Source organism: Sabulicella rubraurantiaca (assembly GCF_017355885.1).
GTDB lineage: Bacteria > Pseudomonadota > Alphaproteobacteria > Acetobacterales > Acetobacteraceae > Roseococcus > Roseococcus rubraurantiacus.
Map to the genome: position 1 here is coordinate 53,745 of NZ_JAFEUU010000012.1, position 55,397 is coordinate 109,141.

Here is a 55,397-nt window from a genome sequence, read left to right on the forward strand (position 1 = left end):
CGACGCGGAAGGAGACGCTCTCGACCGCACGCAACGTGCCGCGGTCGGTGCGGAAGGTGATGGAGAGGTCCTCGACCTCAAGCGCCCAGGGAGATGCGGACATGAACCGGGAATGAAGCCTGCTTCGCCCCGGCGCAAGAGGCGAGCGCAAGCCTGCTTCGCAGCCGCAGCAGGGTAATGCCGCATGGCCGGGCAGGCTGCCACCGTGGCAGGCGGCAGCCTCCGCCGATGCCCGTTACTCCGCCGCCGGCTTCAGCACGCCGCGGCGCACTTGGTCCAATTCAATGCTTTCGAACAGGGCACGGAAATTGCCCTCGCCGAAGCCCTGGTCGCCCTTGCGCTGGATAAGTTCGAAGAAGATCGGTCCAAGGACCGTCTCGGTGAAGATCTGCAGCAGGCGCCCGCCGGAGGGAGAGCCGTCCATCAGGATGCGGTTGCGCGCCATGCGCTCCAGATCCTCGCTCGTGTCGGGCAGGCGCTGGGGCAGGAGCTCGTAATAGGTGTCGGGCGTGTCGAGGAAGCGCACCTCCTGCGCCCGCAGCCCCTCGACCGAGGCATAGATGTCGTCCGTCCCCATGGCGATGTGCTGGATGCCTTCGCCATTATAGGCGCGCAGGTATTCCTCGATCTGGCTCTTGTCGTCGCTCGATTCGTTGATGGGGATGCGGATCTGGCCGCAGGGGCTGGTCATCGCCTTGGATTTCAGCCCGGTCAGCTTACCCTCGATGTCGAAGTATCGGATCTCGCGGAAGTTGAAGAGCCGCTCGTAGAAGCCGGACCAAGCCTCCATGCGGCCGCGATGGACGTTGTGGGTGAGGTGGTCGATCACCGTCAGCCCGTTGCCCTTGTGGTCGCTTTCGACCCCGTCCAGGAAGCGGAAATCTACGTCGTAGATCGAGCCCCGCGGCCCGAACCGGTCCACGAAATAGATCAGGCTGCCGCCGATCCCCTCGATGGCCGGAATGTTCAGCTCCATCGGTCCAACCCGGCCATGGAAGGGGCGGGCGCCGAGGCTGACCGCGCGTTCGAAGGCCGCCGCCGCATCGGCGACACGGAAGGCCATGGCGCAGGCCGAGGGGCCGTGCACCCGCGCGAAGGCCTGGGCGAAGCTCGACGGCTCGGCATTCAGGATGAAGTTCACCTGGCCCTGGCGCCAGAGCGAGACATCCTTGGACCGGTGCCGCGCCACCTGCGCGAAGCCCATGCGCGCGAAGACGTCGCGCAGATGCGCCTGGTCGGGGCCAGTGAATTCGACGAACTCGAACCCGTCCGTGCCCATCGGGTTGGCGTCGCAGATGCGGCCTGCCACTTCGGTCCTGTCGGGAGGGATGTCCATGGTCGTTTCCTTCCTAGAGGCGTGCGTCTTCGGGCAGGATGGCGCCCGGGGGGATGGGTTCGGCGTCGCGGGCGCGCAGCAGCGCCTTGGGCAGGGTGTCGAGCAGCGCGAACAACTCGCTGTAGTCGTCGATGACGAAGTAGAGGGGCTGGAGGTCGTCGATGCGGTATTCCGTCCGCAGCACGCGAGCCGGCACGAAGCGAAGGTGCGCCGCTGTGGTGGCGTGCACCGTCTCCTTCGCCGAGGACAGGATGCCCGCCCCATAGGCGCGCACTTCACCCTCCTCGCGGGTCAGCCCGAACTCGACCATGTGCCAATAGAGCCGTGCCAGCATGCGGACGGCGCCATGACGCTGCGCGAATTCGCCGACCGCGCCGTAGCCTTGCAGGAAATCGGCGAAGTGCCGGTTGGTCAGCAGCGGCACGTGGCCGAGGAAGTCGTGGAAGATGTCCGGCTCTTCCAGGTAGTCCATCTCCTCCGGCCGCCGGATCCAGTTTGTCACCGGGAAGCGCCGTGCGGAGAGATGCGCGAAGAAGGCATCCTCCGGAATCAACCCCGGCACTGCCACCAGACTCCAGCCCGTTTCCCGCAGCTTCTCAGAAGCGCGGGCAAGGTCGGGAATACCATCCGCGCAATCGAGCCGCGCCACACCCTCGCGATAGGCGCGGGCGGCGTGGCGCGGAAACAGAACCATCTGTCGGCGATGGAGTTCGCGCCACGTCGCGTGGTCGCGCTCCGGGATCGCGGCATGGCGCTGCGCCAGCGTGTAGTCCGGCGCGGCGGAAGCGTAGTCGCCGCGCAGGTTCGGGGCAGGGGCGATCACGTTCATGCCAATGGAATACCCTGGCCGACCGGGTGGTTTTCGGCGATCTTGGCCACGAGCACGGGCAATTGCGCCGGATTTCACTCAAGGAGAGCTCAATTTTGGCGAAATCCGCTCCTGCTGTGCTGGATGCCACTGACCGACGCCTCCTGCGCGTCCTGCAGCGGGATGGGCGCGTGCCCGTCGTCACGCTGGCGGAGCAGGCGGGGCTCTCTCCTTCGCCTTGCCAGCGCCGCATGCGGCGGCTGGAGGAGGAGGGGGTCATCCAGGGCTATGCCGCTCGGCTGGATCCCGCGCGGCTGGGCCTGCCCCTGCAGGCCTTCGTCCAGGTCTCGCTGGTCAGCCACGCGGAGGAGGTGGTGGAGCGCTTCCACGCCGCGCTGGCGCAGCGCCCGGAGGTGCTGGCCGCCTACACGATGAGCGGCGAGATGGACTACCTGCTGCACGTCCTCGCGCCGGACATGGAATTCTTCGGCGAGTTTGCGACCCGCGCATTGCTGCGGATGCCCGGGGTGAAGGAGACGCGCTCCTCCTTCGTGCTGGCGACGCTCAAGCCGCCGGGCGAGATCCCAGTGTGAGCGCCTCTCGCGACACCGAGCGAAACTCGCGCCGGTGCAATTCGCGCAGCACCAGCAGCGAGGCGAGCATCAGCGCGACGGGATGGACGATCCAGGCCAGGGCGGCGAGGCCGAAATAGTAGGCGCGCAGCCCGGTGTTGAAATGGCGCGCGGCGCGGTTCAGCACCTTGGCCGCGGCCTCGGCCTGGTTGACGTGGCCCCGCCCAGGCGGGATCCCGCCCACAACGATGGAGCCGTAGTTGAACTGCCTGAGCGCCCAGGTGAGGTCGAAGAAGGCGCGGATGAAGATCAGGATCAGCAGCCCGATCCGCATCTCCCAAGCCCAGTCATTGGTCGGCGGCGCGGCGAAGGGCAGGGAGGACAGCACGCGCTGCCCCAAATCGGGCGCGCCCAGCAGGGCGACGAGGCCGCCCAGGATGAAGATGGAGGTGTTCGCCAGGAAGGACGTCGAGTTCATCAGGTTGCCGATGATCTGGGTGTCCATGATCCGGTTGTCGCGCTCCAGCAACGCGAGCATCCAGCGGCGCCGGTGCTCGTCCATTGCGGCAATGACGGAGCGGGCGCGGATGGCGGGCACGCGGTCCACGACGGCCGCGTAGCCCGCCCAGCACAGGACGAAGACGGCCAGCGCCAGGAGGTCCAGCGCCGGCAGCCCCCACCACATGCGATCAGGCCGCCTTCATGGCCTTCTGCAGGTTCTCGTCCAGCGCGGCGAGGAAGGCCTGGGTGTTCAGCCAGGGCTGGTCCTTGCCGATCAGGATCGCGAGGTCCTTGGTCATCTGCCCGCCTTCGACGGTCTGGATGCACACCTTCTCCAGCGTCTCGGCGAAGGCCGTGACGTCGGGGGTGCTGTCGAAGCGGCCGCGATAGGCGAGGCCGCGCGTCCAGGCGAAGATCGAGGCGATCGGGTTGGTGCTCGTCTCGCGGCCCTTCTGGTGCTCGCGGTAGTGGCGCGTCACCGTGCCGTGCGCCGCCTCGGACTCGACGGTGGAGCCATCGGGGGAGAGCAGCACGGAGGTCATGAGGCCGAGCGAGCCGAAGCCCTGCGCCACGATGTCGGACTGCACGTCGCCGTCGTAGTTCTTGCAGGCCCAGACATAGCCGCCTTCCCACTTCAGGGCGCAGGCCACCATGTCGTCGATCAGGCGGTCCTCGTAGGTCAGGCCGGCGGCCTTGAACTTGCCAGCGAACTCCGTGTCGAAGACGCGCTGGAAGATGTCCTTGAACTCGCCGTCATAGGCCTTGAGGATCGTGTTCTTGTGGCTCAGGTAGACGGGGTAGTTGCGGGCGAGGCCGTAGTTCAGGCAGGCGCGCGCGAAGCCCTCGATGGAGGAGCGGGTGTTGTGCATGCCCATCAGCACGCCGCCGCCCGCCGGGAAGTTGGTCACTTCCAGCGTCACCGCCTCGCCGCCATCGGCGGGGGTGTAGGTGAGGGTGGCCTTGCCGGCGCCGGGGATCTTGGTCTCCGCAGCGCGGTAGATGTCGCCATAGGCATGGCGGCCGACCACGATGGGCTTGTTCCAGTGCGGCACCAGGCGCGGCACGTTCTGGCAGATGATCGGTTCGCGGAAGATCGTGCCGTCGAGGATGTTGCGGATCGTCCCGTTGGGGGACCGCCACATCTTCTTCAGGCCGAACTCCTTCACCCGCGCCTCGTCCGGGGTGATGGTCGCGCACTTCACGCCCACGCCGTACTGCTTGATGGCGTTGGCGGCGTCCACCGTCACCTGGTCATCGGTCTGGTCGCGGTACTGGATGCCGAGGTCGTAATACTTGAGGTCGATATCCAGATAAGGAAGAATTAGGCGGTCCTTGATGAAGCCCCAGATGATGCGGGTCATCTCATCGCCGTCGAGCTCGACGACGGGCGTCTTTACCTTGATCTTCGCCATTTCGCTGCTTGCCTTCTGAACTCCGCAAAACTGGGGCCCCGTGCGGGGTCAGTCCGCTTCTGCTTCCAATGCGGGCGCACATTCGCACCGCCCTGTCCTGCCATCAAGCCAGCCTCGTAGAATCCCCGATTGCAACGTATGGTCGCAGAACCGAAGGTGCGCGCCCGGATTGAGCGCATCATGCAGCACATTTCCACCATCGCCCGCCCCGCGGTTGCGAGAGATCAGCGAGATTTGAGGGTGCCGACTGGCAAGCCCGATTTTGGTGAAGCATTGCTGGCCGCCTGGCCTCGGCCTGCTGCCGTGCTGGATCCGTCGGGCCGGCTCCTGGCCTGGAACCGCGAATTCTCCCGTCTTGCCGAGCCCGAAACCCTTTGGCGCGGCCGCTCATTCTCGGGGCGCGAATTCCTGTCGCGTTCACTGGAGAATGGCTGCACCTTGATCGAATGGGATCCGGAGGAGGCGGCGATGAGCGAGGCGCGCCGCCTTTGCCAGGAGGAAGTCTCCGCCAAGCTCGACAGCCTGGGCACACTCTTCACGCTGGGCGATCTGCAGGCGATGCGCGCCGAGTCGCATGCGCTCCGCGGCCTTGCCGCCAATTTCGGCATGGTGACACTGCTTCCGGCGCTGCAGGCGCTGGAGGAGGCCTGCCGCGCTGGCGACGAGAACGGCGCGGCCGAGGCGATGGTGCTGCTGCGGAAGGAAGTGGGGCCAGCCCTCCAGGCTTTAGCCGCCCAGCTGGGCTGACCCCGGGGCGCGTCAGCCCAGCTTGTGTCCTGCCATCGTCTCGATGGCCTGGACCAGCCCCGAGTGATCCCAGCCATCGCCGCCCATGGCGACGCAGGCGGAGAATAGCTGCTGCGCCGCGGCGGTGTTGGGCAGGGCCACGCCCAGCTCCTTCGCGGATTGCAGGGCCAGGTTCAGGTCCTTCTGGTGCAGGGCGATGCGGAAGCCAGGGTTGAAGGTCCGGTTGATCATGCGCTCGGCATGGACCTCCAGGATCCGGCTATTGGCGAAGCCACCCATCAGCGCCTGACGCACCTTCGCGGGGTCTGCCCCTGCCTTGCTGGCGAAGACCAGCGCCTCGGCCACGGCCTGGATGTTCAGCGCGACGATGATCTGGTTGGCGACCTTGGTGGTCTGCCCGGCGCCGTTCGGCCCGACCAGGGTGATGTTCTTGCCCATGGCCTGGAAGAGCGGCAGCGCACGCTCGAAGGCTGCCTCCGGCCCGCCGACCATGATGGTCAGCGCGGCGTTGCGCGCGCCCACCTCGCCGCCGCTCACCGGCGCGTCGAGGTAGTCGCAGCCCTTCTCGTTCACGCGTGCCGCGAAATCCTTGGTCGCCGTCGGGCTGATGCTGGACATGTCGATGACCAGCTTGCCCTTCGACAGCCCCTCCAGCACGCCCGGGGAGCCGAGCAGCACCCGCTCCACGTCGGGGGTATCGGGCACCATCAGGATGATGACGTCCGACGCCTCGGTGACGGCCTTGATGTCCGGCAGGATGGTGAAGGAGGAGCGTGCCTCCGGCTTCAGGCTGGCGCGCTCGGGCGCCAGGATCTCGTGCCCGGCCTTCTTCAGGTTCTCGGCCATGGGCTGCCCCATGATGCCAAGGCCAATGAATCCGATCTTCATGCGTCGTGCTCCCGATACTTCTGCATCCAGCCCAGCCCGGCGAGGGTCTCGCCCTTCGGCCGGTACTCGCAGCCGATCCAGCCGCGATAGCCCATGGAATCGATGGCGTCGAAAACGAAGTCCCAGCGCACCTCGCCCGTGCCCGGCTCGTTCCGGCCCGGCGTGTCGGCGACCTGCATGTGCGCAATGAAGGGCAGAAGCTCCTGCGCCCGGCGCGTCACGTCGCCCTCGGTGATCTGGCAATGGTAGAGGTCGAACTGGAGGCCAACGCGCTCCGGCCCCAGCGCCTCGATCACGGAGACGGCTTCGGCCGTGGTGTTGAGGAAGAATCCGGGGATGTCGCGGTGGTTGATCGGCTCGATCACGGGCTTCACGCTGGCCTTCGCGCATTCCTCGGCGGCGAAGTCCAGATTGGCGGCATAGGTCGCCAGCAGCGTGTCGCGCGAAGCCCCGGCAGGCGTCAGCCCGGCCATGACGTGCAGCCGCGGGCAGCCGAGCGCCGTGGCGTAATCCAGCGCACGCTTGATCCCATCGCGGAACTCGGCGCGGCGCTCGGGCAGGCAGGCCATGCCGCGCTCGCCAGCATTCCAGTCGCCGGGCGGGGCGTTGAACAGGACGTTCTGGAGACCATTCCCCTTCAGCCGCGCCGCGATCTCCTCCGCCGGGTGCTCATAGGGGAACAGGAACTCCACAGCCTCGAACCCTGCCGCGCGGGCGGCGGCGAAGCGGTCGAGGAAGGGAAGCTCGTTGAACATCATGCTCAGATTGGCCGCGAATTTCGGCATTCTTCCCTCCCGGATGCTGGCCCGCGGAGGCTAGGCCGACCGGCCCTGCGCGTCCACCGCGGCCCGGCGCGCGGACCGGGTTCCCATCGCAAATCGCCCCGCGATTTCGATGGGGTCCCGGAAGCGCGCCCGGCGTTTGAGGGCAGGAAAAAAGCCTGATCCCTCCGGGATCAGGCATTCCCGGCCAAGTAGTCCATCGCCGCCCGGACGCCCTCGGGGCGGTGCGGGATGCCGGCGACGCGCAGCCCCATCTCAACGCCCGAAAGCGTGCCCATCAGCGCCAGGTCGTTGAAGTCGCCCAGGTGGCCGATGCGGAAGACGCGATCGTTCAACTGCCCCAGCCCGTTGCCGAGGGACATGTTGAACTTCTCCAGGATGGTGGCGCGCAGCGCATTGGCGCTGGTGCCCTCCGGCACCCGCACCGCCGTCAGGCTGCTGGAATAGTGGCGCGGCTCGTCGCACTGGATCTCGAGGCCCCAGGCGCGCACGGCGCGGCGCGTCGCCTCGGCATGGCGGTCGTGGCGGTGGAAGACGTTGTCCAACCCTTCCTCCAGCAGCATGTCCACCGCCGCGTCCAGCGCGTAGAGCATGTTAGTGGCCGGGGTGTAGGGGAAGTAGCCAGTCGCATTGGCCGCGATCATCGGCTTCCAGTCCCAGAAGGAGCGCGGCAGCTTCGCCGTCTCGCTGGCTTTCAAGGCCTTGGCGCTGACTGCGTTGAAGGACAGGCCCGGCGGCAGCATCAGGCCCTTCTGGGAGCCGGCCACCGTCACGTCCACGCCCCACTCGTCATGGCGGTAGTCGATGGAGCCGAGCGAGGAAATGGTGTCCACCAGCAGCAGCGCCGGGTGGCCAGCGGCGTCGATGGCCTTGCGGACCTCGTCGATGCGGGAGGTGCAGCCCGTGCTCGTCTCGTTGTGGACGACGCAGACTGCCTTGATCTCGTGGCCCTTGTCGCTGCGCAGGTAGTTCTCGATCGCCGCCGGGTCGGCGCCGGAGCGCCAGTCGCCCTTCAGGAACTCGGGGCGAAGCTGCAGCCGCTCCGCCATCTCGCGCCACAGGGAAGCGAACCAGCCCGTCTCGGACATCAGCACCCGGTCGCCGGGGGAGAGGGTATTGGCCAGCGCGGCCTCCCACGCCCCAGTGCCGGAGGCGGGGTAGATGATGACATGGGACTGCGTCTTGAAGACCTGCTTCACCTTGGCGAGGATCGAGGCGCCAAGCTTGCCGAAATCCGGGCCGCGATGGTCCATGGTCGGGTTGTCCATGGCGCGCAGCACGCGGTCGGGCACGTTGGTCGGGCCGGGAATCTGCAGGAAATGGCGGCCGGCGGCAGGCTTGCTCTGGTAATAGGCCATGGGAAGGCTCCTCGGGTCGTGGCCACTTCCTGCCGTATCACGGCCCCCATGGCCAATGAGTTCGGCTGTTGGCTGCGATGAGGATTATCCATCTGACGGGCGCCGCCGCCCGCGCTAGATAGCCCCGCATGAACGCGATCACCCTGCCCAAGAACCGCATCGGCGATTCCCGCCTGGCCGAGCGCCTGCGCCGCGAGACGGAGGGCGAGGTGCTCTGGTCGGAGGGCGACCGCGGCCGCTACGCCACCGATGCCAGCATCTACCAGGTGGAGCCGGTGGGGGTGGTGGTGCCGCGCACGGCCGCCGACGTGGAAGCGGCCATCGCCATCTGCCGGGAGGAGGGGGTGCCCGTGCTGCCGCGCGGCGGCGGGACCTCGCAATGCGGGCAGACGGTGAACCGCGCCCTGGTGCTGGACTGCACGAAGCATCTGCGCCGCGTCCTGTCCGTGGAGGGCGACACGGCGCGGGTGGAGCCAGGCATCACCCTGGGCGCGCTGAACGAGGCGCTGAAACCCAAGGGGGTCTTCTTCCCCGTGGACCCCTCGACCTGGGCGCGCTGCACCATCGGCGGCATGGCCGGCAACAACTCCTGCGGGTCCAAGTCCATCCGCTATGGGCTGATGGCCGATAACGTCCGCGCCATCGACGCGATCCTGGCCGACGGGTCGCGCCACGTCTTCGGCGAGAATGCGCCCAACACCGACCTCGTCGCCCGGCTGCACGCGCTGGGCGAGCGCGAGGCGGCTGAGATTGCGGAGCGCTTTCCCCCCGTGCTGCGGCGCGTCGGCGGCTACAACCTGGACGCGCTGACGCCGGATGCACGGGCGAACGGACGCGGCAACCTGTCGCGCCTGCTGGTGGGCAGCGAGGGGACGCTCGCCTTCTCGGCGGCGCTGGACCTGAAGCTCTGGCCGATCAAGCCGCGCAAGGTGGTCGGCATCTGCCAGTTCCCCACCTTCCGCCGCGCCATGGAGGCGGCGCAGCACCTGGTGAAGCTGGACCCCGAGGCGGTGGAACTCGTGGACCGCACCATGATCGATCTGGGCCGCTCCATCCCGATCTACCGCAAGACCATCGAAGGGATGCTGATCGGCGAGCCGGACAGCCTGCTGATCGTGGAGTTCCACGGCTTCGAGGATGCGCCCCTCCTGCGCGGTCTCGATGCGCTGGACGACATGATGGCGACGCTGGGCCTGCCTGGGCAGGTGGTGCGCGTGACCGACGCCGCGACCCAGGCCGCCGTGGCCGAAGTGCGCGAGGCCGGGCTGAACATCATGATGAGCATGAAGGGCGACGCGAAGCCCGTCTCCTTCATCGAGGATTGCGCCGTCCCGCTGGAGGATCTGGCCGACTACACGGAGCGGCTGACCGGCGTCTTCGACAGGCACGGGGTGAAGGGCACTTGGTACGCCCATGCCAGCGTCGGCTGCCTGCATGTCCGCCCGGTGCTGAACATGAAGGATGGCGGCGACGTGCGCCGCATGCGCGAGATCGCCGAGGAATGCTTCGCCCTGGTGCGCGAGTACAAGGGCAGCCATTCCGGCGAGCATGGCGACGGCATCGTCCGCTCCGAGTTCAACGAGCCGATGTTCGGCGCCCGCATGGCCCGCGCCTTCGAGGAGGTGAAGGACATCTTCGACCCGGGCGCGCTGCTGAATCCGGGCCGCGTCGTCCGCGCGCCGAAGATGGATGACCGGACGCTGTTCCGCTACGCACCCGAGTACGGACCGCACACGGCCGGCAAGCCGGTACTGGACTGGTCGGAGCATCCCGGCTCGCTGCTCGGCGCGGTCGAGATGTGCAACAATAACGGCACCTGCCGGAAGTTCGACGCCAATGTCATGTGCCCCTCCTACCGCGTCACGCGGAACGAGCGGGACCTGACGCGCGGCCGCGCCAACACGCTGCGCCTCGCGCTGACCGGGCAGCTTGGGCCGGAGGGCTTGGCCAGCGATACGGTGATGGAGGCGCTGTCGCTGTGCGTCTCCTGCAAGGGCTGCAAGCGCGAATGCCCGACCGGCGTGGACATGGCGCGCATGAAGATCGAGGCGCTGGCGGCGCGGCGCGCCACGCATGGTCTCGCGCTGCGCGACAAGCTGCTGGGGCACCTGCCGCGCCTGGCGCGCTGGGCCAGCCTCGCCCCAGCCGTGCCGAACGCGCTGTTCGGGATGAAGCCGCTGCGGCGCTGGGCGGAGCGGAGTCTCGGCCTTGCGGCGGAACGGCATTTCCCTGCCTTCCGCTCGGACATCTTCCGGGATGGGGAGGCGAAGGCGGAAGGCACGATGGGCGAGGTGCTGCTTTTCGCCGACAGCTTCAACCGCAACTTCGAGCCGGAGAATCTTCGCGCGGCGGTGCGGGTACTGGGCGCCGCCGGCTACACGGTGCGCGCCGCGCAGCACCCGTCGGATTCGCGCCCACTCTGCTGCGGCCGCACCTACCTCGCGGCCGGGATGGTCGAGGAAGCGAAGCGCGAGGCGCAGCGGACCATCGAGGCCCTGTCAGCCAGCGACGCGCCAGTGATCGGCCTTGAGCCTTCCTGCCTCATGACGCTGCGCGACGAGTTCCCGGCCCTGCTGCCCGGCGAGGCCAGCGCGAAGCTGGCGAGGCGCGCCATGCTGGCGAGCGAGTGGATGGAGCGCGAGGGCGGACCGGAAGGGCTGAAGCCGGTCGCTCCGGCCGCGCATGTGCACGGGCATTGCCACCAGAAGGCCTTCGGTGCCTTCCCGGCGGCGGTGAAAGCGCTGCGCGCCGTGCCGGAGATGGAGGTGAAGCCCATCGCCTCCTCCTGCTGTGGCATGGCCGGGGCCTTCGGCTACGAGGCGAAGAATCAGGAGGCGTCAAAGGCGATGGCAGAATTGTCGCTGCTGCCGGCGGTGCGCGCCGCCGCGCCGGGCGATGTGGTCGTCGCGGACGGCTTCTCTTGCCGCCACCAGATCCGCGACCTGTCGGGGCGGGAGGCCATCCATTCCATCCGGCTGCTCGAGCGCGCCCTTTGAAGCAGGACATCCTCGATTTCTGGTTCAGCGAGGGGCCAGATGCGTTCCGGCGCGCCTGGTTCATGCGCGACGACGCCTTCGACGCCGAGATCCGCAGCCGCTTCGGCGCGCTGGTGGAACCGGCCCGCAAGGGCGAGCTGGATGAATGGGCCGGGACGCCGGACGGAGCGCTGGCCTTGGTTCTCGTGCTGGACCAGTTCCCGCGCAACCTCCATCGCGGCACGCCAGAGGCCTTCGCCAGCGACGCCCATGCGCGCGACGTGGCGCGAATCGCGGTTCTGGGGCGTCGGCACGACCTCTGCCTGACGCCGACGCAACGCGCCTTCCTCTACCTTCCCTTCGAGCATGGCGAGGCGATGGCGGACCAGGACCTGTCCGTGGCGCTGTTCGAGGGGCTGCGTGATCACTCGGCCCACGCCGCGCCGGGCGGCACGATCGACTATGCGTGGCGGCATTGGCAGGTCATCCGCCGCTTCGGGCGCTTTCCCCACCGCAACGCGACGCTCGGCCGCGAATCCACCCCGGCGGAGCAAGCCTACCTGGCGCAGCCCGACGCGGGCTTCTGAGGCACCCTGCTGGCGCCTCACGCGCTTCCGCTGTTTCCTGAAGCCGGTTTCGTCACCCCTGCGCTTCTGCCCGCGCGGGGACGGCTTGAAAGGACACCGTCGTGAAGCTTGTTGGCCGCATGCTCTCGCCCTTCGTCCGCCGCGTCGCGGTGACGCTCAATTTTTACGGAATGGAGTGGGAGAGCGTGCCGCTCTCCGTCGTCACCGAGTGGGACAAGATCCGCGAGGTGAACCCCCTCGGACGCGTTCCGGCCCTGATCCTGGACGGCGGCGAGATGCTGGTGGACAGCAGCGCCATCCTCGACCACCTCGACGAGGAGGCCGGAGACGAGGCGCTGATGCCCCGTTCCGGCGCGGCGCGGCGTGAGGCGATGCGGGCCACCGTCTTCGCGCTTGGCGCCATGGAAAGGACCGTTGCGGCCTTTTACGAGGGCGCGCGCCGGCCGGAAGAGTTCCGGTGGCAGCAAGGCATCGCCAACCAGATTGCAACGGCCCTCGCGGCGCTGCGTCTGCTCGACGAGCGGCTAAGGAGTTCGGACTACCTCGCACTGGGCCGCCTCACTCAGGCCGATGTGACCACGGCGGTGCTAGTGGATTTCATCGAGATGAGCATGCCAAAAATGGCCGGGGACGTGCCATCGCGTGTGATCGCGCTACGGGACCGGCTCAAGAGCGATGAGCGCTTCGCCTCCACGCGGTTTTAGGGTTGAGGGCGCGGCCAAAAATTTTCCTTGACATTTGCAATTTTCCTTTCGCAACCGCGAGCGTACTTGATGCTTTCGGGACGCATGCAATCGGAAATTGTTTGTGCGGTGCAGCAAATAGGTCTTGCAGCCTGACCTGTCCGCCTTATCCTTTTCCGCAACGACGGGAGTAGATGCGGCACGGCCCCGGGGGAAGCGATTTCCCCTGAGTTGAGGAGGGTCGGATGTTTCGTCGTTCCATTCTCGTCGCGGCCCTCGCCGCGCCTGCCATCCTGCGCGCCGGACCCGCCAAGGCGCTGGAACCCGTGGACGTGGAATTGGTCCTCGCCGTGGACGTATCCCGCTCCGTGGACGCGGAGGAGCAGGAGATGCAGTTCCGCGGCTATGCCAATGCCTTCCGGGATCCGCGCCTTGCCGAGGCGATGATGCGCGGCCCGATCGGCAGTGTCGCCGTCACCTTGTTCACCTGGTCGGACTGGAACATCCAGGAGCACCTCGTGCCCTGGATGCTGCTGGATAGCCCCGCCGCATGCGAGCGCTTCGCCCGCACCGTGGACCAAGCGCCGCGACGGACCCATCTCTACACCTCCATCTCAGGGGCCATCGACTATGCCGCCAAGCTGTTTGGCCAGGGCTTCGAGGGGACGCGCCGCGTCGTGGACATCTCCGGCGACGGCATCAATAACTCGGGCCGCGATGTCGGGCTGGCGCGGCAGGAGGCACTGGACCAGGGCATCGTGCTGAACGGCCTCGCCGTGCTGGACCGGACGCCGCCGCCTGCGGGGCTCGGCCAGATGCAGCCACTGGACGAGTATTATCAGGAGCGTGTGATCGGCGGGCCCGGCGCCTTCCTGATGGTGGCAGAGGGCTTCGAAAGCTTCGAGCAGGCGGTGCGCCGAAAGATCATCCGCGAAGTCGCCGCGGTGCCTCCGCCCGGCCCGCGCGTGGAACGCGCCTTCGGCTGAAGGGTCAACTCGCTGGACGCGGCGCGGCGACCCCGGCATCGTTTCTTTTCGAGGGAAGAGGGAACGACATGCCCGCACCGAATTGCCTGCAGAGCCTGCCGCCTCGCGATGGCTGCCCCGCCTTCATGCTGGCCGGGCGGCACCCGGCTGGGGCCCGCTGAGCCATGGCGGAGATCGACCACATCGTCCTTGGTGCGCGGACGCTGGAAGAGGGGGCTGCGTTCGTCGAGCGCGAGCTGGGGGTGAAGTGCCAGACGGGCGGCATCCACGAGGGTGCCGGCACCCACAACATGCTGCTTGGTCTCGGCCCTGACTCCTACCTGGAGGTGATCGCGGCCGATCCCAAGCAGCCCCAGCCGGTCCATCCACGCCTGTTCGACCTCGACGAGCCATCCGTGCGTCTGATGCTGGAAACGGGGCCGGCGCTCGTCGGCTGGGTCGCGCGCACGGGGGCGATGGATGCGCTGGTCGCGCGGCTCGGCCCGCGTGGCGGCGAGTTGCGCGAGATACGGCGCGGCGACCTCCATTGGCGCATGGCCATCCCGCCGCAGCGCCAGGACATGGACAACCTCCTTCCCGCGCTGATCGAGTGGCGGGGCGAGCGGGCGGGCAAGCGGCTGCGCGACAGCCAATGCCGGCTCCTCGGACTGGAAGCGGAGCATCCCGAGGCCGACCAAGTCCTGGCCGCGCTGGCCGATCGCGGGCTGGAAGGAGCGATGCGGGTCCGGCGCGGCCCCCGTCCGCGGCTTATCGCCCGGCTGAAGACGCCGGACGGCAGCGAGAAGGTCCTGACCAGCGCCTGAAGGCCAAAACTGTCCACATTGATCCGACCGGGGCTGACAAGTCATCCCTCCCGCCTCGGTCCAAGACATGTTAGGAAGCCGTCAATGCGGCTTCCTTTTCACTCGGTGTCAGGCTGGGCGCGGCGTGTAGCGCCAAACGCTTGCGGGCGGAAAGTTCAGCGGCGTGAAGGCCTCGCGGACCGCGTTGAGACCCAGCTTCCGGTAGGGCAGGGGCGAGGTCGCGCAGTAGGTGTAGAGCAGGAAGCCCTTGCCGGGAGCCACAGCTTCCACCGCATCCACGAAGGCCTGCTGCCGTTCCAGCGGCAGCAGCACCAGCGGGATGCCGCAGATCGCCGTCCCGATCCGGCCGCGCATCGCGGTGGGCAGCGAGGCCGCGAGGTCGAAGGCGTCGCCCTGCACCACGTTCACGCCGGGCAGCGAATCGCGCAGGAACTCCGCCATCTCTGGCACGATCTCGACCACCGTGAGCCGCGAGGCGGGTACGCCGTGCTCCAGGAGAGCACGGGAGATGACTCCGGTCCCGGCGCCCAGTTCCAGCACGTGCTCATCCGGCTCGCGCCGCACTGCGGCCGCGATCTTGCGGCAAAGCGTCCGCGAGGAAGGGATGATGGATCCCATCTGCAGTGGGTTGCGGAGCCAGCGGCGGAAGAACAGCGCCTTGTTGGCATCCTCGGTGCCGGGGTTCAGGGTGAGATCGGACATGCGGCGGTGGCCCTTATGTTGAGGGAAGCGGCATGACCGCGCGCATCCTCGCGGTGGATGACATCGCAGCCAATCTCCGGCTGATCGAGGCGAAGCTCGTCAGCGAATATTACGAGGTGATGCTGGCCTCCAGCGGCCCGGAGGCCCTGCAGACGGCTTTCACGCAACTGCCCGACATCATTCTCCTCGACGTCATGATGCCGGGGATGGACGGCTATGAAGTCTGCCGCGCCCTCAAGGCCGACCCGAGGACGCAGCACATCCCGGTGGTGATGGTCACGGCCCTCACCGACAGCACTGAACGGGTGCGGGGGCTGGAGGCAGGGGCCGACGACTTCCTCACGAAACCCGTGGACAACGCGACCCTTTTCGCGCGGTTGCGGGCGCTGCTGCGCGTGAAGCAAGTTCAGGACGCCTGGCGGCTTCGCGCCGAAACGGCGCAGAATCTGGGAGTGGAGGGGCTGAGCGGCCTCGACGTGCCGGTCTTGGGCGCGACGGCGCTGCTTCTCACCCAGGACGGGCGCGAAGCTGCCGCCGTCACCGAGGCCCTGGCGCAGGATGGCATCGCCGTCACCTCCATCTTCTCCGCCGAGGAATGCTGGCGCCGGGCGATGGAGGGCAGCTTCGATCTGGTCCTCCTCTCCCTGTCCGAAGAAGGAGCGGAGGAGCTGCGCATCGCCTCCCGCCTGCGCGCCCACGCGGCGACGCGCGATGTCCCCCTGCTCCTCCTCGCCGAACCGACGCAAAGGCAGCAGGTGCTGCGCGGCTTCGATCTAGGCGCGAATGATCATTGCTTCCGCCCGGTGGACCCAAACGAACTCCGTGCCCGGGTCCGGAATCAAGTCCGACGCAAGCGCTTCCAGGAGCGCCTGAAGACCGAGCTGGACCGGTCGCTCGAACTGGCCGTGACCGACCCGCTGACCGGGCTGCGGAACCGGCGCTACGTGCGCCGGCACCTCGACTCGCTGCTCCGCTCGGAAGAAGCGGCGGTGCTGCTGCTGGACATCGACCGCTTCAAGTCCATCAACGACACACATGGCCACGGCGTGGGGGACATCGCGCTGAAGGAGGTCGCCAGCCGGCTGAGGTCGCAGGTGCGCGTGGCCGACGTCGTGGCGCGCTGGGGCGGCGAGGAATTCCTGATCGTGCTGCCGAATGCCCGCGCCCCCTTCGCGCTGATGGCGGCGGAGCGGCTGCGGGAGGTGGTGTCGGCGGACCCCGTGATCGCGGCGAATCTCATTCTGCCGGTCACGATCTCCATCGGGATCGCGACAGGCGTGGCCGGAACCCCGGCGGATATGCTGATCGAGCAGGCCGACCGGGCCCTCTACAGGGCCAAGGCCGAGGGGCGGAACTGCGTCCGCGTGGCAGAGCCGGTCGCGGGCTGAGCCCGCGCAGCACCGCCGGTCTCAGGCGGCCAGGGCGGCCGCCCGTCGCTGCTTACTTGATCTTGCCTTCGCGGAAGACGACGTGCTTGCGCGCGACGGGGTCGTACTTCTTCAGCTCCAGCTTGCCGGTCGCGGTACGGGCATTCTTCTTCGTGACGTAGTAGTAGCCCGTGTCGGCCGTGCTGTTCAGCTTGATGAGGATGGTGTTGGCCTTGGCCATGTCGGTGGTCTTCGCGCGCTGTGGAAAATCGGAAAGGCGTTTCTAGCGCCCAAGACCCAGGGGTCAACCCTTTCTTCGGCGGTCCCGTCCCGTGATCCGTGCCGGGGCCCCGCCCATCTGGAGGTCGAAGACCAGAGAGCCGGTGGTCGGATTGGCCTCCCGCAGCCGGGCCTCGACCGGGTCGCCCAGGGACAGGATCTGGCGGGAGTGGCGGCCCAGGAGGCGGCGATTGCCCTCCTCCACCAGCCAATGGTCGTCGGGCAGGGCCTTCATCGGGACGAAGCCGCTGGCCCCCGTCTCCTCCAGCGTCACGAACAGGCCGAAGGGGTGGATGCCGGAGATGCGGGCGGCGAAGGTCGCCCCAACCTTGTCCGACAGGAAGGCGGTGAGGTAGCGGTCCACCGCATCCCGCTCCGCCTGGGCGGCGCGGCGCTCCGTCGCGGTGATGTGCTCGCCCGTCTCGACGAAGCGGGCGGCTTCCGCCTCCGTCAGCCCGTCCGTGCCGAGCTTCAGCCCCCGCACCAGGGCGCGGTGCACCAGCAAGTCGGCATACCGCCGGATCGGGCTGGTGAAATGGGCATAGCGGGCGAGGGCGAGGCCGAAATGCCCGATATTGTCTGGCTCGTACGCCGCCTGGGATTGCGAGCGCAGCACCGTCTCATGGACCATCCGCGCCTCGGGCCGCCCCTCCACCTGCTGGAGGAGGTTCGCGAAATCACCCGGGCGCAGTTGGCCCTGCGGGTTCAGCGACAATCCCAGCGTGGACAGGAACTCGCGCAGGGAGAGCAGCTTCTCCTCGCTCGGCGGCGCGTGGATCCGGTACATGCAGGGCTGGCCGAGCCGCTCCAGCTCCTCCGCCGCGCAGACATTGGCGGCGACCATGAACTCCTCGATCAGCCGGTGGCTATCGAGGCGCGGGCGGGGCGAGACGCCCAGCACCTTACCCTCCGGGCTGAGAACGACCTTGCGCTCCGGCAGGTCGAGATCGAGCGTGCCGCGCCGTTCCCGCGCCGCCAGCAGGGCGCGGAAGGCGCCGTAGAGCTGCCCGACATGGCCGCGCTCCAGCGCCTCCGGGTCGGTCCCGGCACCGTGATGCGCCTGGACCGACTCGTAGGTGAGCCGCGCGAAGGAGCGCATGAGGCCGCGCCCGAAGCGGTGTTCGGTCTTGGTGCCCGACTTGTCGAAGCGCATCTCGACGAAAAGGCAGCCGCGCTCCTCCTCCGGCTTCAGCGAGCACCAGCCATTGGAGAGTGCCTCGGGCAGCATGGGCACGACGCGGTCGGGGAAATACACGCTGTTGCCGCGTGCCCAGGCCTCGCGGTCCAGTGCCGAGCCCGTCTGCACGTAGTGCGCGACATCGGCGATGGCGACGACCACGCGCCAGCCCTCGCCATCCGGCTCGGCGAAGACGGCGTCGTCGAAGTCGCGCGCATCCTCGCCGTCGATCGTCACCAGCGGCAGGTCGCGCAGGTCGGTGCGCTTGCCCAGGGCAACGCCCCTTGCGCGCTTGGCCTCGGCCAGCGCCTCCTCCGGGAAGACGTCCGGAATGCCGTGCTGGTGAATGCAGATCAGGGAAATGGATCGCGCCTCCCCGGACATACCCAGCCGTTCCACCACCCGCGCCGGGCGCCGCCCGAAGCCGGAGGAGGGCAGGGCCTCGGCCAGCACGATCTCGCCATGCTCGGCACCGCCATGCTCGCCCTCGGGCACGTCCCATTCCGCCTTGTGGCGGCGGTCGGTGGGGGTGATGCGGCCCTTGTTGTAGATGCCAAGGACCCGCCGCGCCTCGCCCGCCGTGCCCAGGCGCTTCAGGGTGCGGCCCTCGTATTTCTCCCCGGTGATGTGGCGCAGCCGGGCCAGGACGCGCTCGCCCGGGGCGAGGGCAGGCTGCCCTCGCCGCTCCGCATGCATATAGATGACCGGCCGGCCCTCGCCGCCCCAGTTCACCGGCCGCGCGATGGCGTCGCCATCCGGGTCGGTCCCCGTGACTTCCACCACAGCCGTGTCGGGCAGGCGCTCTGGCGCACGCAGGGTGCGCTTGCCGACCGGGGCGGCGGCGCCCTCGGCCGTCATCTCGGAGAGGAGCTGGCGCAGCGCGGGGCGCATCTCGGTTGGCAGGCCGAAATGCCGGGCGATCTCCGTCTTGCCGACGCGGCCCTGCGCCTGGGCGAGGAAGGCGCGGATCTCGGCGCGGGAGGGCAGGGCGATGGCGCGCGGCGCCCCCTTTACCTTGGCGCGGGGGGCGCGGGTGGCCTTCGCCCCCGGCCGCGCTTTGTGGCCTTTCGCCGGGGGGCCGCGCCTCACCAAATCAGACCGCCTTCTTCGCGGAGGCGGCCTTGCGCGCCGCGGGCTTCTTGGCCGCCGCCGGCTTCTTCGCCGTGGCGGCAGCCGCCTTCCGGACCGGCGCCTTGCGGGGCGCGGCCTCGGCAGGCGCCTCGGCCTTTGCCGACTTCGCGGCCGGCTTGGCCTTGGCCGCGCCCTTGCGGCCCTTCAGCGGCGCCATCTCCTTGCCCTTCTCGGCCAGGAGGGTCACGGCCTCGTCCAGCGTCACCTGCTCCATCTCCGTCCCGCGCGGCAGATTCGCCACGCGCTTGCCATGCATGACGAAGGGGCCGAAGCGCCCGCGCCGCACCTCCACCGGGCCACCGCCCTTCGGGTGCTCGCCCAGCGTCACGCCGCGGGGCTTGGCATCGGCCAGCAACGCCACGGCGCGGTTCAGCCCGATCGTCAGGGGGTCGTCGTCCCGGTCGAGCGACTTGGACAAGTTCCCCATCTTCAGATACGGCCCGAAGCGGCCAAGGTTGCTCGTGATCTCTTCGCCGGCTTCCGGATGCACCCCGACGATGCGCGGCATGGAGAGCAGGGCGAGGGCGCGGTCGAGATCCATCCCCTCCGGGTCCGACCCGCGCGGCAGCGAGGCGCGGCGCGGCTTCACCGCCTTGCCCTTCGCATCCGTCGTCCCTTCGCCCAGCTGGACATAGACCCCATAGGGACCACGCCGCATCGTCACCTCTTCGCCCGTCGCCGGGTCGGTGCCGAGCACGCGGATGCCCTCCTGGAACCCGCCCCCGGACTCGCCCTCCGCCCCCGGCACGGCGAGCGGGCGGGTGTAGCGGCATTCGGGGTAGTTGGAGCAGCCGATGAAGGCGCCGGTCCGGCCCAGCCGCAGCCCGAGCCGCCCCGCGTTGCAGGCGGGGCAGAGGCGGGGATCGGTGCCGTCATCGGCGCGGCGCGGGAAGAAATGCGGCCCCAGCTCCTCATCCAGACGGTCGATCACGTCGCTGATCTTGAGGTCGGAGGTGGCGTCCAGCGCCCGGGCGAAATCCTCCCAGAAGCGGCGCATCACCGCGCGCCAGTCAGCCCGGCCGCCGGAGATGTCGTCCAGCTGCTCCTCGAGCCCGGCGGTGAAGCCGGTATCCACGTAGCGCTCGAAGTAGCTGACCAGGAAGGCGGTGACGAGGCGGCCGCGATCCTCCGGCACGAAGCGCTTGCGGTCGAGCCGCACGTACTCGCGGTCCTGCAGCACTTGGAGGATGGAGGCGTAGGTGGAGGGGCGGCCGATGCCCAGCTCCTCCAGCTTCTTCACCAGCGATGCCTCGGAATAGCGGGGCGGGGGCTGGGTGAAATGCTGCTCCGCCATCACCTCGCCACGCTTCAGCGGGTCCTTCTCGCGCATGGGCGGCAGGATGCGCGTCTCGTCGTCGTCATCCGCCACATCGTCGCGGTCTTCCTTGTAGAGCTTCAGGAACCCGTCGAAGGCGATCACGCTGCCCGTCGCGCGCAGCTTGGTGCGGCCCGACTTGTCGTCAATCTCGACGGTGGTCTGGTCCAGCTCGGCCGACTGCATCTGCGACGCGACGGCGCGCTTCCAGACCAGCTCGTAGAGGCGGCGCTGCTGCTCAGACAGGTAGCGGGCGACCTTTTCCGGCGTGCGGGATACGTCGGTCGGGCGGATTGCCTCGTGCGCCTCCTGCGCGTTCTTGGCGCGGGAGGAGTATTCGCGCGGGGCGCCCGGAACATAGTCCTCTCCGAAGGCGCCCTTGATGTGGGAACGCAGCTCCTGGATCGCCTCGCGCGCCATCTGCACGCCGTCGGTCCGCATATAGGTGATGAGGCCGACCGTCTCGCCGCCGATCTCCACCCCCTCATAAAGGGATTGGGCGGTGCGCATGGTCATCTGCGCGCCGAAGCCCAGCTTGCGGCTTGCCTCCTGCTGGAGGGTGCTGGTCTGGAAGGGCGGCGGCGGGTTACGGCGGACCCGGCGCTTCTCCACCGAGGCGACGCTGAACTCGCCCGCCTCGACGGCGGCCTTGGCGCGCATCGCCTTGGCCTCGTCGTTCAGGTCGAACTGGTCGAGCTTGCGTCCCTCGTGGTGCGTCAGCCGCGCGGTGAAGGGCGCGCCGGAGGGTGTGGCGAAGCGGGCCTGCACCGTCCAGTACTCGCGCGGGATGAAGCTCTCGATCTCTGCCTCGCGCTCGCAGATCAGACGCAGCGCGACGGACTGCACCCGGCCCGCGGAGCGGGAACCAGGCAGCTTGCGCCACAGCACCGGGGAGAGGCGGAACCCGACCAGGTAGTCCAGGGCGCGGCGCGCCAGGTAGGCCTCGATCAGCGGGGTGTCGAGCTCGCGCGGGTGGGCGATGGCGTGCTGGACGGCGCGCTTGGTGATCTCGTTGAAGGTGATGCGCGCGACCTTCTTGCCGCGCAGCGCGCCCTGGCGTTGCAGCATCTCCTGCACGTGCCAGGAAATCGCCTCGCCCTCGCGATCCGGGTCGGTGGCGAGATAGAGGCGGTCCGCCCCCTTCAGCGCCGAGGCGATGGCGCGGACCTGCTTCTGGCCGCGGTCATCCGCCTCCCAATCCATGGCGAAATCCTCCTCCGGCCGGACGGAGCCGTCCTTGGGGGGCAGGTCGCGCACATGGCCGAAGGAGGCGAGGACACGGAAGTCGGACCCCAGGTACTTCTCGATGGTCTTGGCCTTGGCAGGGCTTTCGACGACAACAACATTCGCCACGTTGCGATCCTTCAGGGCCTCAGGAGGCCAGCGCCACCCGGTTGCCGGGCAGGGTTTCGATTCGGCCCTCCAGTTCCAGATCGGTCAGAAGGGCCGCGAGTTCGGGCCGCGATAGCTGGCAGCGCCGTCCCAACTCGTCAACGGGCATGGGTGTTGCGCCAAGCATTTCAAGCACTTGCGCAGCGCATCCCAGAGTTGGAAGGGGCGCCGGCTCCTCCAGGCGGAGTTCCGGAAGCTCCATCTGGCGCAAGGTTGGGCGGCTCAGCGGCGCGTCCGGGAGGTGCAGCAGCACATCCTCCACCCCTTCTGTGAGGTGGGCGCCCTGGCGGATCAGGTCGTTGGCGCCATGGGAGCGCGGGTCGTGCGGGTGGCCCGGAACGGCGAAGATCTCCCGCCCTGCTTCCACCGCGAGGCGGGCGGTGATGAGCGTCCCGGATTGTCGGGCTGCCTCGATCACCACCACACCCAGCGACAGCCCGGCGACGATGCGGTTGCGGCGTGGAAAGTGCCGGGCGAGGGGCGCGGTGCCGAGCGGCGCCTCGCTGACCACCGCGCCGCCCTCCTCGACGATGCGGCGCTGCAGCTTCGCGTTCTCGCGCGGGTAGGGCACGTCCAGCCCGCCGGCGATGCAGGCGATTGTCGTGCCGGTCCGCAGCGCGCCCACATGGGCGGCGCCGTCAATGCCGCGCGCGAGACCGGAGATTACGGCGATGTCCTTCAGCGCCAGCGCCTCGGCCAGTTCCTCGGCGAAGCGGCAGCCATGGGCGGAGGCGTTGCGCGCCCCTACCAGCGCTACGCCGCGCAGGGCGAAGGGAGCGAGGGAGCCCTCTACCGCCAGGACATGCGGCGCGTCATCCAGCAGGGCGAGCAGGGGCGGATAGTCCGGGTCACCGGGAAACAGCAGCCGCGCCCCGCGCCGCTCCAGCGCCTCCATCTCCCGCCGCGCTGCGTCGCGGGAGAAGGCGCGCGGCCCGAGCGCCTCCAGCGCCGCCTCGGCGGAGCCGTGCCGGACCAGCAGGCGGCGCTGCATCACCGCCCCGACCCCCTCGGTGCGGGCGAGGCGGAGCCGCGCGAGGGTCACTTGCCCTCGCCGATCCGCGGCTCGGTCCCGGCACCCAGTCGCGCGATGTTTTCCCGGTGGCGCCAGAACACGATCGCGGCGACCAGCAACAGGGCAAGTGCCGTGCGCCCATCGGCAAAGACCAGCGCAGCAAGGGGCGACACCGCCATGGCGGTCAGGGCGCCGACGGAGGAGATGCGCGACAGCTTCGCCGCCACCAGCCAGGACAAGGCGGCGACGACGAAGACGGGCCAAGCCAAGCCGAGCATCACGCCTAGCGCCGTCGCCACACCCTTGCCGCCGCGGAAGCCGAGCCAGGGCGGGAAGCAATGGCCCAGCACCGCGGCCAGTGCGGCAAGCGGCGCCCATTCCGGACCGAAGAGCCAGCCTGCCAGCAGCACCGCCACGGTGCCCTTCAGTCCGTCCAGCAGCAGCGTCGCGGCCGCCAGCTTGCGGCTGCCGGTCCGCAGGACATTGGTCGCGCCGATATTGCCCGAGCCGATGGCGCGGATATCGCCCAGCCCCGCGGCACGGGTCAGGATCAGTCCGAAGGGAATGGACCCCAGCAGCGCGGCCAGGATCGCGGCGCCCAGCGCATCCATCATCCGAAGACCCGCCTCCCGCGCTTCCAGGTGCCGATGACGCAGCCCTCCAGCGCCCGCCCGTCGAAGGGCGAGTTCTGTGCCTTGCCCGGCAGCTTCCCGTCCCGCACCTGCCAGGCGCGGGTGGGATGGAAGAGGCACAGATCGGCCGGGGCGCCGGGGGCGATCCGCCCAGCCTCGATTCCCAGCAGCGCGGCGGGGCGGGAGGTCAGCAGCGCAATGGCCTCGGGAAGGGCGAGGTCGCCGGCATGGACGCGGGCCAGTGTGACCCCCAGCAGCGTCGCCAGCCCGGCCCCGCCCGGTGCGGCCTGGGCGAAGGGCAGGCGCTTGTCGTCCGCGTCGCGCGGCGTGTGATCGGAGGCGATGGCATCCACCGTCCCGTCCTTCAGCGCCGCCACCACCGCCAGCCGGTCCTCCTCTCGCCGCAGGGGCGGGGAAAGCTTGGCATAGGTGCGGAAGCCGCCGATCGCCGTCTCGTTCAGGTCGAAATAGGGCGGTGCGGTGTCGCAGGTGACGCGCAGCCCCTCCGCCTTGGCCTCGCGGATCAGGTCGAGCGCCGCGCCCGTGCTGACATGGGCGAAATGGACATGCCCGCCGGTCAGCTGCGCCAGGGCGATGTCGCGCGCCACCTGGATCGCCTCGGCCGCCGCCGGGATGCCGGGCAGGCCAAGGCGCGTCGCCAGCTCGCCCTCCGTCGCCGCGCCGGTCCCGGCGAGGGACGGTTCCTCCGGATGCTGCACCACCATGGCGCCGAAAGCGCGCGCATAGGACAAGGCGAGGCGCATGGTCCGGGCCGGGCCGATGGCGCGGGAGCCATCGGTGAAGCCGACCGCCCCTGCCTCGCGCAGCAGGCCGAATTCGGAGAGCTCCTTGCCTGCGCAGGACTTGGTCGCGGCGCCCCAGGGCAAGATGGTGAGCGAGCCGGTGGCTTCGCCGCGCCTGATCACGAATTCGACCAGCGCCGGGTCGTCCAGCGCCGGCTCCGTGTCCGGCAGAGTGCATAGCGTCGTGATGCCGCCCGAGGCGGCCGCCTCGGCGGCGCTGGCGATGGTCTCCCGGTGCTCCGCCCCCGGCTCGCCCACCGTGGCGCGCAGATCCACGAGGCCGGGGCACAGCACCGCGCCACCCGCATCCAGCGTCTCCGCCCCCTCCGAGGGAGCGCCGGTCAGGCTGGCGATGCGCCCATCCTCCACCAGCAGAGACCCGACCGCGTCGAGGCCCGAGGCCGGGTCCAGGATGCGCGCATTGGTGATGAGCAGCGGCGTCATGCGAGGCGCTTCTCCATGAAGACCCGGCGGAAGCCCTTCTCCTCGCCGCGATGCGTCTCGGCGTAGCCGAGCCTTGTGTAGAGGGCGATGTTCTCGGTCATCTTCTCGTTGGTGTAGAGCCAGACGCGGGGATGGCCGCGTCGTAGCGCCTCCTCCTCCACGAAGCGCAGCAGCTTTCGGCCAATCCCCTGGCCGCGCAGCGAGGCGGCAACGGCGATGTTGTCGAGCAGCAGCCCCTCCGGCGTGTCCTCCAGCACCAGCACGCCGAGGATCTGCCCGTCCTGCTCCTCCACCCAAGCCTGGCCGGCACGGATGCGCGCGGCGTAGTCGTCAGTCATCGGGAAGGGCTCGCGCCCCAGTCGCGGCACGTAATGGGCGTAGGCCCCGCGCACGAGGTCGTGCAGCGCCTCCGCCTCGCCGGCCTTCGCGAGGCGCGGCATCAGGCGTTGCGCCGCAGACGGCGGGACAGCACGTCCAGCACGGCCATGCGGACCGCGACGCCCATCTCCACCTGCTCGCCGATCACGGAGCGCGCGGGGTCGTCGGCCACGGCGCTGTCGATCTCGATGCCGCGGTTCATCGGGCCGGGATGCATGACGATGGCGTCGGGCTTGGCGACGGCAAGCTTGGCCGCGTCCAGGCCGAAGAAGCGGAAATACTCGCGGCTCGATGGGACGAGGCCGCCCGTCATGCGCTCCTTCTGCAGGCGCAGCATCATCACCACGTCGGTGCCCTCCAGCCCCGCACGCATGTCGTGGAACACTTCGACGCCGAGGCGGGCGCATTCACTTGGGATCAGCGTGGGCGGGCCAACGACGCGCAGCCGCGCCCCCATGGCGGAAAGCAGGTGGATGTTGGAGCGGGCGACGCGCGAATGCAAAACGTCGCCGCAGATCGAGACCACGAGTTCCTCCAGGCGGCCCTTGCGGCGCCGGATGGTCAGCGCGTCCAGCAGGGCCTGGGTCGGATGCTCATGCGTGCCGTCGCCGGCATTGATGACGGCCGCATCCACCTTCTGCGCCAGCAGCGCCGGCGCGCCGGACTGGCCGTGGCGCACCACCAGCAGGTCGGTGTTCATGGCATTCAGCGTCGCTGCCGTGTCCAGCAGCGTCTCGCCCTTGTTCACGCTGGAGGTGGAGACGGACATGTTCACGATGTCCGCGCCCAGTCGCTTGCCCGCCAGTTCAAAGGAGGTGCGGGTGCGAGTCGAATCCTCGAAGAACAGGTTGATGAGGGTGCGGCCCTTGAGCAGGTCGCGCTGCGTCTTCCCCTGACGGTTCAGCAGCGCGTAGCTCTCCGCGAGGTCGAGCAGGGCGGAGATATGTGGCGGTTCCAGCCCCTCGATGGCGAGGAGATGGCCGGTCGGAAGGATGGGAAAGGAAAAGCCGCTCATCGCTCCGCATCCCCGCCAACGTGCCCACGAGTCATCCCGTGCCCATCCCCTGCGCTGCCGAAGCTTGGTAGCGCGGGGAAGGCGGGTTGCCCAGGGCAGGGACCGGCTCACCCTGGGCGGGTTGCGTCCAGCGCGCCTTGCAGCATCCATGCGGCGGCGGCCGAATCCACCGCCGCCGCGCGTTTCTTCCGGGTCAGGTCGGCTTCCTGGATCATGGCGCGGTTCACCGCGGCGCTGGACAGCCGCTCATCCCACAGGGCGCAGAGCAGCCCTGTCGCCTCGGAGAGCGCCAGCGCCCAGTCTCCCGCCGCCTGGGCGGCCGGGCCGCGCGACCCGTCCATGGAAAGCGGATGACCCACCACCAGACCGCCCACGCCCATGGCCGCGGCGATGCGCGATATCTCCGCCGCATTGCGCGACAGCTTGTCCCGCTTCATCGGCGGATGGGGGGAGGCGAGCATGAGCGACACGTCGGTCAGCGCCAGCCCCACCGTCTTGCTGCCGAGGTCCAGCCCCAGCAGGCGCTGGCCGGGCGCGAGGCTTGCACGGAGGGACGCCATGGATAGAAGGGGCATGACCGGCCTTATGGCCCTCCTCTAGCGGAATTGGCGAATCCCATGTCGCTCGACGCCGAGACGGTGAAGCGCGTGGCCCGGCTGGCCCGGCTGCGCGTGGAAGAAAACGAGATCCCCGGCCTTCAGGCCGAGCTGAACGGCATCCTCGGCTGGGTGGAGCAACTCCAGTCCGTGGACACGGAAGGGGTGGAGCCGCTGGCGGGCGGCAATCCCGGTGGCGCGAGCCTACCCTGGCGCGAGGACCGCGTCTCCGATGGCGGGAAGGTGGACGAAGTGCTGGCCAACGCCCCGGACCGCGAGGGCGACTATTTCGGCGTGCCCAAGGTGGTGGAGTGATGCTGACCGAACTGACCGTCGCCGGCGCCCTCAAGGCGCTGAAATCGGGCGAGACGAACGCCGTCGAATTGGCCGAGGCGCATCTGCGCGCCATCGAGGCGCTGAACCCGCGCCTGAACGCCTATGTCACGCTGCATGCCGAACAGACGCTCGACGCGGCCCGCGAAAGCGACGCCCGCAAGCAGCGCGGCGCGCTGGAGGGTATTCCCCTCGGGTTGAAGGACCTGTTCTGCACCGAAGGCGTCCGGACCACGGCCGGGTCGAAGATCCTCGGCAACTTCGTGCCGCCCTATGAGAGCACGGTCACGGCGAAGCTGAAGGCGGCGGGCGCCGTCTCCCTCGGCAAGCTGAACCTGGACGAGTTCGCCATGGGCTCGACCAACAGCAACAGCGCGCACGGGCCGACGATCAACCCCTGGTCCTCCGACAACCGGAAGCTGGTGCCGGGAGGATCCTCCGGTGCATCGGCCGCGGCGGTCGCGGCGCGTCTGGCGCCCGGCACCATGGCGACGGATACGGGCGGCTCCATCCGCCAGCCCGCCGCTTTCTGCGGCGTCGCCGGCATCAAGCCGACCTACGGGCGCGTCTCGCGCTGGGGCATCATCGCCTATGCGTCCTCGCTTGATCAGGCGGGGCCGATGGCGCGCACGGTGGAGGATTGCGCCATCCTCCTGCGCGAGATGGCGGGGCACGACCCGAAGGACTCCACCAGCGCCGATGTGCCGGTGCCCGACTTCGCGACCGCTTGCGGCCGCTCGGTGAAGGGGATGCGGATCGGCGTGCCGGCGGAATACCGCCTGGAGGGTTTGTCGCCTGAGATTGCCCGCGTGTGGGACCAGGGGCTCGAATGGCTGAAGGAGGCGGGGGCGGAGATCGTCCCGATCTCTCTGCCGCACACGAAGCACGCTTTGGCCACCTACTACATCGTCGCGCCCGCCGAGGCGTCGTCCAACCTCGCGCGCTATGACGGCGTGCGTTACGGGCTGCGCGTGGCGGGGCAGGGCGACGGGCTGAACGACCTCTACGAGCGCAGCCGCGCCGCCGGCTTCGGGGCCGAGGTGCAGCGCCGCATCCTGATCGGCACCTATGTGCTAAGCGCCGGCTATTACGAGGCTTACTACCTGAAGGCCCAGAAGCTGCGCGCCCTGATCCGCCGCGACTTCGAGCAGGCCTGGGAAAGCTGCGACGCCATCCTGACGCCGGCCACCCCCACTGCCGCCTTCGCGCTGGATGACCAGCCGAGCGACCCGGTGACCATGTACCTGAACGACGTCTTCACCATCACCGCGAACCTCGCGGGCATCCCGGGCATTTCCGTCCCGGCCGGGCTCTCGGCCGAGGGGTTGCCGCTGGGCTTGCAGATCCTGGGCCGCCCCTTCGAGGAGGAGTCGCTCTTCGCTGCCGGCGCGGCGCTGGAGCGCGCGGCGAATTTCACCGCCAAGCCTGGAATGGTCGCATGAGCTACACGATCGACGGTTGGGAGCTGGTGATCGGGCTGGAGGTCCATGCCCAGGTCACCTCGCAGGCCAAGCTGTTCAGCGGCGCCGCCACCGCCTTCGGCGCGGCGCCGAACAGCCAGGTTTCCTTCGTGGATGCCGGGATGCCGGGGATGCTGCCCGTCATCAACGGCGAATGCGTGGCGCAGGCAGTGCGGACGGGGCTCGGCCTGAACGCGGAGATCCATCTTTGGTCCCGCTTCGACCGCAAGAACTACTTCTATGCCGACCTGCCGCAGGGCTACCAGATCAGCCAGTTCGCCCACCCCATCGTCGGCAAGGGCGAGGTGGAGATCACGCTGGCGGACGGTTCCACCAAGACGATCGGTATTACGCGCCTCCATCTGGAGCAGGATGCAGGCAAGTCGCTGCATGACCAGCACGCGGCCAAGTCCTTCATCGATCTCAACCGCTCCGGCGTCGCGCTGATGGAGATCGTCTCCGAGCCCGACATGCGCTCGCCGGAAGAGGCGGGGGCCTATCTGACCAAGCTGCGTCAGATCATGCGCTACTTGGGCACCTGCGACGGCAACATGGACGAGGGCTCGCTGCGCGCCGACGTCAATGTCTCCGTCCGCAAGCCGGGCGAGGGGTTCCGCACGCGCTGCGAGGTGAAGAACGTCAACTCGATCCGCTTCGTCATGCAGGCGGTGGAGGCCGAGGCACGCCGGCAGATCGAGGTCTGGGAATCCGGCGGCACGGTGGAGCAGGAGACGCGCCTCTTCGACACCGGGCGCGGCGTCACTCGCTCCATGCGCTCCAAGGAGGATGCGCATGACTACCGCTATTTCCCCGATCCGGACCTGCCGCCGCTGGTGTTCACGCAGGATTTCGTGGATGGGCTGAAGGCCGGTCTGCCGGAACTGCCGGATGCGCGGCGCGCGCGCTACGTCGCCATGGGGTTGTCGCCTTATGACGCGCATGTGCTGACGCTGGAAAAGGACACGGCCGTGTTCTTCGAGGAGGTCGCGCAGGGCCGCGACGCCAAGCTGGCCGCGAACTGGGTGACGGGCGACTACTTCGCCGCGCTGAACCGGCTGAAGCGCGACGTGTCGGACAGCCCGGTTTCGGCGCGCCACCTGGGGCGCCTGCTGGACCTGATCGCCGACGGCACGATCAGCGGCAAGATCGCCAAGGATGTGTTCGAGATCATGCTGGAGGCGGATGAGGATCCTGCCGCCATCGTCGAATCGCGCGGCCTGAAACAGGTGAAGGACACGGGCGCCATCGAGGCGGCGGCAGATGCGGTGCTGGCCGCGAATGCCGACAAGGTGGCCGAGTTCCGCTCCGGCAAGGATAAGTTGTTCGGCTTCTTCATCGGGCAGGTGATGAAGGCGATGCAGGGCAAGGGGAACCCGGCCCTGGTGAACGAGGTGCTGAAGGCGAAGCTTCAGGGCTGAGCTGAAGCATGATCGCCTGCGGCCTGGAGCTTGCGCTGACCTGATGATCTAGACCGGCTCCTCCGCAACGGGATGCGAAGGAACCGGTCTAGAACTTCGCACTGGCTCAGCTTTTCACCGGGCCGGAATCCTCGTCATCCTCGTCAACGCCCTCGTCGTCATCCTCATCGTCGTACTCCTCCTCTTCGTCATCGGCGTCGAGGATGAGGGCCCCACGCACGGTGGCGAGGCAGGCTGAATAGGTTTCCAGGATCCAGGCGCGGTCCACATCCGCATCCTCGTCCTTTTCCATGATGAGCTTGAGCAGGGCGAGGGCCACGGCCTCCTCGCTGTCACCCTCGATCTCAATCTTGATGTCGGCGGCCATCTTCTCCCTCCTTCGACGTCACGGGAAGCTTGTCCAACGCGCGGCGCCTCCGAGCGCTGCCTTGTGGGGTCAGCGGCGCAGCGTGTCGATCAGGCGTTGATCCGCGCTGCGCGCCATGCCCGGAATGAGCAGCGCGTCGAGCATCCACCAGAGGAAGATCAGCCCCAGCCCGGCATAGCCGATGAAAACGAAGGTCAGCACCCAGGACAGGGCGAAGATGCCGAGCATCACCACGCCCGACACCCAGCGTCCGAGATACATGCGGTGAACGCCCCCATAGCCCAGCAGGAACCAGATCACGTAGGCGGCGACCAGCGACTTGCGGTTCGCATCGAAGCGCATGCGGGCCAGGGCATCGTCGGACGGGGGCATCTGTGCCTTCCAGTTCTTGAAGCCTAGGATATGGGAAAGCCACAAGCTGCAAGGAAGACCCCGCATGGCGATCGAGCTCTGGACCTGGAACACCCCCAATGGCCGCAAGATCAGCGTGGCCCTGGAGGAGATGGGACTGCCCTACACGGTGAAGACCGTGAACATCAGCAAGGACGAGCAGTTCAATCCGGAGTTCCTCGCCTTCTCGCCCAATAATCGCATTCCGGCGATCAAGGATCCGGACGGGCCGGGCGGGAAGCCGATCACGGTGTTCGAGAGCGGCGCGATCCTCCTCTACCTGGGCGAGAAGACGGGACGCTTCCTGCCCCGCGACCTGCGCGAGCGCGTTCCGGTCCTGGAATGGCTGATGTGGCAGATGGGCGGCTTCGGCCCGATGCCGGGGCAGGTGCACCACTTCCTGATGCAGCCCGAGGGGCCGGCGCGCGACTACGGCTTCAACCGCTACCACAAGGAAACCAAGCGCCTCTACGGCGTGCTGGACCGGCGCCTCGCTGGGCGGGATTTCGTGGCGACGGACGGCGAGCCGTCGGTGGCTGACTTCTCCATCCTCGGCTGGGCCTGGCGGCACGAGCGGCACCAGGTCCCACTCGACGAACTGCCCAACGTGGCCGCCTGGTATGAGCGTATGATGGCCCGTCCCGCGACCCAGCGCGGTTTTGAGGTGCCGCTGTCCTGATACGAGGTTTGACGCGGCGGGGCCCCGCCTGTATCAGGGCGGGGCATACGCCGTGTGACTTTCCACTCCTGCGGAGGGGTGGCCGAGTGGCCGAAGGCGGCGGTTTGCTAAACCGTTAGACGGGGATAACCCGTCTCGTGGGTTCGAATCCCATCCCCTCCGCCAGTTCTCATCTTAAATCTCTGATTTTATTGAGTAAATTTCCGAAGGGCGCCTGCCGATCCACAAGAGGCGCGGACAGGCTAGCGCTTGAAAGACCGGGGCTCTCGCCGCAGAACGGTTGAGGGCTATTCTCTCAGATCACCTGCAGTCGAATGCTTGGTTTGGTTGTGGCGCGCTTGATTGACCGCAGCCGTGCCAACCCAAGCCTGCTACGTTGCCTCGGCTTGCGCTTGAAAATCGGTGACCGGTTGGGGTACCGTTTCGGTGTGAGTTGGTGGCCCAGGCGGGCAACTCCGATGCAACCGAACTTAAGTGCATGCGTGGCCGTACTGGCCGTAGCATTCGTCGGTGCACTGACGCCGACGCAGGCAGACACGATCCACCCGGGTGGCGATCCCCCAGCGAACATGCTGCTGTCTCCGGAGCCAGCGGTTTGGCAGGTCTTTGCCAATGGGCTCGGCTACAACGGCATGGTGCTTCATCCCAGAGACCAGGACGATCCCCCGCGCCCGGGCCAACAGGCGCGCGGTGTCGTTGATCCAGACGGCGCCGATCTGCAGTACTGGAACTTCCATCTGATGAATGGGTACTCGGTCGCCTGGACCGATCTGCATTTTCGGATCGTCGGCGACTTTGTTGGTTGCCTTTCGACCGGCTCGGGCAGCGGTGGATCTCTCGCCGGGACGATCATCGCTGACGTCAACGTGGCCGACCGCACCGAACGGGGTGTTGGCGGCGCCACTGACCGCGAACGCCGCTGCTTGGAATATGATGTGTTTTTCGCCCGTGGTAAGGAAGTCCTTCCCGGAGGCGTTGCCGTCATCACCGTGACGACCGAGAACTTGAGCCGTGTAGTTCCCAACTACCACCTTGAGGTCAGGCCAACTTTCGCGGTTTCGGAGCCTGGCACTTTTGCCTTAATGGTCACCGGATTGGTTGCGCTTGGAGCGCTTGCTCGCCGGCGGCGCTTCAGCTGATAGTCTGCGGTAGAGCTTCCTCGGATGCAGTGGGCGAAAGGCGGTGCCGGAGATGCAAGTCCCAGCGGCGCCTAGAGCTGTAGTCGGCAACGCCACTTCCTTCCTCTGCCTTCGAGCGCACTCCTCCAGTTCGAACTGGGCCTCCACTGGCGCCCAGTCCACGCACCATGGAGCGTACCAGCTGGCGCGATCACCCGCGGGATCATCGTACCTAGCGCTTTGGGCTCTGCACTGGTCGAGGTAGCGGACGTCAATCCTGCGCAACGAAGTGGGTCGCGCCTTTAGTGGCGCGGCTGGACTGATAGGGCCGACAGGGAACGGGGCGTCTGCCAGCTCGACTGGCAGCTCCGCTGCCCGGCGGAGATCAGTGCCCTCCCGGCGGCCGGCCTCACCCCATCAGGTGAGGCACGACCCGCGAACCATCGCGCATGATCAGGGTCCGGGCCTCGCGAAAGATGATCCCCCCGGTTTCGCCCTCGCCCACGACCCAGGAGCCGATGACGGCGTTCCAGCCATCCTTCTGGGACAGCCGGGTGCAGGCTTGGGTGATCCAGCGGGCCTTGGCAGTGCCGTACTCGCCCGGCGTCGCTTCCACGACCTTGCCGTTCTGCGTCATGCGGATGTTCTGCCCCTCACGCCCGAGACAGGGCTTCTCGACCCACTGGCCCATCTTTTCGCCATGTCGGCCGAGAAAGGCTGGCAGGATGTGAGGATGGTCGGGGAACATTTCATGCAGTAACGCCAGGATGGCCTTGTCGGATAGGGCGGCCTTCCAGGGCGGCTCCAGCACGCCCTGGGCACGCGAGGCGAGGAGGGGACCGAATTCGTCGCGGATCGCCCATTCCCAGGGATAGAGCTTGTGCAGGAAGGCGATGCGGTTGTTGTCCTCGTCGAGGAGCTGCGTGCCGTCTGATCCGATCTGTCCGAGGTCGAGACCGATCGCCGTGATGCCGGCCTGCCGCGCCAGATCCTGCCAATAGATGCTGTGAAGGGCCTCTTCGACGAGGTGGAGATAGGCGGCAAAGTGAATAGGCGCGCCGCCGGTGCGCAGGGCGAGGTCCTTGAAGCGGACCAACAGCTTCTCGTGCAACGAGTTGAACTGGTCGCTGCCGGGAAAGCAGTCCTCCAGCCAGTTCCATTGCACGAGAGCCGTCTCGATGCAGAGCGTGGGCGTGTCAGCGTTGATCTCGAGAAGCTTCACCGCGCCGCGCTCGTCGTCGAATGCGAGGTCCATGCGCCCCATGAGGGCAGGGTCGCGGTCGCGCCAGGAGGCCCTGGCGGCGTCGATGAACCATTGCGGCCAGCCCCACTCCGACTGTAGCCGGGATGGGGCGCGGGTCATCAGGAAGTCCAGCGCGTCGAGGCAGCGATTGTGGAGTTCAGCCGTGGCGTCGTCCAGCAGATCAGCCTCGGCCTCGCTGATCTTCCAGAAGGCGCCTTCGTGCCACCATAGCCCGCCGCCCTTCTGGGTCTGGGCGGGGTCCTCGCCGTGGGAGTGGTAGGCAAGGCCGTAATGCGCGACGCGCTGCGCCCAATCCTGGCGCGGCGCGATCTCGATGCGCTCCACCGTGCCCTCAGGAGGCGGCGGAGGAGGAGAAGCTGCGGCCCGTCGCGCCGAGGCCGCCATGGCTCACGCTGGAGAACGCTGGGCGCGGGCGCATGGCGGCTTCGGCGAGGCGGATCTGGCCGTTCGTCGTCGGCTGGAAGCGCGTGCCGCGCGACAGGTCGCCGCGGGTGGCACCCACCGGGGTGCTGGAGGAGCCGGTGTAGAAGGAGTGGATGTATGATGAACTGCTGCCGCCGCTGCGGCGTGCGGGCTCGCAGAGGCCTTGCCGACGGTCAGGCTCTGGGCAGGTTTCGTTCGTGGGCCGGCCGGCATAGACCGGCATCAACCCGCGCCCGGCCGAGGCACCGGTGATCGCGCCGGCGACGATGCCCGCCATGATGGGAATGGCGATGTTGCGCCCCATCTCGTCGCGGATCATCTGGCATTCATTGCCGCCCGTGGCCTCGCGGCACGCCTCCTGGGAGGTAAAGCGGGGCGCGCTGACAGCGTGCTCGACGGAGGCGTGCTGGAAGGCCGAAGCACATTCCGAGGCTGCGTCCTGGCCGAAGGCTGTGGTGCAGGAGGCGGTGTCGGGAAAGAAGTTCTCGGACGAAGGGTCGGGCCCGTTGTTGTCGCACGCGGCGAGCGCCAGCGAAGCGCTGGCGAGGATTGTGATCTGGATGGAGCGGGAGCGACGCATGGCAGGGCTCGCAGTCAGGAGATCATCGTAGCGGCATTCAGGATGCCGGCGGAAAGCGAGATCGTGGCCATCAGAATGGCGGAAGCGAGGTCGCCCTTCTCCATGCGCTCTCGCAAGCCACGCCCCAGCAGAATTCGCGAGACGGCGAGCGCCGTGAGCTGGACCAGCAATCCGATCAGCCCCCAGATCAGGAAGTCGGTCCGGTTGAGCGCACTGGTCATCACTGCGGCGAGTACCAGCGAGTAGCCGAGCACCGAGCCGGAATAGGCGATGGCGACGGCGGTGTTGCCGGCCCGGATCATCCGCAGCTCTGGCCAGGGCGTGATCTGCTTCAGGATCGCCAGGAAGACCGCGAGCATGCCCGCGGCGATGGGGAACCAGGTCAGGAAGCTCGGAAGGGTGGAAAGATAGCCGGGCATGGATCTCTGCTGTATGGCTGGGTCTTGTTCGGAATGATGTGCGGGTGCGCTCCTGCGTTAAGGCGGCTGAACAGCCTTGATCCGCAGCATCGGTCGGTCCCTCCCATTGATGCTGTGATTGGAGAGGTGCTCCGCCTTCACGCGCAATCCCGGAGAAACACGCATCCAAGGAACGCTATGCAGGACTGTGGACGAGCTCCGACACGCATGAGCCCACCAGCGGCGTGATCGTGTTCGGCGCTTAAAGATGCTGTCCGTCGAAGGGGTCTCCGATGCGTGCCCTGCAGGCAGTGTCGACCTTTTCGCAGTGGATCTCGGACCTTGGGCAGTGGTAGCGCGGGACGCCCTCGCGCCTACTTGTTCGCTTAGGACAAGGAAAACTGACTTGAGCCTGCCTGGGAGCCGCAAGCCAAATGCAAAAGCGGCCCTGGCTCGTGAGAGCCAGGGCCACCCTGTTTCACACCGCTCGAGAAAGCGGCTTGTGCTTAGGCAGCAACCTTGCGGCGAACCGCGGCGAGGCCGAGCAGGCCGATACCCAGGAAGGCCAGACCAGCCGGCGCCGGCACGGCTACCTCGGACGCGCTCGCATTGCCGCTGACGCTCGCCGTGAAGCTGCAGATCGTCGAGCCGCAAATGCCGAGCGCCTGAGACAGTGCCGTGAAGGTGAAGCCAATGGAGGACGGATCGCCGAGCTTGGAGGCCGGGATCTGATCGGAGGTGAAGCTCACGGAGCCCGGCGGATCCGTCGCGACCAGGGCAGCCTGGAAGCCCCCATTGGGTCCAGCGACACGCGAGCCGGCCAGGGCGATGTCGGCGAAGCTGCCCGACAGGTAGTTGATGCCGGTGCCGCCCAAGCCCGAGGTGATGCTGAAGGTCCCAGCAAAAGCCTGGAAGACATCAGTCCCCAGAACGAGCGACGCGGCGCCCGTGCTGGTCGCATTCAGGTTCAGGTAGGCCTGGAAGGGCGTCGGCGTGCCGTCCGCGTAGCCCGAGACCGTGATCGCCACATCCGTCCCGCCCAGCGTCGTCGCCGTGTTGCCGCCGTTGGCGGTGGCCGTGATCGTATTGGAGGTCGAGTCCTGGGCGAAGGCGATGATCGTGATCGGCGCCGCCTGGGCCAAGGCGCTCAGGCCAAGAAAGGCGGCGGTCGTCGTCAGTAGTGCCAGCTTCTTCATGTTTTTAGCCATCCTGGGACCGGGGTGCCGTCAAGGTTTTTCAACGAGCGGTCCAGCCCGTTTGGCTATTCCTCAAGCAAGTGCCGTGCCAGAGCGGTAACTTCTTGTTCGAACTCAGTATTTGCCCGTTCTGACTTGTGCCTTCAGCAGGCCGTAAAGAAGGCCGACAAGGCCCAATTCATCGCATAACAGGCCCAGGCATTCGTCTTGTGGGATTGTCGCCTCGCCGGCGACGCAGCGCCCGCTGCTCCGCGTGCAGGCGGCGCCCAATGGTCGGCTACGCCCCTTGCTGCGAGCACTCGCCTGGAAGACGACGCGCCCGCCCCGCCGGCTCGAGCATTCAGGAGGCGGTGGCAGCACCGCCCGTGCGCGGCAAGGCTGCCTTGGCTGAGGCACGTCGCTTCAGCAGCCGCGCAACACCGAACGTGATCGCCAAGCCCAGGGCGAGAACCAAGCCGCCGACAAGCGGGCGATAGGCGAACCATGCCACCGCAATCACAAGCGGCCCGAACAGTGCGGTCAAAAGAAGCGCAGCCAAGCCTGCCGCGAAACCCACGAGCGCTCCCAGTGGCGGGATCACGCTGGCGAACACGGAAAGCGGGCCAAAGATCAGCATGAAGCCCAGGAACATCACGACAAGACCGGCGGCCCGCAGGATCCAGGTCAGGATTTGGTTGAACTGCTCAGCCGCCTGGATCATGGCCTCCGGAGGGAGAGTGCCGGGCCGGAGCAGGAAAAGCCTGTCGCCAGCATGGGTCTGGTAAGGCGCAAAGCCTTCACCCGCCTGCTGCGCGATGAGGCTCGCGGGACCCGAGGGAACCAACGAAAAGGTGATGCGGAGATCGCCGACTTGCGGCGCCGCAGGGTCGCCCACGAAGACTTGGCCATCTATGACTTGCTGACGCGGGCGATCCGTCAGGGCGGAGGGATCCGGCGCAAGGCGCTGGGGGTTCCCGAAGCCTTGGATGTGCTCCTCCGACACCACATAGGGACCGAGCCGCGCGTTCGTTGCCACGAACTCGCGGGAAGAAAGGTTCATTGGGGGATTGCGGTGCCCCTCGATCTGCCGAAACCGGTTGCTGTCGATCGCGGAGGACGACCATTCGCGGCTGTAGCTGTAGGTGGTCACGGTCTCCTGACCGCCGCCGACCCGCGTGCGCGTCTCGGAGTGCTGCCTCTCGCGCCACTGATACATCTCGACCCTGCGGACAAGGCGGATCGCGTTGGGCGCCGCGACACCGAACTCCGGGTCCTTCAGCGTGCTCGAAGCGGTCAGCGGCGCTGAGACATAAACGAGCCTCCCCTCAAGCGCAGGATCCACCCGATCCGCGGGGGCAGAGACGACGGCGCCGCCGCCCTCGGTCAGCGAACGGGCTGTCTGCACCGCACGGCCTTCGTTCCAGAAGAGCAGCCAGCCCGAAGCGGGGATCAGGACAAGGCCGATGAGAATGCCGAAGAGGGCGCCCAAGGCCCGCTGCCAGAACGATGTGTGCGTCGTCTCCGTGAAGGAGGCCGACATCGGCTCCGTCCAGCTCTCACCAGTGGAACCGCCATCGTCCGGGGCACTGTCCGACATCGGTCATTCCTTCTTGCAGGGTGCGTGTCATTGAGACCGCGCAACAATTCTTCCTCCCCGCAAACCCTCCCGCAATATCCGTCATTCTCCGAGGTCTAAAATTTGCGGGCCGGCGCTGCATGAGCAGCGTCGGCCTTCGGTCCCGCGTGTCCGGTCCGTACGGTCGGCCAATGTCAGGGCAGGACCGGAAGGCCCCTCGATATGGTCATCCATCGTTTACACCGCCAGCGCGACGGGATTAGCTTCGTTCTCAATTCAGAAATCTATTCTCAATAGAGAAAAGGGGTGGGAGTGGCCAAGGAAGTCGGCGCGGTCGTCGCTGCAACGCGGATCCTGCGCTTCCTCGCTGCGCACCGCCGGTCGGTAGGCGTGACGGAGGTGGCGCGTAGCCTCGAACTCAATCCCTCCACCTGCTTCAACATCCTGCGCACCCTCACCACAGAAGGGCTTGTCGCCTTCGATGCGGCGACGAAGGCCTATTCGCCGGGCCTCGGCCTCGCGGAGCTCGCAGCATCGGCACTGGATGGCGTCGGCGCCATGCGTCTGGTGCGCCCGCATCTCGAGGCGCTGGCTGACCGCTTCGGCGTGACCATGACGCTCTGGTTGCGCACCGGCCCTGATCGTGTGGTGCTGATCGACCGGGCCGAGGGCAGCCAGATGGTCCGCATCCACATGACCATCGGCCAGCGGCTGCCCCTGCTGATCGGCACGCTCGGCCGCTGCATGGCGGCGCATTCCGGCCTGCCGGAGGAAGAGCTTGCCCGCCGCTATGCGCAGCTCCGCTCCGACGCGCTGCCGCCTTTCGCCACCTTCCCGCGCCAGGTCGCCCAGGCGCGGCGCCAGGGCTATGCGGTGGATGCGGATAACTTCGTCTCCGGCATCACAACCGTCTCCGCCGCGGTGCGCGACGGGGCAGGGCGGCCGGTGATGGCGCTTTCCGCAGTCGACCTTTCGGCGCGGCTCGACCGGGCCGCCACGCGCCGCCTCGGCGAGGCCCTTGCCGCCACGGCTGAGGAGATTGGCCGTGCATTCGGCTCCCGCCCCGCCATGCTCCCAGCTGCCTGAGGAGAGAATGGACTTCACCTTCACCCCGGAACAGGAAGCTTTGCGCGAGACGGTGCGCCGCTTCGCCGAGACGGAGCTGGCGCCGCTGGTGCGGGAGGCGGACGATACGGAGATTTTCCCCAGGCACCTCTTCCGCCGCTTCGGCGAACTAGGCCTGATCGGCGTGCGCTACCCGGCCGAGGATGGCGGCTCGGGCTTCGACAAGGTGTCCGACTGCATCCTGCGCGAGGAGATGTCGCGCGTCTGCCAAGCCTTCTCCTCCTCCTGGTCCGGCCACAGCCATCTCGGCATCTGGCCGATCTGGAAGGCGGGCACGGAGGCGCAGAAGCAGCGCTTTTTCCTCCCCGGCGTGGCGGGTGAGAAGATTGCCGGCTTCGCGCTGTCCGAGCCCGATGGCGGTTCCGACATCCGCGCCATGCGCACCCGGGCGGAGAAGGTGGAGGGCGGCTGGCGGCTCAAGGGTTCTAAGCTCTACATCACCAACGCGCCGATCGCCGATTTCCTGACGCTGGCCGCCCGCACCAAGCCGGAGATGACGCCGGACGCGGTGAGCCTGTTCCTGGTGGAACTGCCCAATCCGGGCATCGTCGTTCACCGGCTCAAGAAGGAAGGCATCCGCGGCTCCGATACCGGGTTGGTCCATATCGACGACGCCTTCGTCCCGGATGACTGCCTGCTTGGCGGGCGCACCGGCACCTATCCTGTCGTGCTCGACAGTCTGGTTGAGAATCGCGTCGGCGTCGCAGCGAATGCGCTCGGCATGGCGCGCGGCGCCTTCGAGGCGGCGCTGGATTACGCGAAGACGCGCATGGTGCGCGGCAAGCCGATCGGCCAGTTCCAGGCCATCGCGCACAAGCTGGCGGACATGGCGGCGGAGATCGAGGCGGCGCGCTGGTTGGTCTACCACGGCGCCTGGCGCGTGGATCAGGGCACGCTGGACGCGGCGATGGCGGCGAAGGTGAAGCTGGTCGCCTCCGAATGCGCGGTGCGCGTGTCGGAAGCCGCGATCCGCATCCATGGCGGGGCCGGGCTAATGCGGGACTATCCGGTCGGGCGCATCCACCGCGACGCACTGGTCTACGTGATCGGGGAGGGGACCTCCGAGATCCAACGCAACCTCATCGCGCGGGGGCTTGGGCTATGACGCAGCGTGCCATCATCACCGGCGTGGCGGACACCGCGGTGGGGGATCTGCCCGGTTCCTCCTGCATGGGACTGCACGCTGAGGCAGCCTCGCGTGCCCTGGCCGATGCAGGGCTGAAGCCCTCGGAGGTGGATGGCGTCCTCTGTGCTTATTCCTTCACCGAGCCGCATCTCATGCTCGCCTCGGTCTTCTGCGAGTATTTCGGCATCCAGCCCGCCTATTCCGCCGCGATCCATGCGGGCGGCGCGACGGGCTGCATCATGGTGATGCAGGCAGCGGCGCTGGTGGAGGCCGGGCTCTGCCGCCACGTCCTGGTCGTGGCGGGCGATAACCGCCTCAGCGGATTGTCGCGCGACAAGGCCGTCGCCACGCTGTCGGAGGTCGGCCACCCGCAATTCGAGCGGCCCTTCGGGGTGACCATCCCGGCGCTCTATGGCTTGGTCGCGCAGGCCTACATGCACCGCTACGGCGCGACGCCCGAGCATCTGGCGGCCATGGCGGTGAACAGCCGCACCCATGCCATGCGCAATCCGGGCGCGCAGATGCGCAAGCCGATCACGGTCGCCGAAGTGCTGGCCAGCCGCTTCATCGCCGAGCCGCTGCGCCTTCTCGATTGCTGCCTGATCTCCGATGGCGGCGCCGCCCTCGTGGTCAGCGCCGCCGATGCGGCGCGCGACACGGCGAAGCGGGGCGTGGCCGTGCTGGGCACCGGGCAGAAGAACACGCATGAGCACCTGGTAGCGGCGCCCAGCCTCACGGAGTTTGGCTGCCGCGACAGCGCCGTCCAGGCCTTCGGCCGCGCCGGCATCACTGCCGCGGAGATCGACGTGGCGGAGATCTACGACAGCTTCACCATCACCCTGCTGATCGAGCTCGAATCCATCGGCTTCTTCGAGAAAGGGGAGGCCGGGCCGGCGGCACTGGCCGGAGCGCTGGATCTGGGCGGAAGGCTTCCCTGCAACACTCATGGCGGGCTGATGTCCTACGCGCATTCCGGCGCCGCGGGTGGGCTGTTCCACGTGACCGAGGCTGTGCGCCAGCTGCGCGGCGAGACGGAGGCGCGGCAGGTGCCGGATGCGGAACTGGCCTTTGTCCATGGCGATGGTGGCATCCTGTCCGCCCATTGCTCCCTCGTGCTTGGGAGGCGATGACATGACCGACAAGCCCCTGCCTGTCCCCAACGCCGACACGAAGGAATTCTGGGAGGGCTGCGCCCAGGGGGAGCTTCGCCTCCAGCGCTGCCGGGCCTGCGGGGCGGCGCAGTTTCCGCCGCGTGCGCTCTGCGCCACCTGCCACGCATCCTCGCCGGTATGGGAGCGGGCGAGCGGCCGCGGCCGCATCGTCAGCCACACGCGCGTCCACCGGCCGCCCTCGCCCGCCTTCAAGGCAGATGTGCCCTATTCCGTCGCGCTGGTGGCGCTGGAGGAGGGGCCGCGCCTCATGGTGACGCTGCGCGGCGGCGCGGAGCCGCGCATCGGCGACGCCGTGCGGGTCGGCTTCGACCCGCCCGCAGGTCCGGACGGCATCGCCCTGCCGCACGCCATCATCCTGGAGGCGCCATGATCACCTTCGACAGCTTCACACCAGGCGAAGTGATGGGCGGCAGCGAGGAGGTGCTGGACGCCGCCAAGCTGCAGGCCTGGAGCGCGCTTTTCCCTGAAGACGAACTGGATGGCGTGATGCCACACGGCATGGTCGCTGCCATCGCCATGCGCGCCTATGCCGCGGTGGTGCAGCCGCGCCCGCCCGGCAACATCCACGCCGCGCAGTGTTTCGACCTGTTCCGCTTGCCGCGCGTGGGCGAGCGTCTGGTCACGACCATCACCTGCCTCGCGAAGGAGATCCGTAAGGACCGCCGCCGCGTTACCCTCGTCATGGACACCGCCGGCGATGGCGGCCCTGCCTTCCGGGCCCGCATGACGCTTCTGTGGGCCGCATGATGACCGAGACCCTGCCTGCGGTGTCGAAGCACGTGGATCGTGCCGCCATCCTCGCCTACGCCGCCATCACCGAGGACTTCAATCCGCTGCATGTGGACGAGGCCTTCGCCGCCGGGACGCCCTTCGGCAAGCCGATCGCGCACGGGATGCTCTCGCTGAACCTCGTCTGGCAGTCGCTGCGCCGCGCCTTCGGCGAGGCCATGCCGATCAGCCTCGAGATCCGCTTCGTCCGTCCGGTCCTCGTGGACACGGAGGTGACGTCCGGCGGCCGGCGCCGGGAGGACGGCGCCTATGATGTCTGGGTGCGCGATGCCTCGGGCCAGGATGTCATCCTCGGCACCGCCTGGCTCGGCGCCGGAGCCGTGAAGCCGGAGGAGCCGGCGTGAGCAAGGACAGGAGGCGTTCCCCATGACCACCATTCCCCGTCGCGCCGCGCTCGCGGCGCCGCTCGCATTGGCCGCCCTGCGGCTGGCACGCGCGCAGGCTTGGCGACCCTCCGGCCAGATGCGGATCCTGGTCAATGCCGCGCCGGGCGGCACTACGGACATCATGGGCCGGATGCTGGCCGCGCATCTGCAGCAGCGCTGGGGCACCCCCGTGGTCGTGGAGAACAAAGGCGGCGGCGGGGGGACCATTGCCTCGGCGGAGATCGCCCGCGCAGCGCCGGATATGCTCAACCTGCTCAGCACCAATATCGGGCCGAGCAGCATCGCCTATTCGCTGTTCCGCAACCTGCCGTACCGGCCGGAAAGCTTCCAGCCGGTCTCCAACATGATCCGCGGGCCCAATGTCCTGGTGGTGCATCCCTCGGTGCGTGCCAACACCGTGGCGGAACTGATCGCGCTGCTGCGCGAGCAGCCGGGCAAGCTGACCTATGGCACGGCGGGGGTCGGGCAGTCGCCGCATCTTTCCGCTGCCTGGTTCCACCAGCTGACAAACACTCAGGCTGTGCCGTCGCACTATCGAGGCTCGGCGCCCGCCATGCTCGACCTGCTGGCGGGCAACACCCAGTTCATGTTCGACAACCTCTCCACCGCCATTCCGCATATCCGCGGCGGAAGGGTGCGGGCCCTCGCGGTCACCAGTGCCGAACGCAACCAGGCCTTGCCCGACCTGCCGGCGATGCGCGAGACCATGCCCGAGCTCGCCGAGTACGAGGTGAACACCTGGTTCGGCATCATGGCGCCGGCCGGCGTCCCTGCGGACGCGCTGCGTACGGTGAACCTCGAGATCAAGGCCTTGTTGGAGATGCCCGCCACGGTCGCGCGCTTCGCGGAGATGGGTGGGGTGACGGCCTATGGCACGCCCGAGGAGTTTGATGCCTTCATCCAGGCCGAGATCGCGAAATGGGGCGCGGTGGTGCGTCGCGAGGGCGTCCAGCTCGATTTTGGCTGAGGCGTTGCACTGAGCCGTTTGACAGCCCGGAGCCCTGCGCGACAGGTCAAGGAGCGCTATGCCTTCATCAGCAAAGCCCTGCGCAAGCTTGTTTGCTCGTGGTCCACGGCGCGTCCATCGCGTGTCAGGACAAGGCCGTAGACGTCCCGCGCTGCCTCTTCGCTGATGATCCCGTCCAGGACGTCAGCCAGCACGGCGCCCAGGTCACGCCGCAGCGGGTCGCCCCAACCCCCGCCGGCACTCGAGAGCACGCGGATGCGCGAGGGGCCAAGCCGCTGGATGCCGTATTGCGGCGGCGGGCGTGGGCCCTTGCCAAGCTCTTCGACCTCGAGCTTCCCGACGGCGCCGTCCAGCCCACCATTGATGCCGTATCCCGAGGGGCGGCGGACGCCTTCCGCGCGGATCGCGTGTTCGGTCGGCGCAAGCACCTCGCAGACATAGTCCACGCCCGGACCGCCGCGGAACTCCCCGGCGCCAGCCGTATCGCGGCGCAGTTCCTGCCGATGGATCCGCACCGGATAGGCCTGCTCATAGCCCTCGACATTGGGCAGCGTCAGGCCACCGAGCGAGATCATGTGCCCTACCGACGGAAAGCCATCGCGCCCTTTCACGGCGCCGCCGCCCGAAGCGCCGTGCCAGTGATACATGACGAAGACGCGGCCCTCCGCATCGCGCCCGGAACTCAACCCGTAGCAGGCCTTTCCCCATCCGGCGCAGCCACGTTCGGGCGCCGCCTGCGCCAAGGCCTTCCAGCACGCATAGATGATATCGGTCGCCGGATGGACCGTGTTCATCGTCATCGGCGCCGGCGGGCGCGCATTCACGACCGTCCCCTCCGGCGCGATGATGGAGACGGGCCGGAACAGGCCCTCGTTCCGCGGCAAGGAATGGTCGAAGAAGGTCGCGACCGCGACGTAGACCGCCGAATAGGTGTTCGCGAGCGAGCTGTTCTTGAAGCCCCGGATCTGCGGCGCGCTGCCGGTGAAGTCGAAGACTAGCGTGTCATCGCGGATCTCCAGCGCAACGCGCACCGGCACCTCCATCGCCTGGAAGCAGTCGGTGTCGCTGCCATCCTCGCCGAGATAGATGCCGTTCGGGAGCTTCGCGATCTCCGCGCGCATGCGCGCCTCGCCATAGCGCAGGAGCGCATCGAAATAGGCGAGGCCGCAATCGACGCCCATCTCTGACAACATTGCGGCGACGCGCTCGGCGCCGATCCGGGTCGAGCCGAACATCGCGTTGAGATCGCCTTCCATGAGATCGGGGCAGCGCGAGTTCAGCAGGAGAAGATTGAACAGGTCGCGGCGTAGCTTGCCACCCTCGACCAGTCGCAGCACGGGCAGGCGGATGCCCTCGTGGAAGATCTCGGTCGCTTCGGGGTTGTAGGTGCCGGCCGCGCCGCCGCCGATATCGGATTGATGCGCCCGGTTGCAGGTGAAGCCGCAAAGCCGCCCCCCGACGAAGACCGGACGGATCATCGTCCAGTCGGGAAGGTGATTGCCGCCGGCCGTGTAGGGATCGCTCAGCAGGTAGACATCGCCCTCTGCCATCTCCTCGCCGAAGGCCTGGAGCGTGGCGCGCACCGCGAAGCCGCCCCCGCCGCTGTGGATCGGGATGCCGTCTGCCTGGGCGATGATGTCGCCGCTGGCACCGGCGACGAAGCAGGTGAAGTCGTGGCTCTGGCTGAAGATCGGGCTGCGCGCCGTGCGCGTCATGATCCAGCCCATCTGCTGCGAGATATGGTCCACCTGCTTCTGGACAACGGCCAGGCGGATCGGATCAATGGCGAAGGCGTTCATGCAGCGCCGTCCTTCTGCGCAGGCTCGATCAGGTAGTTGCCGGCCGCGGTGACACGCAGGCGCTGTCCTCCCTCGACTAGCAACGTGGTCGTGGCCTCGTCGATGATGGCGGGCCCGATGACGGCGTCCCCGGGCAGGAGGTGCCTTCCGTCATGGATCGGCGTGGAAACCGTGCCCGTCCGGTCGTTGATCCAGACCGGACGCCGCCCTAACGGTTCCGGCCATCGCCGGGCCTCCACCTCGGCCAGCGCCGGCGCGGCCATGGGGAGATGCCCGCGGGCGGCAACCTTCAGGCCTAGCGCCTCGATCTCGCCGCTGGGCTGATGGTGCCCGTAGAGGCGTTGATGCGCCTCCTCGAAGCCGCGTCGAATTACCTCTACCGCCAGCCCGTCCTCGCAAGGGATGGAGACCGGCCATTGCTGTCCTGGGTAGCGCAGCGCCAGGCCGCGCTCGAGCTGGATCGCCTCCCGGGAGAAGCCCTGCCGCGCCAGGGCGGCGCTGGCCTGCGCCTCCATCTCCCCGAACGCCGCCTCGAGCAGGCTGGACTGCCCCTCATCCAGCCGCTTGTACCAGCTGCGGATGCGGTCGAGGCGGACATCCGTGTTGCACATGCCGAAGGCGCAGAACACGCCCGCCAGCCGGGGCACATAGACCGCGGCGCAGCCCAGGGCCCGGCCGACCGATGCGCCGTGCAGGGGCCCCGCGCCGCCGGCGGCGATCAGGGTGAAGTTGCGGATGTCGTAGCCGCGCTCGATGCTCACGCGCTCCACTGCGTGTTGGATGTTCTGCTCGACCAGGCGGATCAGTCCGGCTGCGGCCTGTTCCACCGTCAGCCCGAGCGGCCCGGCGATGTACTGCTCGATGGCACGGGCCGCCTTGTCGAGGTCGAGCGAGATGGCGCCCCCTGCGTAGGGGCCGGGCGCCAGTCGTCCCAGGACGAGCTGCGCATCCGTCACCGTCGGCAGCGTGCCACCAAGCCCATAGGAAGCCGGGCCGGGGCGCGCGCCGGCGCCGCCTGGGCCAGCCTGCAGCATCCCGCCGGCATCGACATGGCCGATCGTGCCACCTCCCGCGCCGATCGTGTGGATCTCGACGGAGGGGATGGCGATGCAGTGCCCCTCGACGTCGAGCTGGTCGGTCATCTGCACGACGCCGTCGCGCATGAGGGTGACGTCGCAGCTTGTCCCGCCCACCTCGATGGAGACGAGGTCGGATGAGCCCGTGTCACGCCCGAAGTACCTGATGGCGCCCACGCCGGCAGCTGGGCCGGATAGGACCATCTGCACCGGCTGATGCGCCACCTCCGGGACGCTCAGCGCGCCCCCGTTGCTCTGCACGATCAGCAGCGGGTGCCGCAGGCCGAGGCCTGACAGGCGGGCCTCGAGTGAGCGGAGATAGGGGACGACGCGCGGGCCGACATAGGCATTGGCGACGACAGTGGTGCTGCGCTCGTACTCGCCCATGATCGGCGCGATGTCGCCCGAGCAGGACACCCAGGCATCCGGCCAGGCCTGCTGGATGATCGCGCGGCAGGCGTGCTCGTGGACTGGGTTGCGGAAGCTGTTGAGGAAGCAAATGGCGATGGCCTCGACCCCCTCGGCGCGGAAGCGCTCAATGGCCCGCAGCACGCTGTCCCGGTCGAGCGGCTTCAGCACCTCGCCTGCGGCGCCGATCCGTTCCATCACGCCGAGGCGCAGGCGGCGCGGAACCAGCGGGGGCGGGAAGGGGGTGCGGTGGTCCCAGACCTCACGCCGAAGGCCGCGACGGATCTCCAGGCTGTCGCGGAATCCTTCGGTGGTCAGCAGCCCGACCCGCGCACCCTTCTTCTCCAGCAGCGTGTTGGTGGCTACGGTCGAGCCGTGCACCAGCAGGTCGGTGTCCCGCAGCAGGGCTTCGGTGTCGCGCCCCAGGGCCCGCGCGGCACCCGCGATGGCGTCCAGCACGCCGATCGTGCGGTCTTCGGGCGTGGAGGGCGCCTTGTGCGCCAGCAGCCTGCCTTCCGCGCCGGCCACGACGATGTCGGTGAAAGTCCCGCCAATATCGATCCCGATTCGGAATGGAGGGGCGACCTCATCCACGTTCATTCACGAAGACCCTGTTTGAATTTCCGGTCAGCGAATTCTGGGCGTGGTGCTGTGCGGCCAGAATCCATCCTGACCGTGGATGGTGGCACGCGGCCTGAGGTGTTCCCAAGGGCCACGTCCTTTCCGGTCCCGCCGTCTCCTCCGATTCCCTGAAGTGGCCCTTGATGCAGGGGGCGGAATTCTTTCGGGCCTCGGAAGATGAGGCTAGGCTACCCGGTATTCGGCAGAATGTGAGGCGAGGATGTCCTTGTTTGGGGCTTTGCTGGGTCATGCGAGGAATTACGAAATCGGGGAGGCCACAAAAGATTTTGCCGGCATTCTCGCCGCGGGCGAGCAGATCATCCTCGCCTTCAAGCTTGTTCGCGACGTGGTCATACTCACGGATCGCCGGATCATTTTCGTCGACAAGCAAGGACTGACGGGCCGCAAGACCGAGTTGATGTCGGTTCCCTACCGAGCCATCTCCCGCTTCTCGGTCGAAACCCAGGGCAATTTCGACCTCGAGGCCGAACTGAAGATCTGGATCGGCGGCGCAGCCGAGCCGCTTCAGCGCACCTTCAGCAAGGGCGTTGATGTGCTTGCACTGCAGGCTGCCTTGGCGGATCGCTTGTCCAGGTAGGAATTTTGCAGGGGACCGCTCGGTGGTGAGCGTCGCGAGACTTCGGCTCGTGGGCAGTTGGAGGCGAGGTGGCCGGTTCTTGCCCGTGGACGACCGGCTCACAGCCCGCCTCACCGCATGTCAATCACCCTTACGAGCCGCATCTCTTCGACCCCGCCCCTTTCAAACCCAGCCACCCTTGCCTAGGGTTGGGCGACGCGCCCGCAGGGCGTGAGGACTGGAGAGTGAGATGACCGAGACGATGCGCGCCCTCGTGCTGCGCGAACATGGCGACCTCGACAAGCTGCGCGTCGAGGAGAATTACCCCAAGCCCAAGGCGGATACTGGGCATGTGGTGATCCGGGTCGGCGCGTCCTCCTTCAACTATCACGACGTGTTCACCGTGAAGGGCATGCCCGGCATCAAGGTGCCGATGCCCGTGGTGATCGGCCTCGACATGGCGGGCACCATCACGGAGCTGGGCGAGGGCGTTTCCGGATGGTCGGTCGGCGACCGCGTGCTGGTGAACCCCCTCAACAAGAAGAAGGGGCTGATGGGCGAGATGCTGGATGGCGGCATGGCGGAATACTGCCGCGTCGCCGCCGACCAGCTGATCCGCATGCCCGAGGGCGTGTCCTTCGAGCAGGCGGCCTCGCTGCCCGTGGCCTATGGCACGGCGCACCGCATGATCGTGACGCACAACACGATCAAGGCGGGCGACAAGGTGCTGATCCTCGGCGCCTCGGGCGGCGTGGGCACGGGCTGCGTCATCCTCGCGAAGCAGCTGGGCGCGCATGTCATCGCCTGCGCCGGCAGCAAGGAGAAGTGCGACGCGCTGCTCGCCATGGGCGCGGACGAGGCGGTGAACTACAACGAGGTGGACTGGTCCCGCTGGGCCGTCGAGAAGTACGGCAAGCCGCAGCGCCGTTCCTATGAAGGCGGCGTGGACGTGGTGATCAACTTCACCGGTGGCGACACCTGGGGGCCGACGCTGCGCTGCGTGAAGCGCGGCGGAAAGATCCTGGTCTGCGGCGCGACCGCCGGCCACGACCCGAAGGAGGATCTGCGGTACATCTGGTCCTTCGAGCTGCAGGTCATCGGCTCCAATTCCTTCTATGACGACAACCTCGCGGCGCTGATGGACATGATCCAGGATGGGCGCATCCAGCCGGTGTTGGACAAGGTGCTGCCGCTCGACGAGGCCGCCGAAGGGCTGCGTCTGATCCGCGACCGCGAGGTGCTGGGCAAGGTGGTGGTGACGCCATGAGCGAGACGAAGAAGATCCCCACGCCACAGGAAGTCGAGGCGCTGCTGCTGCGGGGCCCGTACCACCAGTGGCTCGGCCTCAAGGTGCTGGCGGTCGGCGAGGGCACGATCGAGATCAAGGCCACCTGGCGAGAGGAATGGGTGGTGAATCCGGACCGCCGCTACACCCATGGCGGCATCCTCGCCGCGCTGGTGGATCTGACGGCGGATTGGGCGCTCGTCTCGTCCACTGGGCGCGGCGTGCCGACGGTGGATATGCGCGTGGACTACCACCGCGCCGCCATGCCGGGCGACCTGACCTGCAAGGGCAAGGTAGTGCGCGCGGGCGGCCAGTTCTCGGTGGCCGAGGCCCAGATCTACGACGGCGACGGTAAGCTCTGCGCCTCCGGCCGCGGCGTCTACCTCACCGCGCCGCCGGCGCCGCCCAAGGCGTGACGGGCTTCGCGGCGCGCAACCTCGGCGCGCTCGCGCCGAGCGGGCTGGACCCTGACAAGCCAGCCCTCATCTTCCGCGACGGCGGAGTGCGGCGCGTCATCACGCACGGCGCCTTCGACGCGCTGGCCAATGCTGCGGCGCGCGGCCTGATTCGGCGCGGGCTGAAGCGCGGCGAGCGTATCGGCCTGCTGGCCGCAAATTCCATCGAGTTCCTGGCCCTGCTGTGCGGCGCGATGCGTGCCGGCCTCGTGGCCGTGCCGGTGAACTGGCGCTTTCCGCCAGAGACCGTGGCCTATGTGCTGGAGAACGCGGGCGTCGCATTGGTGGCGCACGACGCCGCACGGGCGGATGCGGTGCCCGCTGGCCTGCCGCGCCTCGCGCTGGATGGGCCGGACTGGGATTCCTTCCTCGACCCAGGTCCGTTCGAGGCTATCGAGCCGGCAGAGAAGGAGCCGGCCCTCTTCCTCTACACCTCCGGCAGCACGGGAAGGCCCAAGGGCGTTGTGCTGTCGCACCAATCGCATCTGTGGATCGTGGAGCAACGCCTGAAGGGCGCCGCGCTCGGCGAGGAGCGCTTCCTGATCGCGGCTCCGCTTTATCACATGAACGGCTTGGCGCTGGCGCAGCTTGCCCTGGCGGCAGGCGCGACGATCGTGCTGCTGCCCCAGTTCCGCGAGGCCGAGTACATCACTGCGGTGGGTGAGGAGCGCTGCACCTGGCTGACCGCCGTGCCGCCCATGTTCGCCATGCTGCTGCGTGAGCAGGAGCTGCTGGCCCGGACCGATACGGGCAGCGTGCGCTCTATCCGCCTCGGCTCCGCTCCGGTCAGCGAGGCGCTGGCCGCCGCGATCCTGCGCGCCTTTCCGAGTGCGCGCCTGATCAATGCCTATGGCACGACCGAGGCGGGGCCCGTGGTCTTCGGGCCGCATCCGGAGGGCAAGCCCACGCCGCGGCTTTCGGTCGGCTACCCGCATCCGGCCGTGACGCTGCGCCTGCGCGCAGCCGATGGGACGCTGGGCGATGAAGGCGTGCTGGAGCAGAAAACGCCCGGGTTGATGAACGGCTATTACGCCCGGCCCGACCTGAAGCCGCCCGTCACGGAGGACGGATTCTACGTGACCGGCGACGTGATGCGCCGCGACGCAGACGGATTCCACTACGTGATCGGTCGTGCCGACGACATGTTCATCTCGGGCGGCGAGAATATCTTCCCCGGCGAGGTGGAGGCCGTGCTGGAGCGCCATCCGGGCGTGGAGCAGGCGGCCGTCCTTCCCGTGCCCGACGACATCAAGGGCACGAAGCCCGTGGCCTTCGTGGTGCCGCGCGGCGAAGCCACACCAACCGAGGCGGACCTCAAGGCTTTTACGCTGGCGCATGCGCCGGCTTTCATGCATCCGCGCCGCATCTGGTTCCTGCCCGCGCTTCCTCTTATGGGTACGAACAAGGTCGACAAGGCGCGCTTACGGGAGATGGCGCTGGAACGCATGGTGGTTTAGAATAATCCACAGCGTTTCATAGGAGAATCGGTGATGCTGAGCCGACGCTCACTGCCGTTGCTTGCCCTGGTTCCACTCGCCGCGCCGCGTTTGGCGCGCGCCAGCTTCCCTGACCGCCCGATCACCATGATCGTGCCCTATGCCCCCGGAGGATCAGCCGACGTCCTGGCGCGCGTCATCGCGCCCGAGATGTCGCGCATCCTCGGCCAGAACGTGGTGGTGGAGCAGCGCCCTGGCGCTGGCGGGCATATCGGGGGCGCCCATGTCGCGAATTCCGCGCGCGCGGATGGTTATACCGTCCTGCTCGGCTCGGTCTCCATGACCATCGGACCGGCCTTGCAGACCTTGAACTACGATCCGGTGGGCGGCCTCACCCCTCTGGGCGGCATCGGCACGGTGCCGATGATGATGGTCGTCTCGCCGGAATCGCCATTCCAGTCGGTGGAGGATGTGATCGCCGCCGCCCGCGCGCGGCCGGGTGAGATCTCCTATGGCTCCTCCGGCCTCGGCACCGGGAGCCACATGGCGGGAGAGCTGCTGGGGGCCGCCACGGACACTCAGTTGCTGCACGTGCCCTATCGTGGCTCGGGCGCGGTGTATCCGGACCTTATCGGCCAGCGCATCTCCTTCCTGCTGGACGCCATGGGCTCCTCCGCCGGTCAGGTGCGGGCAGGGGCGGTGCGAGCGATCGGCGTCTCCTCGGCCGAACGGTCCCCGGCCTTCCCGGAGATCCCGACCATCGCTGAGCAGGGCGTCCCCGGCTACGAATACTCCCTCTGGCTCGGCTTCTTCGTCCGCAGCGGCACGCCGCCCGACGCCTTTGCGCGGTTGGAGGAGGCGAACCGCGCGGCCATCGCGACGCCAGTGGTGCAGGAGAAGCTGCTGCAGACTTCGGCGATCGCCATTCCGACCGACGCCGCCGGCTTCGCAGCCTATTTCCGGGCTGATGTCGCGCGCTGGGCGGATCTGGCGCGCAGTGGCCGCGTTGCGCGGGTCAACGGGTAGAGCGTCAGCGTCCGCTCCCATCCAGGCCGCGCGTCCTCAGCGCGGCCTGGGCCGGCGACCCGGGACCTGTGCCGGAAGCGAAGCTTGCGGTGCGAGTAATTGGCTCCCCCGAGTTCCGCTGAGTGCGTCTCGCACTGGGTGGCCATTGGCCCGAGTGCCTGCTGCGCCGACGATAGGTTGCGTCGCCAAGGGGGAACTGAGGAAGGCCAGAATTTGCTGGATATGACGGGCTATTACGCCTTGCTGAACGAGGCGCCGCTTTCGTGAACCTAAGGGTGTCGGCGGCCTGAGCCTCGTTCCGAATCCAGGTAAGCGCCCCGGCTCGACGCCGTTCTGTTTCACCAGCGGCACCGCATCGAGATCGCCTTCGGCCGAAGGGCCGGCGCCACATCGTCACGCGCTACGGCCATCCTGCTTTAAGGCCATCACCACTGTCGCCGATTGGCTCAATCAGCGAGCCCAGGCCACGTCACGCATCACTACCGTGGATGGTATGTGACGTCGGCCGCCTTCAGGGTGCGGGAAACATCACGCACGCGACGACCATGGCCTGCCAGAACAAAACCAAGGCTATGAAGAGAAATCGAGTCGCCTCCTGCCAAGATAAGCCGCTGCGCGAATAACTCTCCCTGCACGAGTCTTTACGACCCTGGAATTGCTCACTGTCCAACAATTGGCATCCCCCCAAGCTATGCACAATCGCCGCCACTTCTATGGCACAGTTTTCATATGGGAGTAGTTGTTTGTTTGGAAACTAATTCATGCTGGTAGCTCAATAACGGATTCGTCTAAGAGTGGCTCAGCGGGCAATGCAACCGCTGGTAGGAGTTAGCGCGGAGGATTTTCTCTTACGCCAGCGCAGGATTGCGGGCGCAAAATCCCGTCCGATCGCGCCGGGCCCTCGTTTAGCCGGTTGAGACCGGACACTTTTGTAACCAGGACAAGCTGAGCTGCCTTCGCGTTTCCAGCGGCGCTTTTGGCTTTCGGCCGTGCCCTAGCGTTGTGCTGGCTACCGGGGCGGGATTGATATGAAGCCGGAACGCCAACGTGGAAGCGTCATCGCCTTAAACGCCGTATTCCTGCCGAAGCCCTCATGTTCGTTAGGGAAGGCGAGAAGTTTTCAGACCCTCGTCGGTTTTTTTTACGACATGACAAGTGTGGGAGGGGTGCCATTACGAAAACCGAGACCGGGCAGGGACTTAGCGGCGTGGCACGACACTTGCTCTCCAGCCGTGGGACGGGCCGTGGCGCTCGTCGCGTGACCTTGAGGGGCGAGTTTCCAGTTCCTGAAGGTCTGGAAGAACCAACGGCACACCGGTCTGAGGAGAACCTCCTATGAAGAAGCTAGCGTTACTGGCGACGACGGCCGCCTTTGTTGGCCTGAGCGCCATTGCCCAGGCAGCGCCGACGACGATCATCACCTGGGCCCAGAACGCGACGGGCAACACCATCACCGCCAACTCCATTGGCGGCCTCACGACGACGCTGACCGGGACGGATGTCGCGATCACGATCTCGGGCTACGCGGGCGCCGCCCCCACCCCCATCACCGCCTACCTGAACCTGAGCGCGAGCAGCACGGGCAATGCGGTCTCGGTTTTCGGGACCGACATCCTTCAGCCCTTCGCCGGCAGCTTCACCATCACTTCCGGCTTGGGCGGCACCGGCACCAACTACCTGTCGGGCACCTTTGCCGACATCGCCCTGGCCGGTTCGCGCCTGGGAGGGCCCGATGGGGGCTTCCAAGCCAGCCTAGTCGCGACCGATCCGCCGGGTTCCGTGACCTTCACCTCCTCCCTGATCCCCGCCTCCAGCCTTGGGGACCCGTCTTCGATCGGCTTCACCTTCACGGCGCTGTCTCAGGCGCTCAGCATCTGCGGCTCGACGATCTGCCACTTCACGGCGAGCGTCAGCGGCAATGCGAGCGCCTCCGAGGTCGCCGTGCCGGCGCCGGCTGGCCTCGCCCTGCTGGGTCTTGGCCTGTTCGGCCTCGCGGCGGTCCGGCGTCAGGTCGCTGCCTGATTACGATCCGCTTTCCCTAGCGGTGTAGAAGGGATGGCCCCGGCTCGGAGGAGCCGGGGCTGTTCTGTTTGCGGTGCCGCTACTTTGGTTGGGTGTTGAGGGAGCGCGCTAGCGCGCCGGGACGCTGACTTCCCCTGCCTATGACGCTCCGCACAAGTCGGCGAAGAGCCGGCGCTGATTCTCCATCTCGAGGGCGAGGGACTCGTGAAATTCCCGCTCTTCCCCTTCCACCTGCAATTCAAGCAGGCCATTCGGGCAGTAGCGGTCATCGTCCCACCCGAGATGCGACAGCACGGGGTAGAGGCAGATCCCCTCGATCGGCACGCCGGCCCGCATGGCGGCCCGGACCTCCTCGCAGACATAGTTCAGCCAGGGTGCCCGCTCCTCACCCTCGATGCTGGTCTCGGCCATGAAGATCGGCCGCTGGTAGCGCGCATAGACGCCGACCAGGAGGTCGCGCAACGGCGTGTGCCCAGGGTCGCCGGGAACCAGCGCCTCGCGCAGACCACCGTGGAGCCACTGGTTGTTCCAGTAGTAGTTCACGCCGATGACATCGAGCATCTCCGGCGCGCCGCCCAATTCCGGCGACATGCGGCCGGCGATCATCTCCCAGGCGTGGAACTGGCCCTCGTTGCGGGCTGCCGCCTCGGCAGGGTCCTGTTCGGGGCGCGCGACGATGTTGATGAGCGGGTCGATCATCAGGATGCGCGATCCCGGCGCCGCCTCCCGCACTGCGGTCGCTCCAGCCACGGTCGCGCGGACCAGCTGCCGCTTCAACTCGTCGCTATGCTCCTGGGAGGTGCAGCAAGGATTCATCAGCCCGGCTTCCCCACCGGCCCAGGAGAAGAAGGAGATCTCGTTGACGGGGCAGACCATCGGGGGCTCGCCGGTTTCCTCCAGGTGCAACCGCGCAAAGGCGCCGGAATAGGCGGCGAAGCGGTCCACGAAGGCACCGGAGAAGACATCGAGCCCGTCGGGCCAGCCGTAATGACACAGATCCCAGGCGACCTGCGTCCCCACCTCCTGCGCCGCCCGGATCATGGGAAGCACGGAGGACCAGTCGTAACGGCCGGGTGTTGTCTCGACGAGGTGCCAGCGCACCCCATCGCGCACGGAGCGGATCCCGTGCCGCTTCAGCTGCCGATAATCCTGCGCCACGAGGGCGTCGTGGCGCGTGGTCCGCAAGAGGTCGAGGCGCTGCCCATCGCGGCGCCGATGCGTCGAGCATTCGAACCCGCCCATGAAGAAGCTGCGGAAGAGAGTCG

The 55,397-nt window shown here is 67.9% G+C and carries 54 protein-coding genes and 1 tRNA gene (2 of these 55 cut by a window edge); 27 read left to right on the forward strand and 28 right to left on the reverse strand.

Going from position 1 to position 55,397, the window contains the following annotated elements; all coding sequences use genetic code 11:
- The 3 genes from JTJ31_RS18220 to phhA all read right to left on the reverse strand — a co-directional run.
- Positions 1–103 carry the 5' end (the start) of an ABC transporter ATP-binding protein gene (locus JTJ31_RS18220; RefSeq protein WP_207540155.1) on the reverse strand. Its footprint begins 878 nt before the window's first position, so the window shows 103 of its 981 coding nt (coding positions 1–103); its start codon is at positions 101–103; its stop codon lies off the left edge, out of view.
- 132 nt (positions 104–235) lie between these two features.
- The gene (gene hppD, locus JTJ31_RS18225) at positions 236–1,336 is read right to left on the reverse strand and encodes a 4-hydroxyphenylpyruvate dioxygenase (protein WP_207540156.1); all 1,101 of its coding nucleotides are present in this window, start codon (positions 1,334–1,336) and stop codon (positions 236–238) included.
- Between the two features lie 13 nt (positions 1,337–1,349).
- A complete protein-coding gene (gene phhA / locus JTJ31_RS18230) occupies positions 1,350–2,165 on the reverse strand; it encodes a phenylalanine 4-monooxygenase (protein ID WP_207540157.1) in 816 nt (271 codons plus the stop codon).
- 95 nt (positions 2,166–2,260) lie between these two features.
- On the opposite strand from phhA, the gene JTJ31_RS18235 reads away from it, so the two are divergent.
- A complete protein-coding gene (locus JTJ31_RS18235) occupies positions 2,261–2,737 on the forward strand; it encodes an Lrp/AsnC family transcriptional regulator (protein ID WP_207540158.1) in 477 nt (158 codons plus the stop codon).
- Here the strand turns inward: JTJ31_RS18235 and JTJ31_RS18240 are convergent.
- Positions 2,709–3,401: a DUF599 domain-containing protein gene (locus JTJ31_RS18240; protein ID WP_207540159.1), complete on the reverse strand. Its 693-nt coding sequence runs from the start codon at positions 3,399–3,401 to the stop codon at positions 2,709–2,711. The genes JTJ31_RS18235 and JTJ31_RS18240 overlap by 29 nt on opposite strands.
- 4 nt (positions 3,402–3,405) lie before the next feature.
- On the reverse strand, positions 3,406–4,629 hold the full coding sequence (locus tag JTJ31_RS18245) for an NADP-dependent isocitrate dehydrogenase (RefSeq protein ID WP_207540160.1): 1,224 nt from the start codon (positions 4,627–4,629) through the stop codon (positions 3,406–3,408).
- 240 nt (positions 4,630–4,869) lie between these two features.
- Between JTJ31_RS18245 and JTJ31_RS25235 the strand changes: the two genes are divergently transcribed.
- Positions 4,870–5,376: an Hpt domain-containing protein gene (locus tag JTJ31_RS25235; protein ID WP_207540161.1), complete on the forward strand. Its 507-nt coding sequence runs from the start codon at positions 4,870–4,872 to the stop codon at positions 5,374–5,376.
- 12 nt (positions 5,377–5,388) lie between these two features.
- Here JTJ31_RS25235 and JTJ31_RS18255 read toward each other — a convergent pair whose 3' ends face one another.
- The 3 genes from JTJ31_RS18255 to JTJ31_RS18265 all read right to left on the reverse strand — a co-directional run bounded on the left by JTJ31_RS18255 (position 5,389) and on the right by JTJ31_RS18265 (position 8,404).
- Positions 5,389–6,264, reverse strand: coding sequence for a 2-hydroxy-3-oxopropionate reductase (locus JTJ31_RS18255; RefSeq protein ID WP_207540162.1), 876 nt, complete (start codon positions 6,262–6,264; stop codon positions 5,389–5,391).
- A complete protein-coding gene (gene otnI, locus JTJ31_RS18260; protein WP_207540163.1) occupies positions 6,261–7,049 on the reverse strand; it encodes a 2-oxo-tetronate isomerase in 789 nt (262 codons plus the stop codon). The genes JTJ31_RS18255 and otnI overlap by 4 nt, the downstream gene beginning before the upstream one ends.
- A 170-nt stretch (positions 7,050–7,219) precedes the next feature.
- Entirely contained in the window at positions 7,220–8,404 is a 1,185-nt protein-coding gene (locus JTJ31_RS18265; protein WP_207540164.1) for a pyridoxal-phosphate-dependent aminotransferase family protein, read from the reverse strand.
- Between the two features lie 128 nt (positions 8,405–8,532).
- Between JTJ31_RS18265 and JTJ31_RS18270 the strand changes: the two genes are divergently transcribed.
- The 5 genes from JTJ31_RS18270 (at position 8,533) to JTJ31_RS18290 (ending at position 14,438) form a co-directional block, all read left to right on the forward strand.
- On the forward strand, positions 8,533–11,400 hold the full coding sequence (locus JTJ31_RS18270; RefSeq protein ID WP_207540165.1) for an FAD-binding and (Fe-S)-binding domain-containing protein: 2,868 nt from the start codon (positions 8,533–8,535) through the stop codon (positions 11,398–11,400).
- On the forward strand, positions 11,397–11,966 hold the full coding sequence (locus JTJ31_RS18275; protein ID WP_207540166.1) for a DUF924 family protein: 570 nt from the start codon (positions 11,397–11,399) through the stop codon (positions 11,964–11,966). The genes JTJ31_RS18270 and JTJ31_RS18275 overlap by 4 nt, the downstream gene beginning before the upstream one ends.
- 101 nt (positions 11,967–12,067) lie before the next feature.
- A complete protein-coding gene (locus JTJ31_RS18280; RefSeq protein ID WP_207540167.1) occupies positions 12,068–12,670 on the forward strand; it encodes a glutathione S-transferase family protein in 603 nt (200 codons plus the stop codon).
- Positions 12,671–12,894: 224 nt separating this feature from the next.
- A complete protein-coding gene (locus JTJ31_RS18285; protein ID WP_207540168.1) occupies positions 12,895–13,635 on the forward strand; it encodes a DUF1194 domain-containing protein in 741 nt (246 codons plus the stop codon).
- 164 nt (positions 13,636–13,799) lie between these two features.
- Positions 13,800–14,438, forward strand: a complete 639-nt coding sequence (locus JTJ31_RS18290; RefSeq protein ID WP_207540169.1) for a VOC family protein — start codon at positions 13,800–13,802, stop codon at positions 14,436–14,438.
- A 108-nt stretch (positions 14,439–14,546) separates the two neighbouring features.
- Here JTJ31_RS18290 and JTJ31_RS18295 read toward each other — a convergent pair whose 3' ends face one another.
- Positions 14,547–15,140 carry a class I SAM-dependent methyltransferase gene (locus JTJ31_RS18295; RefSeq protein WP_207540170.1) on the reverse strand — a complete coding sequence of 198 codons (594 nt, stop codon included), beginning with the start codon at positions 15,138–15,140 and terminating at the stop codon, positions 14,547–14,549.
- A gap of 32 nt (positions 15,141–15,172) precedes the next feature.
- Between JTJ31_RS18295 and JTJ31_RS18300 the strand changes: the two genes are divergently transcribed.
- Positions 15,173–16,528: a PleD family two-component system response regulator gene (locus JTJ31_RS18300; protein ID WP_207540171.1), complete on the forward strand. Its 1,356-nt coding sequence runs from the start codon at positions 15,173–15,175 to the stop codon at positions 16,526–16,528.
- A gap of 52 nt (positions 16,529–16,580) precedes the next feature.
- Here JTJ31_RS18300 and rpmG read toward each other — a convergent pair whose 3' ends face one another.
- The 9 genes from rpmG to ruvX form a co-directional block, all read right to left on the reverse strand.
- A complete protein-coding gene (gene rpmG / locus JTJ31_RS18305) occupies positions 16,581–16,748 on the reverse strand; it encodes a 50S ribosomal protein L33 (protein WP_207540172.1) in 168 nt (55 codons plus the stop codon).
- A 63-nt stretch (positions 16,749–16,811) separates the two neighbouring features.
- Positions 16,812–19,052 (reverse strand): ribonuclease R, encoded by a 2,241-nt coding sequence (gene rnr, locus JTJ31_RS18310; RefSeq protein WP_207540173.1) that lies wholly within the window; start codon positions 19,050–19,052, stop codon positions 16,812–16,814.
- A gap of 4 nt (positions 19,053–19,056) precedes the next feature.
- Positions 19,057–21,762 (reverse strand): type I DNA topoisomerase, encoded by a 2,706-nt coding sequence (gene topA, locus JTJ31_RS18315; RefSeq protein ID WP_207540174.1) that lies wholly within the window; start codon positions 21,760–21,762, stop codon positions 19,057–19,059.
- 19 nt (positions 21,763–21,781) lie between these two features.
- Positions 21,782–22,843 (reverse strand): DNA-processing protein DprA, encoded by a 1,062-nt coding sequence (dprA, locus tag JTJ31_RS18320; protein ID WP_328805774.1) that lies wholly within the window; start codon positions 22,841–22,843, stop codon positions 21,782–21,784.
- The gene (gene plsY / locus JTJ31_RS18325) at positions 22,840–23,424 is read right to left on the reverse strand and encodes a glycerol-3-phosphate 1-O-acyltransferase PlsY (RefSeq protein WP_457852413.1); all 585 of its coding nucleotides are present in this window, start codon (positions 23,422–23,424) and stop codon (positions 22,840–22,842) included. Before plsY ends, dprA begins: the two co-directional genes overlap by 4 nt.
- Entirely contained in the window at positions 23,424–24,692 is a 1,269-nt protein-coding gene (locus tag JTJ31_RS18330; protein ID WP_207540176.1) for a dihydroorotase, read from the reverse strand. Before JTJ31_RS18330 ends, plsY begins: the two co-directional genes overlap by 1 nt.
- Entirely contained in the window at positions 24,689–25,132 is a 444-nt protein-coding gene (locus JTJ31_RS18335; protein ID WP_207540177.1) for a GNAT family N-acetyltransferase, read from the reverse strand. Before JTJ31_RS18335 ends, JTJ31_RS18330 begins: the two co-directional genes overlap by 4 nt.
- Positions 25,132–26,085, reverse strand: coding sequence for an aspartate carbamoyltransferase catalytic subunit (locus JTJ31_RS18340; protein WP_207540178.1), 954 nt, complete (start codon positions 26,083–26,085; stop codon positions 25,132–25,134). The genes JTJ31_RS18335 and JTJ31_RS18340 overlap by 1 nt, the downstream gene beginning before the upstream one ends.
- 107 nt (positions 26,086–26,192) lie before the next feature.
- Positions 26,193–26,660, reverse strand: a complete 468-nt coding sequence (gene ruvX, locus JTJ31_RS18345) for a Holliday junction resolvase RuvX (RefSeq protein WP_207540179.1) — start codon at positions 26,658–26,660, stop codon at positions 26,193–26,195.
- A 42-nt stretch (positions 26,661–26,702) separates the two neighbouring features.
- Between ruvX and gatC the strand changes: the two genes are divergently transcribed.
- The 3 genes from gatC to gatB are packed head-to-tail and all read left to right on the forward strand — an operon-like array spanning position 26,703 to position 29,892.
- Positions 26,703–26,996, forward strand: a complete 294-nt coding sequence (gene gatC, locus JTJ31_RS18350; protein WP_207540180.1) for an Asp-tRNA(Asn)/Glu-tRNA(Gln) amidotransferase subunit GatC — start codon at positions 26,703–26,705, stop codon at positions 26,994–26,996.
- Positions 26,996–28,456 carry an Asp-tRNA(Asn)/Glu-tRNA(Gln) amidotransferase subunit GatA gene (gene gatA / locus JTJ31_RS18355; RefSeq protein ID WP_207540181.1) on the forward strand — a complete coding sequence of 487 codons (1,461 nt, stop codon included), beginning with the start codon at positions 26,996–26,998 and terminating at the stop codon, positions 28,454–28,456. The genes gatC and gatA overlap by 1 nt, the downstream gene beginning before the upstream one ends.
- A complete protein-coding gene (gene gatB, locus JTJ31_RS18360) occupies positions 28,453–29,892 on the forward strand; it encodes an Asp-tRNA(Asn)/Glu-tRNA(Gln) amidotransferase subunit GatB (protein ID WP_207540182.1) in 1,440 nt (479 codons plus the stop codon). The genes gatA and gatB overlap by 4 nt, the downstream gene beginning before the upstream one ends.
- Before the next feature lie 106 nt (positions 29,893–29,998).
- Here the strand turns inward: gatB and JTJ31_RS18365 are convergent, their stop codons facing one another.
- Both JTJ31_RS18365 and JTJ31_RS18370 read right to left on the reverse strand, forming a co-directional pair.
- Positions 29,999–30,259, reverse strand: coding sequence for a hypothetical protein (locus JTJ31_RS18365; RefSeq protein ID WP_207540183.1), 261 nt, complete (start codon positions 30,257–30,259; stop codon positions 29,999–30,001).
- A gap of 69 nt (positions 30,260–30,328) precedes the next feature.
- Entirely contained in the window at positions 30,329–30,631 is a 303-nt protein-coding gene (locus JTJ31_RS18370) for a TM2 domain-containing protein (protein ID WP_207540184.1), read from the reverse strand.
- Positions 30,632–30,695: 64 nt separating this feature from the next.
- Between JTJ31_RS18370 and JTJ31_RS18375 the strand changes: the two genes are divergently transcribed.
- The 3 genes from JTJ31_RS18375 (at position 30,696) to JTJ31_RS18385 (ending at position 32,467) form a co-directional block, all read left to right on the forward strand.
- Positions 30,696–31,328 carry a glutathione S-transferase family protein gene (locus JTJ31_RS18375; protein WP_207540185.1) on the forward strand — a complete coding sequence of 211 codons (633 nt, stop codon included), beginning with the start codon at positions 30,696–30,698 and terminating at the stop codon, positions 31,326–31,328.
- A gap of 72 nt (positions 31,329–31,400) precedes the next feature.
- A tRNA-Ser gene (locus JTJ31_RS18380) sits at positions 31,401–31,493 on the forward strand.
- A 293-nt stretch (positions 31,494–31,786) separates the two neighbouring features.
- Complete coding sequence (locus JTJ31_RS18385) at positions 31,787–32,467, forward strand: PEP-CTERM sorting domain-containing protein (RefSeq protein WP_207540186.1); 681 nt, start codon at positions 31,787–31,789, stop codon at positions 32,465–32,467.
- Between the two features lie 388 nt (positions 32,468–32,855).
- On the opposite strand, the gene JTJ31_RS18390 is transcribed toward JTJ31_RS18385, so the two are convergent.
- The 5 genes from JTJ31_RS18390 to JTJ31_RS18410 all read right to left on the reverse strand — a co-directional run bounded on the left by JTJ31_RS18390 (position 32,856) and on the right by JTJ31_RS18410 (position 37,883).
- Positions 32,856–34,034 (reverse strand): glutathionylspermidine synthase family protein, encoded by a 1,179-nt coding sequence (locus JTJ31_RS18390; protein ID WP_207540187.1) that lies wholly within the window; start codon positions 34,032–34,034, stop codon positions 32,856–32,858.
- Positions 34,035–34,041: 7 nt separating this feature from the next.
- The gene (locus JTJ31_RS18395; protein WP_207540188.1) at positions 34,042–34,713 is read right to left on the reverse strand and encodes a DUF1190 domain-containing protein; all 672 of its coding nucleotides are present in this window, start codon (positions 34,711–34,713) and stop codon (positions 34,042–34,044) included.
- Between the two features lie 14 nt (positions 34,714–34,727).
- The gene (locus tag JTJ31_RS18400) at positions 34,728–35,132 is read right to left on the reverse strand and encodes a DUF350 domain-containing protein (RefSeq protein WP_207540189.1); all 405 of its coding nucleotides are present in this window, start codon (positions 35,130–35,132) and stop codon (positions 34,728–34,730) included.
- 485 nt (positions 35,133–35,617) lie between these two features.
- Entirely contained in the window at positions 35,618–36,307 is a 690-nt protein-coding gene (locus JTJ31_RS18405) for a hypothetical protein (RefSeq protein WP_207540190.1), read from the reverse strand.
- Positions 36,308–36,647: 340 nt separating this feature from the next.
- Positions 36,648–37,883 (reverse strand): TMEM43 family protein, encoded by a 1,236-nt coding sequence (locus JTJ31_RS18410; RefSeq protein WP_207540191.1) that lies wholly within the window; start codon positions 37,881–37,883, stop codon positions 36,648–36,650.
- A gap of 291 nt (positions 37,884–38,174) precedes the next feature.
- On the opposite strand from JTJ31_RS18410, the gene JTJ31_RS18415 reads away from it, so the two are divergent.
- From JTJ31_RS18415 to JTJ31_RS18445, 7 genes are read left to right on the forward strand one after another with little or no spacing between them, the layout of a single operon-like run.
- Entirely contained in the window at positions 38,175–38,948 is a 774-nt protein-coding gene (locus tag JTJ31_RS18415; protein WP_207540192.1) for an IclR family transcriptional regulator, read from the forward strand.
- A 7-nt stretch (positions 38,949–38,955) separates the two neighbouring features.
- Positions 38,956–40,092: an acyl-CoA dehydrogenase family protein gene (locus tag JTJ31_RS18420; protein WP_207540193.1), complete on the forward strand. Its 1,137-nt coding sequence runs from the start codon at positions 38,956–38,958 to the stop codon at positions 40,090–40,092.
- Entirely contained in the window at positions 40,089–41,243 is a 1,155-nt protein-coding gene (locus JTJ31_RS18425) for a thiolase family protein (protein WP_236020417.1), read from the forward strand. The genes JTJ31_RS18420 and JTJ31_RS18425 overlap by 4 nt, the downstream gene beginning before the upstream one ends.
- Before the next feature lies 1 nt (position 41,244).
- The gene (locus JTJ31_RS18430; protein ID WP_207540194.1) at positions 41,245–41,655 is read left to right on the forward strand and encodes a Zn-ribbon domain-containing OB-fold protein; all 411 of its coding nucleotides are present in this window, start codon (positions 41,245–41,247) and stop codon (positions 41,653–41,655) included.
- Positions 41,652–42,032 (forward strand): hypothetical protein, encoded by a 381-nt coding sequence (locus tag JTJ31_RS18435; RefSeq protein ID WP_207540195.1) that lies wholly within the window; start codon positions 41,652–41,654, stop codon positions 42,030–42,032. The genes JTJ31_RS18430 and JTJ31_RS18435 overlap by 4 nt, the downstream gene beginning before the upstream one ends.
- Positions 42,029–42,418 carry a MaoC family dehydratase gene (locus JTJ31_RS18440; RefSeq protein WP_207540196.1) on the forward strand — a complete coding sequence of 130 codons (390 nt, stop codon included), beginning with the start codon at positions 42,029–42,031 and terminating at the stop codon, positions 42,416–42,418. Before JTJ31_RS18435 ends, JTJ31_RS18440 begins: the two co-directional genes overlap by 4 nt.
- 22 nt (positions 42,419–42,440) lie before the next feature.
- Positions 42,441–43,427, forward strand: coding sequence for a Bug family tripartite tricarboxylate transporter substrate binding protein (locus JTJ31_RS18445; RefSeq protein ID WP_207540197.1), 987 nt, complete (start codon positions 42,441–42,443; stop codon positions 43,425–43,427).
- 56 nt (positions 43,428–43,483) lie between these two features.
- Here JTJ31_RS18445 and JTJ31_RS18450 read toward each other — a convergent pair whose 3' ends face one another.
- Positions 43,484–45,226, reverse strand: a complete 1,743-nt coding sequence (locus JTJ31_RS18450) for a hydantoinase B/oxoprolinase family protein (RefSeq protein WP_207540198.1) — start codon at positions 45,224–45,226, stop codon at positions 43,484–43,486.
- Positions 45,223–47,310, reverse strand: coding sequence for a hydantoinase/oxoprolinase family protein (locus JTJ31_RS18455; RefSeq protein ID WP_207540199.1), 2,088 nt, complete (start codon positions 47,308–47,310; stop codon positions 45,223–45,225). The genes JTJ31_RS18450 and JTJ31_RS18455 overlap by 4 nt, the downstream gene beginning before the upstream one ends.
- A gap of 241 nt (positions 47,311–47,551) precedes the next feature.
- Here JTJ31_RS18455 and JTJ31_RS18460 point away from each other — a divergent pair, with 241 nt between their 5' ends.
- The 6 genes from JTJ31_RS18460 to JTJ31_RS18485 all read left to right on the forward strand — a co-directional run bounded on the left by JTJ31_RS18460 (position 47,552) and on the right by JTJ31_RS18485 (position 54,132).
- Positions 47,552–47,929, forward strand: a complete 378-nt coding sequence (locus JTJ31_RS18460; RefSeq protein WP_207540200.1) for a PH domain-containing protein — start codon at positions 47,552–47,554, stop codon at positions 47,927–47,929.
- Positions 47,930–48,158: 229 nt separating this feature from the next.
- Entirely contained in the window at positions 48,159–49,175 is a 1,017-nt protein-coding gene (locus tag JTJ31_RS18465) for a quinone oxidoreductase family protein (RefSeq protein ID WP_207540201.1), read from the forward strand.
- Positions 49,172–49,609: a PaaI family thioesterase gene (locus tag JTJ31_RS18470; protein ID WP_207540202.1), complete on the forward strand. Its 438-nt coding sequence runs from the start codon at positions 49,172–49,174 to the stop codon at positions 49,607–49,609. Before JTJ31_RS18465 ends, JTJ31_RS18470 begins: the two co-directional genes overlap by 4 nt.
- Complete coding sequence (locus tag JTJ31_RS18475; protein WP_207540203.1) at positions 49,606–51,105, forward strand: class I adenylate-forming enzyme family protein; 1,500 nt, start codon at positions 49,606–49,608, stop codon at positions 51,103–51,105. The genes JTJ31_RS18470 and JTJ31_RS18475 overlap by 4 nt, the downstream gene beginning before the upstream one ends.
- 33 nt (positions 51,106–51,138) lie before the next feature.
- Positions 51,139–52,110: a tripartite tricarboxylate transporter substrate binding protein gene (locus JTJ31_RS18480; RefSeq protein WP_207540204.1), complete on the forward strand. Its 972-nt coding sequence runs from the start codon at positions 51,139–51,141 to the stop codon at positions 52,108–52,110.
- A 1,335-nt stretch (positions 52,111–53,445) separates the two neighbouring features.
- Positions 53,446–54,132, forward strand: coding sequence for a PEP-CTERM sorting domain-containing protein (locus tag JTJ31_RS18485; RefSeq protein ID WP_207540205.1), 687 nt, complete (start codon positions 53,446–53,448; stop codon positions 54,130–54,132).
- Between the two features lie 138 nt (positions 54,133–54,270).
- On the opposite strand, the gene JTJ31_RS18490 is transcribed toward JTJ31_RS18485, so the two are convergent.
- On the reverse strand, positions 54,271–55,397 hold the 3' portion of the coding sequence (locus JTJ31_RS18490; RefSeq protein WP_207540206.1) for a glycoside hydrolase family 1 protein. It continues 55 nt past the right edge of the window; 1,127 of the gene's 1,182 nt are visible here — the last part of the coding sequence; its start codon lies off the right edge, out of view — the gene reads right to left on this strand; it ends in the stop codon at positions 54,271–54,273.

Excerpts from the sequence above, each read along its gene's own strand:
- JTJ31_RS18465 (WP_207540201.1), top strand. The coding sequence starts at position 48,159 with ATGACCGAGACGATGCGCGCCCTCGTGCTGCGCGAACATGGCGACCTC.
- gatA (WP_207540181.1), top strand. The coding sequence starts at position 26,996 with ATGCTGACCGAACTGACCGTCGCCGGCGCCCTCAAGGCGCTGAAATCG.
- rpmG (WP_207540172.1), bottom strand. The coding sequence starts at position 16,748 with ATGGCCAAGGCCAACACCATCCTCATCAAGCTGAACAGCACGGCCGAC.
- ruvX (WP_207540179.1), bottom strand. The coding sequence starts at position 26,660 with ATGCCCCTTCTATCCATGGCGTCCCTCCGTGCAAGCCTCGCGCCCGGC.
- JTJ31_RS18285 (WP_207540168.1), top strand. The coding sequence starts at position 12,895 with ATGTTTCGTCGTTCCATTCTCGTCGCGGCCCTCGCCGCGCCTGCCATC.
- JTJ31_RS18405 (WP_207540190.1), bottom strand. The coding sequence starts at position 36,307 with ATGAAGAAGCTGGCACTACTGACGACGACCGCCGCCTTTCTTGGCCTG.
- JTJ31_RS18270 (WP_207540165.1), top strand. The coding sequence starts at position 8,533 with ATGAACGCGATCACCCTGCCCAAGAACCGCATCGGCGATTCCCGCCTG.
- JTJ31_RS18440 (WP_207540196.1), top strand. The coding sequence starts at position 42,029 with ATGATGACCGAGACCCTGCCTGCGGTGTCGAAGCACGTGGATCGTGCC.
- JTJ31_RS18400 (WP_207540189.1), bottom strand. The coding sequence starts at position 35,132 with ATGCCCGGCTATCTTTCCACCCTTCCGAGCTTCCTGACCTGGTTCCCC.
- JTJ31_RS18330 (WP_207540176.1), bottom strand. The coding sequence starts at position 24,692 with ATGACGCCGCTGCTCATCACCAATGCGCGCATCCTGGACCCGGCCTCG.
- JTJ31_RS18240 (WP_207540159.1), bottom strand. The coding sequence starts at position 3,401 with ATGTGGTGGGGGCTGCCGGCGCTGGACCTCCTGGCGCTGGCCGTCTTC.
- JTJ31_RS18420 (WP_207540193.1), top strand. The coding sequence starts at position 38,956 with ATGGACTTCACCTTCACCCCGGAACAGGAAGCTTTGCGCGAGACGGTG.
- JTJ31_RS18425 (WP_236020417.1), top strand. The coding sequence starts at position 40,089 with ATGACGCAGCGTGCCATCATCACCGGCGTGGCGGACACCGCGGTGGGG.
- JTJ31_RS18450 (WP_207540198.1), bottom strand. The coding sequence starts at position 45,226 with ATGAACGCCTTCGCCATTGATCCGATCCGCCTGGCCGTTGTCCAGAAG.
- JTJ31_RS18245 (WP_207540160.1), bottom strand. The coding sequence starts at position 4,629 with ATGGCGAAGATCAAGGTAAAGACGCCCGTCGTCGAGCTCGACGGCGAT.
- plsY (WP_457852413.1), bottom strand. The coding sequence starts at position 23,424 with ATGGATGCGCTGGGCGCCGCGATCCTGGCCGCGCTGCTGGGGTCCATT.
- JTJ31_RS18455 (WP_207540199.1), bottom strand. The coding sequence starts at position 47,310 with ATGAACGTGGATGAGGTCGCCCCTCCATTCCGAATCGGGATCGATATT.
- JTJ31_RS18410 (WP_207540191.1), bottom strand. The coding sequence starts at position 37,883 with ATGTCGGACAGTGCCCCGGACGATGGCGGTTCCACTGGTGAGAGCTGG.
- gatC (WP_207540180.1), top strand. The coding sequence starts at position 26,703 with ATGTCGCTCGACGCCGAGACGGTGAAGCGCGTGGCCCGGCTGGCCCGG.
- JTJ31_RS18485 (WP_207540205.1), top strand. The coding sequence starts at position 53,446 with ATGAAGAAGCTAGCGTTACTGGCGACGACGGCCGCCTTTGTTGGCCTG.
- JTJ31_RS18370 (WP_207540184.1), bottom strand. The coding sequence starts at position 30,631 with ATGCCCCCGTCCGACGATGCCCTGGCCCGCATGCGCTTCGATGCGAAC.
- JTJ31_RS18435 (WP_207540195.1), top strand. The coding sequence starts at position 41,652 with ATGATCACCTTCGACAGCTTCACACCAGGCGAAGTGATGGGCGGCAGC.
- JTJ31_RS18295 (WP_207540170.1), bottom strand. The coding sequence starts at position 15,140 with ATGTCCGATCTCACCCTGAACCCCGGCACCGAGGATGCCAACAAGGCG.
- otnI (WP_207540163.1), bottom strand. The coding sequence starts at position 7,049 with ATGCCGAAATTCGCGGCCAATCTGAGCATGATGTTCAACGAGCTTCCC.
- JTJ31_RS18340 (WP_207540178.1), bottom strand. The coding sequence starts at position 26,085 with ATGAGCGGCTTTTCCTTTCCCATCCTTCCGACCGGCCATCTCCTCGCC.
- JTJ31_RS18255 (WP_207540162.1), bottom strand. The coding sequence starts at position 6,264 with ATGAAGATCGGATTCATTGGCCTTGGCATCATGGGGCAGCCCATGGCC.
- JTJ31_RS18300 (WP_207540171.1), top strand. The coding sequence starts at position 15,173 with ATGACCGCGCGCATCCTCGCGGTGGATGACATCGCAGCCAATCTCCGG.
- JTJ31_RS18395 (WP_207540188.1), bottom strand. The coding sequence starts at position 34,713 with ATGCGTCGCTCCCGCTCCATCCAGATCACAATCCTCGCCAGCGCTTCG.
- JTJ31_RS18375 (WP_207540185.1), top strand. The coding sequence starts at position 30,696 with ATGGCGATCGAGCTCTGGACCTGGAACACCCCCAATGGCCGCAAGATC.
- JTJ31_RS18460 (WP_207540200.1), top strand. The coding sequence starts at position 47,552 with ATGTCCTTGTTTGGGGCTTTGCTGGGTCATGCGAGGAATTACGAAATC.
- JTJ31_RS18430 (WP_207540194.1), top strand. The coding sequence starts at position 41,245 with ATGACCGACAAGCCCCTGCCTGTCCCCAACGCCGACACGAAGGAATTC.
- JTJ31_RS18480 (WP_207540204.1), top strand. The coding sequence starts at position 51,139 with ATGCTGAGCCGACGCTCACTGCCGTTGCTTGCCCTGGTTCCACTCGCC.
- hppD (WP_207540156.1), bottom strand. The coding sequence starts at position 1,336 with ATGGACATCCCTCCCGACAGGACCGAAGTGGCAGGCCGCATCTGCGAC.
- gatB (WP_207540182.1), top strand. The coding sequence starts at position 28,453 with ATGAGCTACACGATCGACGGTTGGGAGCTGGTGATCGGGCTGGAGGTC.
- JTJ31_RS18335 (WP_207540177.1), bottom strand. The coding sequence starts at position 25,132 with ATGCCGCGCCTCGCGAAGGCCGGCGAGGCGGAGGCGCTGCACGACCTC.
- phhA (WP_207540157.1), bottom strand. The coding sequence starts at position 2,165 with ATGAACGTGATCGCCCCTGCCCCGAACCTGCGCGGCGACTACGCTTCC.
- JTJ31_RS18290 (WP_207540169.1), top strand. The coding sequence starts at position 13,800 with ATGGCGGAGATCGACCACATCGTCCTTGGTGCGCGGACGCTGGAAGAG.
- JTJ31_RS18365 (WP_207540183.1), bottom strand. The coding sequence starts at position 30,259 with ATGGCCGCCGACATCAAGATTGAGATCGAGGGTGACAGCGAGGAGGCC.
- JTJ31_RS18445 (WP_207540197.1), top strand. The coding sequence starts at position 42,441 with ATGACCACCATTCCCCGTCGCGCCGCGCTCGCGGCGCCGCTCGCATTG.
- JTJ31_RS18265 (WP_207540164.1), bottom strand. The coding sequence starts at position 8,404 with ATGGCCTATTACCAGAGCAAGCCTGCCGCCGGCCGCCATTTCCTGCAG.
- JTJ31_RS18470 (WP_207540202.1), top strand. The coding sequence starts at position 49,172 with ATGAGCGAGACGAAGAAGATCCCCACGCCACAGGAAGTCGAGGCGCTG.
- JTJ31_RS18385 (WP_207540186.1), top strand. The coding sequence starts at position 31,787 with ATGCAACCGAACTTAAGTGCATGCGTGGCCGTACTGGCCGTAGCATTC.